Origin of the sequence: Succinimonas amylolytica DSM 2873 (assembly GCF_000378405.1) — a bacterium.
In the GTDB taxonomy this organism is placed as follows: Bacteria; Pseudomonadota; Gammaproteobacteria; order Enterobacterales; family Succinivibrionaceae; genus Succinimonas; species Succinimonas amylolytica.
This window is the reverse complement of the sequence record NZ_KB899638.1, coordinates 129487-187157: the sequence shown is the minus strand read 5'-3', so window position 1 is coordinate 187157 and position 57671 is coordinate 129487. Positions and strand designations below refer to the sequence as shown.

General features: G+C 45.0%; 38 protein-coding genes (1 of these 38 running past the window's edge). 22 read left to right on the top strand and 16 right to left on the bottom strand.

Going from position 1 to position 57671, the window contains the following annotated elements:
• The 7 genes in view from F557_RS0113560 to F557_RS0113530 are tightly spaced (at most 16 nt apart) and all read left to right on the top strand, a layout consistent with a single transcriptional unit that may run on beyond the window.
• Positions 1-447, top strand: the final stretch of a protein-coding gene (locus F557_RS0113560) for a VirB4 family type IV secretion/conjugal transfer ATPase (protein ID WP_019002764.1). 2103 nt of this gene lie to the left of the window's left edge; the window shows 447 of its 2550 coding nt (coding positions 2104-2550); its start codon lies off the left edge, out of view; the stop codon is at positions 445-447.
• Positions 434-1165: a VirB8/TrbF family protein gene (locus tag F557_RS0113555; RefSeq protein ID WP_019002763.1), complete on the top strand. Its 732-nt coding sequence runs from the start codon at positions 434-436 to the stop codon at positions 1163-1165. Before F557_RS0113560 ends, F557_RS0113555 begins: the two co-directional genes overlap by 14 nt.
• A 16-nt stretch (positions 1166-1181) precedes the next feature.
• On the top strand, positions 1182-2060 hold the full coding sequence (trbG, locus tag F557_RS0113550) for a P-type conjugative transfer protein TrbG (RefSeq protein ID WP_019002762.1): 879 nt from the start codon (positions 1182-1184) through the stop codon (positions 2058-2060).
• The gene (locus tag F557_RS0113545; RefSeq protein ID WP_019002761.1) at positions 2057-2518 is read left to right on the top strand and encodes a hypothetical protein; all 462 of its coding nucleotides are present in this window, start codon (positions 2057-2059) and stop codon (positions 2516-2518) included. Before trbG ends, F557_RS0113545 begins: the two co-directional genes overlap by 4 nt.
• Before the next feature lie 2 nt (positions 2519-2520).
• Positions 2521-3900 carry a TrbI/VirB10 family protein gene (locus tag F557_RS21425; protein WP_019002760.1) on the top strand — a complete coding sequence of 460 codons (1380 nt, stop codon included), beginning with the start codon at positions 2521-2523 and terminating at the stop codon, positions 3898-3900.
• Positions 3901-3902: 2 nt separating this feature from the next.
• Positions 3903-4649, top strand: coding sequence for a TrbJ/VirB5 family protein (locus F557_RS0113535; RefSeq protein WP_044143544.1), 747 nt, complete (start codon positions 3903-3905; stop codon positions 4647-4649).
• A 5-nt stretch (positions 4650-4654) separates the two neighbouring features.
• Entirely contained in the window at positions 4655-5845 is a 1191-nt protein-coding gene (locus F557_RS0113530) for a type IV secretion system protein (RefSeq protein WP_019002758.1), read from the top strand.
• A gap of 390 nt (positions 5846-6235) precedes the next feature.
• Here F557_RS0113530 and F557_RS21420 read toward each other — a convergent pair whose 3' ends face one another.
• Together F557_RS21420 and F557_RS0113515 are read right to left on the bottom strand one after the other, a co-directional pair.
• On the bottom strand, positions 6236-9793 hold the full coding sequence (locus tag F557_RS21420; protein WP_157617895.1) for a protein kinase domain-containing protein: 3558 nt from the start codon (positions 9791-9793) through the stop codon (positions 6236-6238).
• 409 nt (positions 9794-10202) lie between these two features.
• On the bottom strand, positions 10203-10610 hold the full coding sequence (locus F557_RS0113515) for a hypothetical protein (RefSeq protein WP_019002755.1): 408 nt from the start codon (positions 10608-10610) through the stop codon (positions 10203-10205).
• 259 nt (positions 10611-10869) lie between these two features.
• On the opposite strand from F557_RS0113515, the gene F557_RS0113510 reads away from it, so the two are divergent.
• The 9 genes from F557_RS0113510 to brxL all read left to right on the top strand — a co-directional run bounded on the left by F557_RS0113510 (position 10870) and on the right by brxL (position 25965).
• Complete coding sequence (locus F557_RS0113510) at positions 10870-11619, top strand: hypothetical protein (protein ID WP_019002754.1); 750 nt, start codon at positions 10870-10872, stop codon at positions 11617-11619.
• Positions 11620-12219: 600 nt separating this feature from the next.
• Positions 12220-12786 carry a recombinase family protein gene (locus tag F557_RS0113505; protein WP_019002753.1) on the top strand — a complete coding sequence of 189 codons (567 nt, stop codon included), beginning with the start codon at positions 12220-12222 and terminating at the stop codon, positions 12784-12786.
• Between the two features lie 175 nt (positions 12787-12961).
• Positions 12962-13585 (top strand): BrxA family protein, encoded by a 624-nt coding sequence (locus F557_RS0113500; protein ID WP_019002752.1) that lies wholly within the window; start codon positions 12962-12964, stop codon positions 13583-13585.
• The gene (locus F557_RS0113495) at positions 13582-14196 is read left to right on the top strand and encodes a DUF1788 domain-containing protein (protein WP_019002751.1); all 615 of its coding nucleotides are present in this window, start codon (positions 13582-13584) and stop codon (positions 14194-14196) included. The genes F557_RS0113500 and F557_RS0113495 overlap by 4 nt, the downstream gene beginning before the upstream one ends.
• Positions 14197-14213: 17 nt before the next feature.
• Entirely contained in the window at positions 14214-17846 is a 3633-nt protein-coding gene (brxC, locus tag F557_RS20035) for a BREX system P-loop protein BrxC (RefSeq protein WP_019002750.1), read from the top strand.
• A 32-nt stretch (positions 17847-17878) separates the two neighbouring features.
• Entirely contained in the window at positions 17879-20221 is a 2343-nt protein-coding gene (pglX, locus tag F557_RS20030) for a BREX-1 system adenine-specific DNA-methyltransferase PglX (protein WP_211209569.1), read from the top strand.
• A complete protein-coding gene (locus F557_RS23040; protein WP_211209567.1) occupies positions 20166-21356 on the top strand; it encodes a BREX-1 system adenine-specific DNA-methyltransferase PglX in 1191 nt (396 codons plus the stop codon). Before pglX ends, F557_RS23040 begins: the two co-directional genes overlap by 56 nt.
• Positions 21357-21372: 16 nt before the next feature.
• On the top strand, positions 21373-23883 hold the full coding sequence (pglZ, locus tag F557_RS0113480) for a BREX-1 system phosphatase PglZ type A (RefSeq protein ID WP_019002749.1): 2511 nt from the start codon (positions 21373-21375) through the stop codon (positions 23881-23883).
• 9 nt (positions 23884-23892) lie between these two features.
• Entirely contained in the window at positions 23893-25965 is a 2073-nt protein-coding gene (gene brxL / locus F557_RS0113475; RefSeq protein WP_019002748.1) for a BREX system Lon protease-like protein BrxL, read from the top strand.
• Between the two features lie 487 nt (positions 25966-26452).
• Here the strand turns inward: brxL and F557_RS0113470 are convergent, their stop codons facing one another.
• From F557_RS0113470 to F557_RS0113420, 12 genes are all read right to left on the bottom strand, one after another.
• Entirely contained in the window at positions 26453-27364 is a 912-nt protein-coding gene (locus F557_RS0113470; RefSeq protein ID WP_019002747.1) for a tyrosine-type recombinase/integrase, read from the bottom strand.
• A gap of 221 nt (positions 27365-27585) precedes the next feature.
• A complete protein-coding gene (locus F557_RS0113465) occupies positions 27586-29643 on the bottom strand; it encodes a hypothetical protein (RefSeq protein WP_019002746.1) in 2058 nt (685 codons plus the stop codon).
• Between the two features lie 70 nt (positions 29644-29713).
• A complete protein-coding gene (locus F557_RS0113460; RefSeq protein ID WP_019002745.1) occupies positions 29714-40117 on the bottom strand; it encodes a DUF5710 domain-containing protein in 10404 nt (3467 codons plus the stop codon).
• A gap of 10 nt (positions 40118-40127) precedes the next feature.
• Positions 40128-40763 carry a 3'-5' exonuclease gene (locus F557_RS21415; RefSeq protein ID WP_019002744.1) on the bottom strand — a complete coding sequence of 212 codons (636 nt, stop codon included), beginning with the start codon at positions 40761-40763 and terminating at the stop codon, positions 40128-40130.
• Positions 40760-41095, bottom strand: coding sequence for a hypothetical protein (locus tag F557_RS20020; RefSeq protein WP_019002743.1), 336 nt, complete (start codon positions 41093-41095; stop codon positions 40760-40762). The genes F557_RS21415 and F557_RS20020 overlap by 4 nt, the downstream gene beginning before the upstream one ends.
• A 21-nt stretch (positions 41096-41116) precedes the next feature.
• Entirely contained in the window at positions 41117-43033 is a 1917-nt protein-coding gene (locus F557_RS20015; RefSeq protein ID WP_019002742.1) for a DNA topoisomerase, read from the bottom strand.
• 9 nt (positions 43034-43042) lie between these two features.
• Positions 43043-43579, bottom strand: a complete 537-nt coding sequence (gene traF / locus F557_RS0113445) for a conjugative transfer signal peptidase TraF (RefSeq protein ID WP_084761650.1) — start codon at positions 43577-43579, stop codon at positions 43043-43045.
• Positions 43569-45647 carry a type IV secretory system conjugative DNA transfer family protein gene (locus tag F557_RS0113440; protein ID WP_019002740.1) on the bottom strand — a complete coding sequence of 693 codons (2079 nt, stop codon included), beginning with the start codon at positions 45645-45647 and terminating at the stop codon, positions 43569-43571. Before F557_RS0113440 ends, traF begins: the two co-directional genes overlap by 11 nt.
• On the bottom strand, positions 45647-45850 hold the full coding sequence (locus F557_RS22345; RefSeq protein ID WP_157617893.1) for a hypothetical protein: 204 nt from the start codon (positions 45848-45850) through the stop codon (positions 45647-45649). Before F557_RS22345 ends, F557_RS0113440 begins: the two co-directional genes overlap by 1 nt.
• The gene (gene traI, locus F557_RS21410) at positions 45822-47456 is read right to left on the bottom strand and encodes a TraI/MobA(P) family conjugative relaxase (RefSeq protein ID WP_019002738.1); all 1635 of its coding nucleotides are present in this window, start codon (positions 47454-47456) and stop codon (positions 45822-45824) included. Before traI ends, F557_RS22345 begins: the two co-directional genes overlap by 29 nt.
• Positions 47446-48102: a hypothetical protein gene (locus F557_RS0113425; RefSeq protein ID WP_019002737.1), complete on the bottom strand. Its 657-nt coding sequence runs from the start codon at positions 48100-48102 to the stop codon at positions 47446-47448. Before F557_RS0113425 ends, traI begins: the two co-directional genes overlap by 11 nt.
• A 5-nt stretch (positions 48103-48107) precedes the next feature.
• Positions 48108-48452, bottom strand: coding sequence for a plasmid mobilization protein (locus F557_RS0113420; protein ID WP_019002736.1), 345 nt, complete (start codon positions 48450-48452; stop codon positions 48108-48110).
• A 417-nt stretch (positions 48453-48869) separates the two neighbouring features.
• On the opposite strand from F557_RS0113420, the gene F557_RS0113415 reads away from it, so the two are divergent.
• The 6 genes from F557_RS0113415 (at position 48870) to F557_RS0113390 (ending at position 54425) form a co-directional block, all read left to right on the top strand.
• Positions 48870-49310 carry a hypothetical protein gene (locus F557_RS0113415; RefSeq protein ID WP_019002735.1) on the top strand — a complete coding sequence of 147 codons (441 nt, stop codon included), beginning with the start codon at positions 48870-48872 and terminating at the stop codon, positions 49308-49310.
• A 53-nt stretch (positions 49311-49363) separates the two neighbouring features.
• Positions 49364-50095 (top strand): AAA family ATPase, encoded by a 732-nt coding sequence (locus tag F557_RS0113410; protein WP_026297926.1) that lies wholly within the window; start codon positions 49364-49366, stop codon positions 50093-50095.
• Positions 50096-50098: 3 nt separating this feature from the next.
• The gene (locus F557_RS0113405) at positions 50099-50596 is read left to right on the top strand and encodes a hypothetical protein (protein ID WP_019002733.1); all 498 of its coding nucleotides are present in this window, start codon (positions 50099-50101) and stop codon (positions 50594-50596) included.
• 463 nt (positions 50597-51059) lie between these two features.
• Positions 51060-52814, top strand: coding sequence for an AAA family ATPase (locus tag F557_RS0113400; RefSeq protein WP_019002732.1), 1755 nt, complete (start codon positions 51060-51062; stop codon positions 52812-52814).
• A 208-nt stretch (positions 52815-53022) separates the two neighbouring features.
• The gene (locus F557_RS23505; RefSeq protein WP_019002731.1) at positions 53023-53145 is read left to right on the top strand and encodes a hypothetical protein; all 123 of its coding nucleotides are present in this window, start codon (positions 53023-53025) and stop codon (positions 53143-53145) included.
• 218 nt (positions 53146-53363) lie between these two features.
• A complete protein-coding gene (locus F557_RS0113390) occupies positions 53364-54425 on the top strand; it encodes a Fic family protein (RefSeq protein WP_019002730.1) in 1062 nt (353 codons plus the stop codon).
• 208 nt (positions 54426-54633) lie between these two features.
• Here the strand turns inward: F557_RS0113390 and F557_RS21915 are convergent, their stop codons facing one another.
• On the bottom strand, positions 54634-55278 hold the full coding sequence (locus F557_RS21915) for a type II secretion system protein (protein WP_019002729.1): 645 nt from the start codon (positions 55276-55278) through the stop codon (positions 54634-54636).
• A 491-nt stretch (positions 55279-55769) separates the two neighbouring features.
• The gene (locus F557_RS0113380) at positions 55770-57596 is read right to left on the bottom strand and encodes an IS1634 family transposase (protein WP_019002728.1); all 1827 of its coding nucleotides are present in this window, start codon (positions 57594-57596) and stop codon (positions 55770-55772) included.
• Between the last annotated feature and the right edge of the window lie 75 nt (positions 57597-57671).

Genomic DNA, 57671 nt, shown 5'->3' with positions numbered 1-57671 from the left:
GAAAAAATCCGGGAATGGCTCAAGGTGCTTCGCAAGGCCAACTGCGCCGTGATTCTGGCGACGCAATCCGTTCAGGATGCGGAGGATTCCGGCATTCTCGGAGTTATCAACGAATCCTGTCCCACCAAGATCTTCCTGCCCAATCCCGCAGCCCGGGACAACGAACAGGTGAAGGAGCTTTATCGCTCCCTCGGTCTCAGCGATACGCAAATCGGCATCATCGCCAACGCCGTTCCGAAGCTCGAGTATTACTTCGCAAGCCCGAAGGGAAAACGGCTCTTCAGCCTTGCTCTGGAAAAGCTCGCCCTTTCCTTTGTTGCCGTTTCTGATAAACCGGCTATCCGGCGGATCCGGGAGCTCAAGGAAAGATACGGCGATGACTGGGTGCGGAAATATCTTGAATACAAAGGCATTGATTTAGGGAGTTACGAAAATGTTCAGTCATGACCGCAGAATTGAAATTGCCGAAACGGAAGCCGACGTCAGCGAAGCCGTGTCGAACCGGAATCCGTATCTTTCGGCCCGGCGGACGTGGAACGACTATATCAGCAGTCAGGTGGCCCTGAGAAAGCTCTGGCAGATCGTGGCCTTTGGCTCTCTCATGAGCACCCTTCTGGCCGTTGCCGGAGTGATTTACTTTGCCAGTCAGAACCACTTCATCCCTTATGTGGTCAGGGTTGACAATCTGGGACGGGTGTCCTTTGACGAGGTTATGAAGCCGGTCAGAAACAACGATCCCCGGATTATCAATCTCATGATCAGCGATTTTGTAACCGCGTCCCGCACCGTGGTTTTTGACGGGCAGATGCAGGCTAAGCTCATTGATTCGGTGTATGCCAAGATGCTGAAAACCGATCCCGCCTACCAGAAAATGACGGATCTCTATATGCCCCGGGATCCTTCGCTGTCCGTGATGGAGCTTACCAAAAAGATCAGCCGCAATGTCACGGTGTACGCCATTCTGCCCATTACCGATCAGACCTACAGCGTGGAATGGAACGAGGTTACCCGCGACACCACGGGCAAACGCATTTCCGACCTGATTTACAAGGGCACGGTGCAGATTAAGTTTCTTGATAACCAGAAGGCCAGTTTCGAGTCAGTCATGAAAAACCCCATCGGCCTTTATGTCATCGATTTCTCATACCAGAAGATTTCAAAATAATAACGGAGAGTTTGTAATGAAGAAAATGCTGCTTCCTTTGCTTATGCTGGCCGTTCCGGCTGCTTCGGCATGGGCGCTGGACGATATGGATTATTATGTCGGGGATGCTCCGGAAATTGAGCTTACCGATAACGAGATCAAGGCTCTGGCCCTGTCTCAGAAGATCGAAACCCGGGCGGGGATCCCTCCTTCCGAGGGCGAGAACGGCTATGTGGTTTACGTTTACGGCGCCCAGAAAACTTCCGTGGTCTGCGCCCTGCTTCGGGTCTGCGACATTGCATTGCAGCCGGGGGAAGTGGTTTCGTCAATATACCTCGGGGACTCCGCTCGCTGGGAAACTGAACCCGCCATTGTGGGAGAAGGTTATTCCGCGGTGGAGCACGTGCTTTTTAAGCCCTTGGACGTTGGGCTTAAAACCAACATGGTCTTAACCACCAACCGCCGGATCTACCATATCAATCTTGTCTCCACCAGATCGGACTATATGCCGCAGGTTTCCTTCGTTTATCCCGAGGAGGCTCTGGCGAAGTTCATGGCCAAGAAGGAGGCAAAAACGGCAGAAAGGGAAAGAAATACGTTGCCCTCCGGAGATTATCTGGCCAATCTCGATTTTGAGTATCAGATCGAAGGGGATCATGTGTCCTGGAGTCCGGCCCGGGTTTACAACGACGGCAGGAAAACCGTGATCGAGATGCCGAAGGAAGTGGCGGTGTCCGAGGCTCCCGCATTTCTGGTTACCCGTTTCTCCAAGGATTCGTCCAACGTGGATCAGCTGGTTAACTATCGCATGAGCGAAGGCCGCTACATCATAGACGCGGTGTTTTATGAGGGCGAGCTTATCGCCGGTGTGGGTTCAGACCAGAAGAAGGTCATGATCCGGAGAACAAAGCCATGAAATTCGTGATACCCGCCATCGCTTTTCTTGCCGTGTCCTCCCTTCTCGTTACAGGCTGCTCCGCTACGGCGAGACAAAACGGCACCTACATTGAGGAACAGGGGTACTCGTACCGGTACATTGCCTTTATCACCGATGATGCGGTGCAGAAGATCTCTACCGTGCTCCCTCCTGCCAAAACTCAGATCCGGCTTTCAAATACGGCGGAACTGGATCCCCGGGACTATTTCGGGCGGAGCCTCATGGAAGGACTTCGCCAGCATGGCTTCTCGGCCACCACGGGGACGCCTGACGAGGATTCTTCCTTTCTGCCGTTAACCTACGCCCTGTCAAATCTGGACAAAAATCCCGGTAAATTCCATGTGGTGATCAACATCGGAAGCATGCAGTTTACGCGGCTTTATTCTGCAAATGCCGGGAAGATCGTTCCCGCATCGGTCTGGTCGGTAAGGAGGTAGTTATGGCTGAACCGGACACTTCGGCGCCGTCCTCTCCCGACAGCGGAAACGGAAATAACGGGAGCGGCGTCAGAAAAATCTCCAAGATCCCGCTCATTATCATCTTAACCGTGCTGACGACCTTCATCGTGGTCACTATCTGGTCGGTAAACCGGAAGAAAAGTCCGCCGCCGGAGCCGGAGGAAGAAGTCATTCAGCAGGTATCGGAGCGGAATCTCAATGCCGATAACTCTCCGGAAAGGATCCGGGAGGCTCTGGATTACGGCATTCAGGCTCCGGAGAGAGAGCCTGATAATGTGCCTCAGATAACGCTGATCCCGTCCGAAACCGGAAACACCATTCCCGTTGCCGGGATGGAAGGAGGCATTCCCGAATCTGTAAGGGCTATCCCTGCGGATGATCCCGTTATGAAGATGGAAGCGGATCCCCGCATCGAGGACTACATGAGACTCCGGACGCAGCGGTTCAGGCAGGCTCTGGACGCTCCCCTGAGAACGAATGACCTCAATATTGCCAAAAACTCTCAGGAATACCGGAAGAATACTGCCATGATGCCCCAGAAGCCGGGGCCGGATGCTTCCTATGAGGAAAAGATGGCCTATTACAATAAAATGCAGGCCCTGATCCGGCAGAAGCAGGGAGCCTCCTCGTATGAGGAAAAGATGAAGATCGCCAAGGAAATTCTTGGCGTGGAAGGCAGTGGAAGCCCTGCTTCCGGATCTGCGGTAACGGCAAAGAATGAAGGCGGCCCTGCCGGTTCTTCATTGTCAGGATGGCAGCTTCAGGAAGCTGTGCAGCCCTCCAAGGGCGCTCTTACCCTGTCCACTGGTTTTGTTATTCCTGCCGTTATGATCGGCGGCGTAAACTCGGATCTGCCGAACTCGATTATCGGACAGGTGTCTCTTAACGTCTTTGATTCTCTCACCGGAAGAAACCTTCTGATCCCGCAGGGAACAAGGCTTTTCGGGACTTACGCCTCGCAGATCAAATTTGGTCAGGAAAGGGTGTTTGTGGTGTGGAACCGTCTGGTCTTCCCCAACGGTCAGACGCTGGATCTTGAAAAAATGCCCGGTTCCGATGTCAGCGGCTATGCCGGATTCTCTGATCAAGTGAACGATCATTACTGGAAGCTCCTGAAGCACGCCTTCCTGCTCTCTCTGGTGTCCGGAGCTGTGTCCTATTCCGAGTACCATTACGATAAGAATGACGAATCCGCAGGCTCCGCCATGGCTGAAAGCGTGGGGCAGCAGATGGGAGCCACCACCACAAATGTCATTCAGAAGCACATGGACATTCAGCCGACTTTGGAAATCAGAAACGGCTACAGATTCAACATTATCGTGAACAAGGACATTACCTTCCCGCGTCCTTACAGGAGATGATTATGAAAAGATCCCTTTTATCTGCCGCCCTTCTGGCTCTGAGCCTTGCGGTCTCGAGTCCCGCATGGGCCGGTTTCCCCGTGGTGGACATTCCCGTAGTTACCCAGCAGCTTATCGACTACTTAACGCAGCTTGAGCAGCTGGATGTTCAGCTTAACCAGTATTACAACGATATCGAGAGACTTAAAAGGATCGAGGTTCCCGGCCTTTCCGTGATCCGGAGGATCAATGCTGACATTGCCGCCTACAAAAAGACCGCCGGAAAATATAACGAGCTCGTGGGGAAATACAATTCTCTTGCCGATGTTCTGAAACAGTTTCAGCTTGTAGAAGCTACCCTGAAAAGCAAGTGCGCCATCGGGCAGAGCTGTTCCGTTGACGATGTGAAGGCGCTTAATACCCGCAAGGTCGCGCTGATCCAGAACCTTAACCGGCTGATGGATGAATCCATTCAGGTGAATACCGAGGAATCGGAGGCCAAAATTCAGAATGATTATGACACGTTAAGCAGCATTACCGGCGGGAACCCGCAGACTCAGGGAGAGGTTCTCGCAAAGCTCCTCGAACTGGAAGCCTTTAATGCGAAAATGAGCATTCAGCTTCGGGAACAGCTTGCCAAGAATCAGGCTCAGAGTCTCATGATTCAGCGGTATCAGCAGCAGTTTGTCCAGGAGCCTGAATTGCGGGAAATCGGAAATCAGGTGCTGGAGTCCCCTGCTGCCTCCTCCGGAACCGGTTCAGGAAACTAAGCGCCATGAAAATGAAAGGAATGTCATTTGTTCTGGCGATGGCTCTTTCAGCCCTGTTCAGTTACGCATGGGCTGATGAGGACTTGGCGAATATGGGGAGCCTCGACAACAATATTCTGGATGTGCTCCAAAATAAAATACTGGGCATTGGAGCCACCATTGTCGAAAAGGCCGAATCGCTGCTTCTGAGTCTTGCCGTTATCAATACCTTCATTGTAGGCGTGAAGCTTCTCTTCCGCGGGGCGAACTTTCAGGAATTCTGTCTTGAAACGGTAAAGGTCATTCTGACGCTGGGATTTTTTCTGTTTGTCCTTCAGCAAGGCCCCGGCACATTTATCTCCGCCAGTCAGGAATTTATCGGCATTGTGAAAACCTGTACCCCCGCTCCTTATCCGCCGTACACACCGGTTTGCAGCACCAGCGTGGGAGACATGATCACGGAACTCTTCAAGGATGCCGGAGTTTTTACCGGCGTGGCATTTATGAGCTTAAAGAATGTGGGAGTGCTGAGTCCGGTTACGCCCGCCCTCATAGCAATATCGGCCATTGCCGTGATGATGATTATCATTGCCATTGCGATCAACATGATGATCACCATCATCAAGAGCTGGTTTGTGCTAACTGCGGGAATGTTCGCCGTGGGCTTTGGCGGCCTTTCATTCACGAATCACTATGCCATGAATTACCTCAAAGGGTTTATCTCGCTGGGCTTTCAGTTCATGGCCATTGCGTTTATCGGAGAGGTGGTCATCAGCATTTGCCGCGATATCTGTCAGGGACTTGGTTATGACTACACCAAAGGCTTCCTGGATAATGTCACAGAGATAAAATCCATTGAACTCACGCAGATCCTGAACATTCTGGGGCTGGTATTCATCCTGTTCATGATTTCGTTCTCAGTTCCCAAGGCGGTTGCCGAGCTTATTCAGGGAGGCAATATCAGTTCTTCGGGCATTACCGCTGCCGCCATTGCCATGACCGTCGGAAAGACCATTGCCGCTGTGGCTTCGGGCGGCAGCTCGGCAGCGGCAACGGCTGCTCTGGAAACGAACAAAACCGATATATTCCTCGGTGCCGCAGGAGGAAGCGGAGGCGGCTGTTCCTCCGGTTCTGGCTCTGTCTCCCCTTCTTCTGCCGGTTCATCATCATCCGGGAGCGGGAGCAATCCCATAAGGGATGCCACCAAGGTTCGTTAAACGGTATTGACTGCCAGTCTTTGCACTGGCTGTAATTTGGTTATCTGAACTATCTGGAAATGCTCATCTGTCATGGCTTCCGGTACTGGAACAGAGGCTGACATCAGCCTTTGCGGAGGGGATATCCATATTCCGCTCTGCCTGAAACTCTCCCGGAGTTTTTCAGGTAAGAGGTCAGGCAAGGAGTTGGATTTATTGAGGGCTGAACGTTTCTGTTTGCTGAGAAAGGAGGAATTAACTTTGGTTTCGGTCATGCAGTATCTCCCGGAAATTATCCCTGGCTCTCCAAAAAATGTGCCGTCGCCCGCAAGCGGGCGGAAGAGGAAGCGCGGCTAGTCCGCGCGAGATTCCGCGGCTTGCGCCGCGGCGGCTGATTCCCAGATTAGAAGATTACAGATTCCAGATTAGCCGTAAAGCGGGCCGCACAGCGCAGTCATCATCGCTGACGTAGCGACCACTCGGGTACAGCACGCCGTCCGTAGCCACGAACGATGCGTAGTTCCGATTATTGCCCGGCGACCGCAGCCACCAAATACAACAGCCGTTATTATCATAAGCCCTATGTGCTTTGGCCAGGGCCGTAGGCTGGCACCTTCTTTCACTGTCATTCTTAAAATAACGTTCCGCCTCCGCGAGGCTGAGACAAAAAACCCGGTCCTGGGTATCATTTCCGCCACGGGTACGATGTTCCCAGTTATCGTCATTCACCACCTCTGAGAGCTTGATCCTTTGCTGTTCCTCCTCCGCGAAGGCCGTCTTAAGAAACTCACTGTTAAGCCACTTTCGAAGATCGCATTGCTCCCAAGTCATGGATACATACTCGTGATGATACTGTTTGCAATCAAGGCCGTAACGGCTCACCAGCAGTGCTTCCTGGTCATTCACCTCCAAAACCAGCCATTCAATGGGCTCTTTGTCATCGTCATTGTTTTTCGGATAGCTCCCGAACTTTATATAAGCCCCCTTCTTGACACTCTCAGGTGTAAAAAGCATTGGCGAATATTTGGTACCATTAACCATAATGGCAGCCCCCTTTTCCCAAGTATTAGCGGCCTCCAGTTCTTTTATCGCCGGGGCTAACGCTTCAGCGTTCTTAAGAGCCTCCAATCCTGCTTTATGCTCCCGGACAAAATCAGATCCCCGGAGAGGCTTTTTACTGCTTTCTTCTGCTAATTCTCTGGCAAATCCTGTCAAACCTGCGGCATCTTTGAACACATATTCGTCAAGCTCGATAACGATGTTTCCGGCGGCGATAACCGGGGCAACCACGGGCGCAAGGGCGCTGACGTTACTAAGGGCGGCAAGGGCCTTCTCATGCTCCCGGACAAACCTCCGGAGATAGGAAGGGTTGTCCTTTCCAGTGCTTAAGATCTGATCCATAAAGCCCCGGAACTCCTCCGCGGATCTGAAGACGAACTCATCAAAAGCCACCATTTGGTTTCTTGCGGTATAAAGAGCGTTCAGGATCGACTTACACCGGCTGTCCCGGCGGAGCTCGGAAAGCTCCTTGCTGTGATTCTTTATAAAACGGCAAAGATAGCCGGGATCCTCACGCCCTGTTGCAATAACCTCATTAAGATATGCTTCAAATACCGGGACAGTGGTAAAGATTCGGCTTCCCAGAACTATGAGGCTTGCGGCAGCGTCTGTAAGGGGTTTAAGAACAGATCCGGATTCAGGAGTTTTGCAAAGTTCATCGATAGCGCACCGATGCCGCTTCACAAACTCCAGAAGATAGCCGGGATCGTTTTGTCCGCGGTTCAGGGTATCTGTTACAAATGATTTAAAGGCCGGGAGATCCGGGAACATCTCTTCATCAAAGACAATCACGGCATCATTTGCATCATAAAGGGCAGCGATGTTTGTCTTTATGCCCGGAAATGTCCTGGCCGCGCTGTCAAGAGAATCCCGGTGAGCCTTCACAAAGCTTAAGAGGTAAGCGGGATCCTTTCTCCCCCTCTCCAAAACTCCGGTGATAAAGTCCTGAAAAGCCGGTTCTCCGGTAAAGAGGTATTCCCCGATCTGGATAAAGCCCGCTACAGTCTTTTGCAGGATACCGAGAGAGTCCGTGCCCCAGACCTTTTCCGAAACCTGCTTCAAGGGAGTTTTATAACGATTCAGAAGGCTTCGGATCTCGTAGGGCTTTTCTTCGTTAACCAGCTTTTGGATATAGCTCTGGAACTCCTGCCCGTTTTTGAAGTGATATTCGTTATCGCCGAAAACTGCCCATTTGGCGTCATTAAGAGCCTGAGAAAAGGCCTCCCGGGATTTTTGATCCGGAAGGTTCTTTTCCAGAAAATCCAAATCCTTCTTGGCAGTCTCCATAAGCTTCATGTAGGCGCTGCGGTCTTTACTGACCAGATCTGCCATCTCGTTCCTGAAGGCTTCAGGGCTCTCATAGATTTTGCTCCCGACGGGAAGTCTCCGGTCATCGCACAGGGAGTATCCCAGAATGAGGGCAAGCTCCGTATCGGATTCGGCATGCTCATTGCTTTTCCAGAGAGAGGCGGTTTTGGAAAAGAGATCCTTTACGGCTGTGTTTTTAAGGATGGTAACGGCATAGTCCTCCGGGATTCCGGAAAGCACAAACTTCTTTACCGTGCTGGTTAAGGGATAGCTTTTGCCCCGGAGACCATGGTTTTTGAGAGCTTCCTTTGTTGCCACATCAATAAAGGCCCGGCCCAGATCCTGAACGGAATTAAGAATTTGGCCGTTAAAGCCGATCTCCCTGACATCCTGATTAAGGCTGTATATGAGGGCGTAAAGAATTCTGGTATTAGCCCAGAGACTTCCCGGATTCTTTCCGGCCAGCTTCTTTTCGGCATATTCGCAGAGAGTGCCCTTTTTCTCGCTGAAGGCATAGTAGTGATGGGAAAGAAACCCCCGCCCGAGATCTTTTAGCCCTGCCTCCGGCTGCTCCAGCATGGCTCTTAAAAGATCCGTCTCCGCAGTGTAGGTTTTTCCGTTAAAGCGGTAAGCGTGAAACAGATCTCCTGATGCTGTCGTCCCAGATGAAGAACCAGCAAAGGCCGAGATTTCCCCCGGCACCGGCACATCTTCGCCGTTAAGCCATCTTCTGACCTCGTCATAGCCCCAGCGCCTATTGGGATTATCCTTCTCATCACGGTGGGAAATATCCTTGTAGGTAAGTCCCAGAACCAGCTTTCTGAGATCTTCCGGGAAGTTTTTCGGGAACTCGATTTTGCTCACAGAAGCAAGCCTGGCCGCCTCCTCCGGGGTAAGCTCGGGATTCTGGAAGGGCGTGAAGCCGGTGAAAAGCTCGAAAATGGTAATGCCGAGAGCGTAGTAGTCGGTTTCCTTGTGGAATATGCCCTGCATGGCTTCTGGGGCGGCGTAGAAGGGAGTCATGCCGGTCTGGGTTACCACAAAGGTGTTCTTCCCGGCATCGGAGCTGATGCCGAAGTCAATAAGAACAATATGTTCTCCGGAGTCATCAGGTATCAGATTGGCGGGCTTGAGATCCTTATGGAGAATTCCTGCGTCATGCACGACTTTCAGCCCATCGATAATTGACGGGATTATGAGCGTTATCAGTTCTTCTTCGGAAAATCTGGTACCTTCTGCCAGAAGTTCAGAGAGAGCAGACATTTCGTAGTACGGACGAATCACATACTGATGTCCCATGTATTCGCCAAAGCCTTCCACCGGAGCCACAAAGGGACTGTTCACGCCCTTCAGCTTTTCAAGCACATCAGGCTTTACGGCATTTTCCCGGCGGTAGTATTTGAGAAGGAATTTCTTCCCGGAGAGACTCCCTGTTCCGGTGCAGAGGTAGATATCCGCCTCTCCGGAAACAATGTCCAGTCTTGAATCAGCATAAAACTCGCCAAGAGTATGCCCCGTAATGTCGGGGAGCTTCTGAATGCTGTTTACCTGAGTCTTTTTGAACTTGCTGGACAGTGATGAGTTGATTTTGGTTTCGGACATACCGGGCCTCACGGGAATACTGATTAGACAGCATCAGTAAACAAAATCCTTTGCCCCATGTCAAAACTCTTGAACGGAAAGAATGAATTAGGTAGTAAAATAAGGCTGTAACAGGGAATTAGCAGGAACACTGTCAAGGAGTATTTTTTTTGACACCCGTTGATACCTTGTTACGTGGTGCCCCCTCTGAACGGAGGCAAGAAGAACCACCTAGCCACCGCAAATGGGGGTACCTTGTTGTGGTATTGCAATTGCAGACTGCGGATGTCTTTTATATCTCTTGCCGCAAAGAGAACTGCCTATTCGAAGTGTCAGGAAAAAAGAAAGCCGACCATAAGGATCGGCTATAAAGTTGAGCAAAATAGTTGTGTCCCCTTACAGGGTTAGAATTTGCTTTCTTAATATGAAATCAGTGGTTATTGTAGAATTCGATAAGTTTCTTCTTAGCAGGAACGCTGTCGCTTATCGTATTGACAGATCTTTTCATGAAGACTTCCTTTGTATCCTCAAAATAAAATCTCACTGTTTTTCCGCAGTATTTGGAGGCTTTCAAAGCTCCATTTTGCGGATAGTCGGCACATTCCGGAGAAGTTGAACACACGGCCAACAGATCAAGGTAATCTGAAAGATCCTGATGCTCTTGTGCCAGATTTTTGACAACAGTGTAGAACGCTTTCTTCATTCGTACATCCTCATATTTCCATTTAGATTGTGCGTCACAATCGAAAATCATGTCTAATGCCTCATCCTCAGAGATTGCTGCAAATGCAGGATGGAGGAAAATAAGAGAAATAACTAATAACAAAGCCTTAAGCATAACAAAACACCTCATAAGAAATGGTGGCGATTCTACTCATATTTGGTGTTGGAATCAATTCCTTTTGGACTCAGAAATTATCAAAAGCGCCTGATGTAAAGCATCTGAAACCTCTATGCAAGAAATTCATGAAGTAGAAAATACTTCCCATAAGACCATACTTTTCGCGTTTTATGCTTGGACAGCAATGGTATAACAATAATAACTGGTGTGATAGAATAAGCCATCGCAAAACATGATTGTTAAGGAGATGGCTATAATGCAAAAATCGGTATTTGTGTTGCAACTATTGTCTCTAAGTCTTTTCTGTTCGCCGTTAACGGCAGAAGAACTGATACTGCCGGACACGGTTGACATCAAAGAGTTTGAGAATGCTTACAGTAATATAGCGAAAACAGATCCATCACCACTGCTTGAATCAGAGATTCTTGTAAATGATGATATCGTGTCAGAGGCACTCAATGCTGATTCGGAGGTTGATATTGATTACTATAGACTGAATGATGAGCAGCAAAACGCCCTTTCTAATACGGATCAGAGTTACGACAACGGCTGTGCCATTTGGTTATGTCTTCCTGCTGGATTTCCTGGAGACCAGTGCCGATCTCCCCATAACGAAATGCTGCGAAGAATTAAGAAAGGCAAGTTCCCCCTGCCATCTTTCTCCTCTTGTATGACAAATTACACTATCAACGGATTATCCCTTAACGGATTAAGTAATTCCACTTTTTCAGCTAAGTTCAATGAGGCTGCATACATCCCCTCTCAGAAAATCTGCACCAGCTATTCCGAAGAGACGGTATACACACCATATGGGCCATCTCAGAAGAAAACCTGCCTTAGCTACGGAAATTCTGAAGCTTCATATGTTAAGGACAGGCATTGCGTTTCTAATTGCGGTAATCAGGGATGCCATCCTGAACCCAAAGGTTGTACGGATACCTTTCATTACATTGATGTTCTGATAGACGGCAAGGAATATGGGCAGACCTACTATTTCAAGTTGTAAGCTTATACAAGGTTCCGCCTTCCCCGCCCTATTTTGAGAACAGACAAACGCTGCAAGGACAGAGATTCTTGTAGCGTTCGTTTTTTTGGAATTACTGTGAACGGAGAGTAACAAAAGGGTATACTTTATGATAGAATTATCAATTCTGAGTACTTGTACTAACAAAAGTCCCCTTTTCACAGTATTGTTGTAAAAACATAACATTGTACATCTGATGTTACTATGGCTAATTTTCAAAAACAACAACAACGTTTGTCTATTCTCTTCTATTAATATAGATGAGTCTGGTGCAAAAAGTCAAAAAAGGACATTTTGCGAGAAAACGGATGGCTAAAATAAAGGCTTCGTTTATTCGGTTTTTGTTCAAGAACGACTTTTTGCACTCCACTCATAGATAGAAGAGCAAACCTCAATGAACATCAAATAAATTTAGTTATCAGGCAATTTTTTGATTACAAGGTTTTTCTGGAACGTTATTATTATTTTTAACATGGTTTCAAAACTTAAAAGTTTTGAACCTCTCCCAGCAACCACGTAAAATCAATGCCTGAAAGGGTATCAAAACCTAGGGTCAAAAGTCATTGGTAAAATTAGGCAAAAATGGTGAAAAAGAACTACGGATATGCAAGAGTCAGTACTCAGTGTCAGGCGAGAGACGGAAACTCCCTCGATGCTCAAAAAATAGCCTTAAGGGAAGCAGGGGCTACGGAAATTTACGCCGATGCTTTTACCGGAACAAAAACAGACAGACCGGAGCTAAATAAGCTGCTTGATAAAATTGCTCCCGGGGATACCTTGATTTTTACCAAGCTGGATCGTGTAGCCAGAAATCTGACACAGGGAATCGAACTTATTGAAAATCTGGCTGCAAGACAAATTAAAGTTCATGTCCTTAATATCGGTATCATTGATGAGTCCCCGGCCGGGAAATTAATCCGTAACGTGATGCTGGCTTTTTCGGAATTTGAAAGAGACATGATTGTTCAGAGAACGAAGGAAGGAAAGGCGATTGCCAGGACTGATCCTAATTTTAAGGAAGGGCGCCCGAAAAAATTTACGGAGGCTCAAATAAATCATGCCCGTGAACTGCTTAAAACAAATACCTATGCTGATGTAGTAGCAATGACAGGTATCAGCAGATCTACCTTGAAGCGTATCAATAAGTAAAAAAAAGAGGATATTATAAAATTCTGTAAATACTAAGGCTAAGGAAAAAGTATTTCATTAGCTTTTCCAAAGAATCCTAAAACCACCGATTGCAGATATTCAGATTGTTATGAAGAATTTTAAAACAACTATCAAAATCTGGAACGATTATGATCTATAGAGAAAAGGTTACGTCATGATATTACCAAATGAAAAATTCAAATTTTCTATGATAGACAACCTGATGTTTCCTTTATCTTCGGAGATGATATCTCTATATGATGAGGAAAAAGATTGGTTATCTGTTAGAAAAATTGCCATTGAGAAAAATTTAGCTCAAAAAAATGCTGTATCTTCGAGAGAACGATATGTAAATGAAGTGCTCAGTAGAGTTAGATATTTATCTGAGACAGAAATATATTATTTTTTAAACCAGGCAAATGATAACGAGCAACATCTATTACTATGGATCGCATTGTGTAGAGCTAATAGATTGGCAAGAGAATTTGCAGTAAAGCTTCTTAGAGAGAGTTTTTTAAATCTTAAAACAGAAGTTAGTTTTGATGATTTTAATGCTTTTTATTTTGATTTAAGTTCATCCAATAGTGAATTGGATAATGTTTCTACACAGATGAAAAATAAAATAAGAGGGAGAATAATTAATTCAGCAAAAGAAGCAGGTCTATTAACAAAGGATAACTATATTCAACCTGTATTCTTATCAAATGATTTCTGTAAATGCGTTGCGAATAATTCACCCAACGATCTATCTTTTTTACCAATTTACGATGCAGACATTAAGAGATTATTACAATCATGATTTTGAACGGAAAATTCCTTCCTTATGACGAGATATTTAATCATCTTGTCAAAGTTGTTTCCTCAGAAAGATTTTTAAATAAACAAGGATTAGGTAAAGAAGTCCCTTTTTTTATCTTTCCTTTTTCTCCTGAGGATGCTTTAAAAATTGAGGATGACGTTATAAACGTAATCAAAAAACTAAAAGTTGAGAAGGGAATAGAAATACTTCATTTAAATCTCTACAAGATATGTATTGAGATGTTAAAGGAAAGAGAAGTTTTTGACTCAATTATTGAAGATGAATCATCTTATGAGAAAGATGATCTTCTAGACATGTTTCAAAGTCTGTTAGATCCTCAATCCAACCTTATTCCAAAGATAAGAGAGATTATTGCAGATAAACAGTTCGATGTTGCTTTTATAACAGGTGTTGGGGAAATTTACCCTTATATTCGCTCTCATACAGTATTAAATAATCTTCAAAGCACTATTGAAGAACAGCCAACGGTAATGTTCTTTCCTGGAAGCTACAGTCACTCAGAAACCAAAGGCGATTCCCTAGACTTATTTAATATTATGCCAGGTGATAAATATTACCGAGCTGAAAATTTACTTGATTACCAGATTTAAAAATAGATGAGGATGATATGACCACAGTAATTCATGATTTATTTAAAAAAGACATCAATCGCTCAATAAACGGTGTTATCAAAGCGGATGATAATGATGAGTTAAATCTCAAAAATGAAATAGAAGAATATGTGGTTACTAACGATATTGCCAAGAATCTAAGTGAATTTATAGATGCATATAATGACTATGATGGGGCCAGAGGTAATGGTGTATGGATTTCTGGCTTCTTTGGTTCTGGCAAATCTCATCTATTAAAAATGCTTGCTGTTATCCTTCAGGATCGGAAGATTTGTGGCCACAGCTCCATGGATTTATTTCTAGACCGATTAACCAACGTTAACGACAGTCTTTTAAAAGCAAGTCTAAAGAAGTCGGTTACACAATATCAGACTGAGAATATTCTTTTTAACATTGATCAGAAAGCATCAGCAATTAATAAAACCGATACCAGCGCATTATTGGGGGTGTTTTTACGTGTTTTTAATGAACACTGTGGATATTATGGAAAAGAGCCATACATCGCTAAATTGGAAAGAATTTTGGATCAGGATGGTGAATTTGATGCTTTTAAACAGGCATATCAGGAGATAACGGGTAAGAACTGGGAGAAGGACAGAGAAAAGCTGTTCATGGTTGACGTTTTTGTGGCCAAGGCTTTAGCTAAAATCAAAGGAGGAACTCCTGACGACTATAAAGGAACGTTAAAAGGCTATAAAGACTCATTCTCAATGTCTCCTGGTGATTTTTGTTCTTTAGTAAGTGATTATGTAAAGAAAAAAGGAAAAAACTTCAGATTAAATTTCTTTGTTGATGAAATTGGTCAGTATATTGCGGACAATGTCCAGCTGATGCTAAATCTGCAAACTATATCCGAAACCTTAACCACTAAGTGTGGAAGTCAGGCATGGATTATTGTAACAGCCCAGGAAGATATGGAAACAGTAATGGGCTCCGAAAGCAAACAGCAGAGTAATGACTTCTCCAAAATTCAGGACAGATTTAAGCTCAGAATAAAATTATCATCACAGGATGTAGCAGAGGTCATTCAAAAACGTCTTTTAGATAAGAAGACCGAATGTAAACCAGAATTACAGAATATATATGACAGAGAAAAGAATAACTTCAAAACTCTGTTTAACTTTGTAGATCAGTCAAGAACTTACAGAAACTACAAAGATGATGAAAACTTTATAGACTGTTATCCATTTGTTCCTTATCAGTTTGATTTATTCCAAGACTGTATTCGTGCCTTATCTGATAAAAATGCATTTGAAGGAAAACACAGTTCTGTAGGTGAGAGATCAATGCTTGGAGTCTTCCAAGAGGTTGTAAAAACTCTTGAAAATCAGACTACAGGAACTATAGCAAGCTTTGATTTAATGTTTGAAGGCATTAGAAATCAAATTAAATCTCGTAATCAAGGTGCAATCTTACGAGCTGAAACCAGTCTTCCAGATGTATTTGCGGTTAAAGTTTTAAAGGCTTTATTACTGGTTAAATATGTAGATGGATTTAAAGCAACAATTCAAAACATTACTATTCTCATGCAGTCTGCTTTTGATGAGGATAGAAATAGCCTTCGTCAGAAAGTTGATGAAGCTTTAGACCGTTTAGTAAGAGAAACCTATATTGAAAAACACGGTACAGAATACAGCTTCTTAACAGATGATGAAAAGGATATTGAAGAGAGTATCAATAATACATCTGTAGATAACTCTGAATTAAACGACAAAATCAATGAGTTGTTCTTCAAAAAGATATTGAAAGGAACAAAGATAAGAGATCCAGAAACAGGTGGAGATCATTCATATACCACTATTATCGACTGTACCCCATATGGAAAGCCAGCTGAACTTGGCATTAATCTGATATCTCCGCTGTCCGTTAGAAAATCTCCTAGCGAGTGGATGTCAGAGAGAGCTAATGAGAAAGAATTAGTTGTTGTGCTTCCTGATGATGACAAGCTGTATCCAGAGTTACAAAAATTCTGCAGAACACAGAAATTTGTTCGCCAAAACAGTTCTGCTGGAGGAAATTCTCCAATGATACAAGCGATAATCCTGGAGAAAGGTGCCCAAAATAATAATCGTGAACAGGATTTATTGGACATGCTTTCTGAACTCTTAGAAAGAGCAAAACTTTTTGCTCTTGGAGATGACGTTACAGGAGCAACAGGTTCAGATGCCAAAGGCAGAATTGAAAAAGGCTTTTTAAAGTTGGTAAGCAAAGCTTATTACAAACGCAATATCGTTCCTAATTTAACTATATTTGATGAAGGACAGATTTCTTCAATTATAAGCACATCTACTATTACCACTATTTCAGCAGCAGAAACAGAAATTAAATCTTTCCTTGAAGGCTGTCAAAGAAACGGCATGAGTGTTTCTGTTAACGGAATAAGAAACAATTTTGAGAAAATTCCTTATGGTTGGGTATATCCTGCAGTGCCATGTCTGCTTGCCCACCTATATGCCAGAAAAATCATAAGTTTCTCCAATGGTACTAATCAGGAGTTGCAAGGCAAAGAGCTTGTAGATTCGCTCAGAAACACCCGTGCCCAACAGGGATTGTTAGTAAAACTGCAAACTCAAATTCCTGAGAGCTGTATTATCGAATTAAAAAAGTTTCTGAAGGAATATTTTGGTGTTCCTTGTGAAAGAAATGACGGCAAGGATGTTGCTAAAGTCGCAGTAGAAAAGTTCAAAGACAGAGCAGCAAAACTACAAGAAATTCAAAATGAATTAACCAATAGAGGTTGGCCAAAGTGTGAAGCTGTAGAGAATGCTATCAAGACTATAGCACATATGGCTAACTGCCAGCAGGTAGAGAGTATTTATGACAAACTAGATGATAAGATTTCAGGGACAAAAATCAAAAAAATTCTTCTTGATGACTGGGTTAAATATTTAGAACCACTGAGTGAGTTTATGAATAATTCAAATCGAAAAAAGAATTATTCTGAATCATTCAATTTAATTATTCGTCAACCAATCAATTTCCACGAAATTTCAACTTCTAGACCTGACCTTACCGGATTTACTGAGGTTGCATCTAAATTTGATGAGATAAAAGAACTTTGTTTAAAGGAGAAATTCTTTAATACTGCAATCTCAAGAAGAATTGATGATGTAAAAGAGAAATACGATGAAGTATTTAAGTCAGCAATATCTTCATTTAAAGACTCTGTATCAAATAAGCTTAACAAAATTGTTGATGATGCTTTTAGTCAGGATAGATATCAAAAACTATCAGTAGATAGTCAACAAAAGATAAGCTCTTTTGTTGAGAAAGAGAAAGAACGTCTAAACAACACATATGACTTTGGGCTTATTCAAAATTTCGAAATCAATCTTGATAAAAATTTTAGCTCTTCTTTGTATGGGGAAATAATCAGACTTTATGATTCTGAGAATACTGTAGTAACACCTGTCGAATCTGGTAATGGTGATAATAAACAAGAAGGACAACAAACAATAACTTCTATACCGCCAAAAGTTATCCCTACTGTAAAGAATATTAAAGATCTGGTTGTAAATACTGATAAGAGTCTTGTGGAAACAGAAGACGATATTGATAGATATCTTGCACAGTTAAAGAGCTCTATGCTTGAGGCAATCAAATCTGGCCAACATATATTGGTAAAGTAATAGTTAGTAGCTTGTTAATAAAGAGATAGTAAATGGATTTTACCAGATTAAAAAACTTTGCTCCTGAAGCTCGAAAGATTTTATTCTCACAAATAAAGAGCAGTTTAGATCAGGCGATCAAACTAGACGGAATTCTTCATAGAAATCATCCAAATGTTTTTAGAAAACTCTGTGAGGATTTAAACAAATATGGAGAAGAATCTCTTATCCGTAAAGTTGCATATTTCTGGTTCAATCGCTTCTGTGCGCTACGCTTCATGGATTTAAATGGCTACACCAATTCTAAGGTCGTATCGCCTGAACAGGAAGGTAGTTCTATTCCAGGTATTCTCTCTGAGGCTAAAAGTAACTATTTTGATGATGAAGTTGTTTCTGTAGCAACAAAAGAAAAGATTAACAATCTTTTAAATGGCTCTACGCAGTCAGCTAATCCTGAGGCGGAGGTGTATCGTTTACTTCTTATTTCTGAATGTAATTACTGGAATAAGAAAATGCCATTTCTGTTTCAGACTGAGGATGATTATTCAGAATACCTTTTACCTTCAGATTTGCTGTCACCAGAAAGTATTCTGCAGAGCATACGTGATGCAATGACGATAGATAACTGTCAGAGTGTTGAAATTATTGGTTGGCTTTATCAGTACTATATATCAGAAAAGAAAGACAAAATCTTTGCTGATTTGAAGAAAAATATCAAGATTGAGCCTAACAACATACCTGCAGCAACACAGTTATTTACTCCTGAGTGGATTGTAAGATATTTGGTTGATAATTCCTTAGGAAGACTTTGGATGTTAAATCATCCTGAGTCATCATTAAAAGATTCAATGGAATATTATATTGAGGGCCAAGAACCTGAATCTGACTTTCTAAAAGTAAGCTCACCTCAGGAAATAAAGGTCTGTGATCCATGCTGTGGTTCAGGTCATATGCTAGTTTACGCCTTTGAGCTCCTATATAAGATTTATGAAGAACAAGGCTATTCCAATATCGAAATTCCAAAGTTAATACTTGAAAATAACTTATATGGTCTTGAGCTTGATGAACGAGCATCTGAACTTGCTGCTTTTGCTTTAATGATGAAAGCAAGAGAAAAAGATCGAAGAGTCTTTGGAAGAAATGTTACACCTCAAATCTGTCATTTGGAAAAGATAAAGTTTACTGAACAAGAGCTCTCTGATTATCAGAATATAGTTGGTTCTGACATTATAACTTATGATGTTTTAGAAACAGTTAAACTATTTGATGAGGCTGATAATTTTGGTTCTTTAATCATTCCTAAATTACAAAATCCAAGAGAAGTATTAGTCAGACTTCAAAATATAAAACTCAATGATATATTCTCGCAGGAAACCCACAACAAGCTAATAAAAGCCTTAAATACAGCTGATTATCTAAGTCAGAAATATCACGTAGTAGTAACTAACCCTCCTTACATGGGAACCAAAGGGATGAATGGTAGATTGGCTGCATGGATCAAGGATAATTATCCTGACAGTAAAACTGATCTTTGTACTACAATAATTGAGAGAAGTTTTAAACTTGCAAAAAATAAAGCCCTTTCTGCAATGATCACAATGCAGAGTTGGATGTTCCTTTCATCATTTGAAAAATTAAGGGACAAAATTCTCTCTAGTAAAACTATTATGTCTATGGCTCATTTAGGAACCAGGGCATTTGATAGTTTTGGGGGAGAAGTTGTTGCAACAACAGCATTTATAATAAAGAATGAATTTTCTAATACTGTTAAAGGCTCATATATAAGACTTGTTGATATCTTTGGCGAGAATGATAAAGCAGAAGCCTTCCTAAAACGTAAAAACACACCATATCTCACATCCTCAGAAAACTTCAAGAAGATTCCTGGTTCGCCTATAGCTTACTGGTTATCTGATAAATTTATAAAGGTTTTTGATTTTCCACTTTTCCAAGAATTTTCAATATCAGATGGTCAAAATAAAACAGGGAATAATGATAAATTTCTCAGATATATATGGGAGATTAATAGGAAAGATGTTGGTATCAATCAGAGGTACCTGATCTATCTAAAAGGCGGAGAATTCCGAAAATGGTATGGAAATGTCGAATATCTGATAAATTGGAGCGAAGAAGCTCGTTCCCACTATAGAAAAGATCCAATTTGCAGAATAATTCCAGAATATCTTTGGTACAAAAAAGGTATAACCTGGACCTATATAACATCTTCAACACCATGTTTTAGATGTAAACAAAAAGATTCAACATTTGATGTTACAGGATCTTCAATTTTCTTAAAAGATGAAAATAATCTTAATTATTACTTAGGAGTATTTAATAGTTGTGTATTTAAAAAAAATTTTAGAGGTGCTAAATCCAACAATCAGTTTGCAGGTTAAAGATGTAAGGTCTTGTCCAATTAACTTTGATATAAATAGTAGAAATGAAATAGATGCTATTGTACAGAATAATATTGATATTTCAAAAAACGATTGGGATTCATATGAAAACTCTTGGAATTTTAAAGTAAATCCTTTAATTAAGGAATTCAGTAAAGAGGTATCACTAGAATCTACTGTTAAGAAATTACAAAAGGATTTCAAGGATATTGCACAAAACGTACAGCGGCTAGAAGAATTAAATAATAAATATTTTATCGAGTTATACGGTCTTGAAGGAGAAATTTCTCCTGACTATCCTCTGTCTGAAGTAACTCTCTTTTCCAATACCTCCTTTATGTACAAAAATAAATCTGAGGATGAACAGTTAAAACTTCAGAGAGTAGATATGATAAAAGACCTGATTTCTTACTCTGTAGGCTGTATGTTTGGCAGATACTCTCTTGATAAGGAGGGATTAATTCTCTGCAATTCTGGAGAAACTATTGAAGATTTTAAAGCAAAGGTTCCTAACTCTTCATTTGAGGTAGACGAGGATAACGTTATACCTGTTCTATCTGATAACTGGTTTAGTGATGATATCGTAGAACGTTTCAAAAACTTCCTAAAGGTTGCCTTTGGTGAAGAACATTATCTTGAAAATCTGAGCTTCATTGAACAGACTCTTAATGTAAAAGAGAAGACCTCTTACTCAATTCGTGATTACTTTGTAAATGACTTCTACACTGACCACATCAAACGTTACAAGAAACGTCCAATCTACTGGATGTTTAAGAGTCCAAAAGGTCATTTCAAAGCTCTAATCTATATGCACCGCTATCAGCCTTATTCAGTCAGCCGTGTAAGAAATGAATACCTTCTTGAGTTTAGACAGAAGTTAGATGCTGAAAAACAAAATCTTGAGACATTAGTGGATTCAGGAACACTTTCAAAAGCAGATAACAATGCTAAGAACAAACGTATTGAAGAGATTAAGAAGATTATCGCTGATATAAACAATTATGACAGTGAAATTATGTATCCACTGGCACAGCAGAATATAGAGATTGATCTTGATGATGGAGTCAAAACCAACTACGTTAAATTTGGCAAGGCTCTTGAGAAAATAGCAGGCCTAGATAAGAAAGAAGAATAATAAATAGGATAAATAAATGGCTAGTTCCCGTATTATTCAGGCACTTGAAAGTGCATTTAAAAATTACCGAATTGTATTTTGGGATGACGATAAAGAAAAACTTATTGATGAATTTGAAACATTAGAACTGCCTGACGTTACAAAAATAAAAATCAATAACAATGAGTTTTCAGTTAAATATCGAATTCTTGTTGAAGAACCAGATAAGAAGTTTCTAATCTATCGCCCTGCAGGCGAGCCTGAGGTAAAAGATAATTGGCTTTTAGATGTTCAGCTTGCGTCTTATAAATTTGTTGCCGAGCAGGATACTTTACGTTGCACAGAGATTGGTTTAGATCCGACTAAATTTTCTTCATATATAAAGCAACATGAGAATTTCTTTAACAAAAAGGAATATAGGGAAAAACTTGCTGCTGCTATTAAAGGTTCATCAGAAAAAGAAACAATTGAGTCAGTAGATTTAAAAATAATCGGTATCATGTCTCCTCTAAGAAAGGTAGATACCTTCTATTCTATTCTACAGTCACTGCTTAAAGATGCTTATGAGCAGAGCCAAAACGGATTTATGATGCCACAAGATGCGTGTTTAGAAATGCAGACAGAATTGTTAAGTCTTCTGGCAAAGCATTTTAAGTATCAGTCCACCTCTTTATCCTTACACGATTTTGCTCTTAAGATATTTAGTGACAGCCTCAAGAAACAGTTAGGTGAACCTTCTGAACTGTCCAATGAAGTCTCAATGTTTTTAGGAAACTGGCAGGACAGTAAAAACTACGGTGAAAACTTTAATGAATGGACAGAGAAAGCCTCATCTGAACTTAATCTGCAGCTGACATTTGATAAACTCGATTTTGACACATTAAAGCAGATTGATTATTTCAGAAACATTGATGAAATGATTTTAATAAAACTAAAATCAGATATCAGTAATGATTTAATCAACGACCTAGACGTAAGACGTATTCTTGATATTCGCTGTACTAAGACCTGGTGGAAAGATTTTTCTGACTACTACGAAACAGCATACGCTGCATCCAAATTTAAGCAACTTATCAAAAAAGTTAATCTTAACCTTGAGAATATTGAGGATGCAGTCAATAAATATCAGGAGAGCTGGTATGAGGTTGACCAGCAGTATAGAAAGTTTAACTTTTTCTGTCGAAACAATAAGGACAATGAATTGTTCTCTGATTTGAAAGTAACCATTGATAATCTGTACACCAACGAATTTTTACGTCCTTTGGGACAGAAGTTCTCAATGGCAATTCAAAGCGAAAAGAATTGGGGAAGTTTCTCAAATATAATCTATCAGCCAAAGTTCTTTAACAACTATGTTGAACCATTTATCAAAAGAAATAACAAGGTTGTTGTGATTATTTCTGATGCTCTGCGTTATGAGCTTGGTGAAGAATTAACCAGACTGATTAACCAGAATAATCGATTCTCTGCAGCAATTGAGCCAATGCTATCGGTACTGCCAAGTTTTACTCAGCTAGGAATGGCAGCGCTGTTGCCAAATAACTCGATAGAGTTAAAAACAGATAACACTGCTGTAGTTGATGGCATATCCGCAACAGGAATCGAAAACAGAAAGAAAATTCTTGCGCAATACGGACATGCATCAACCTGTATCAATGCAGAAGAGCTATTATCCTCAAAATATAAAAACAAAGATATCAAAGAGATTGTTGCATCTAACGAGATAATCTATGTCTATCATGATGTAGTTGATACAACCGGAGAAAATGTTGGAGAACATCTGTTTGATAAATCAGAGGACTGCCTTGAAGAGTTGATGCAGCTTGTTACAAGATTATCCTCTGGCAATGCCAACAACATCATGATTACAGCAGATCATGGCTTCATTTATCAGGATCTTAAGTTAGATAAGAACGTGGATTTTGTGGATGAACCATTTGTTACAGGTAAAAAATACCAAGTAGTCAGAAGATTTGTTACTGCCATCGGAGAATTGGATGGTTCAAATACAGATTTTCATTCCTTCCTGGCTAAGGATTTAGGTCTTTCAGGAAAACTTTCTGTTCTTATTCCTAAGGCAATTCAGCGTATTCGCAAGCAAGGCCAGAATGGACGCTATATTCACGGTGGTGCAACTCTTGAAGAAACCGTTATTCCGGTAATCCACGTTAATAAGAAGCGTAAGGATGATGTATCTGAAGTCAAAGTAAAAGTAATTTCACGAGAAAGGATCATAACCTCTGGACAAATTCTGATTACTTTCTATCAGGTACAGCCTGTTGAAGATAAGGTTAAGGGTATTTCTATTAGAGCCGGCTTCTACAGAGATGGAGTTCCTGTTTCTAATATAGAAGATCTGGAATTTAATAAAGAAACAACAAATGTTGAAGAACGAGAGCAGAAGCGTCAGTTTAAACTTTCTACAGGCATAGATTCAGGAAGTGTTATCCTGAAGTTAACAAAACGAGTAGAAAATACAGACCAATATGCACCATATGATGAAATAACTTTCTCAATCAGACAGAACTTCTTTGGCCGAGACTTTTAAGGAGAAATAATGACTAAGTTATCCTCATTAGATCAGAAAATAAATCAGGTATTTACAGGATGCGTTGTCCGGAAAGATCTGGTCAAAGAGATCCGTGGCAATGCTATTGTTCCTTCATATGTACTCGAATATTTGCTTGGTCAGTATTGTACAACCTCAGATGAAGACAGTATTCAATCTGGTATTCAGTCAGTAAAGGAAATCTTAAGCCACCATTATGTGCATAAAAATGAAGCGGAACTTATCAGGTCGAATATCAAGGAAATAGGTCGACAAAAGGTCATTGATAAAATCAGTGTTACTCTGAATGAAAAAGATGATACCTATGAAGCATCATTCTTTAACTTGGGGATAAACAAGGTTATTGTTGGCTCCCAGACAATTAAGAAGAATCCGAAACTTCTAGTTTCTGGTATTTGGTGCATTGCAGAAGTTGAATATTACCATGTTGAAGATCCAAAAGTTGTTCCTTGGTTACTGTCGTCTTTAAAGCCAATTCAGATGGCTCGTTCTGATGTAGATGGCTACAAAGAAGGCAGAAAGAATTTCTCAATGGATGAGTGGATAGACTTCATCATGCAGAGCATGGGATTAAATCCAGAAGTATTCAGTCGCAGGAACAAGTTCATTCAACTATGCAGACTTATACCATTCTGCGAACGCAACTATAACCTCATGGAGTTAGGTCCAAAGGGAACAGGTAAATCTCATATTTACTCTGAATTCTCCCCTCATGGAATGCTTCTTTCCGGAGGAGAAGTTACTGTGCCCAAGCTGTTTGTTAATAACAGCAATGGCAAGATCGGCTTAGTAGGATTCTGGGACTGTGTCGCTTTTGATGAGTTTGCCGGCAACCAGAAGAAGATAGATAAGGCCCTTGTAGATATCATGAAAAACTACATGGCCAATAAAACCTTCTCAAGAGGAACTCAAACCATGGGAGCAGAAGCTTCTATGGTATTTGTCGGCAATACATCTCATACTGTGCCTTATATGCTAAAGACTTCTGATTTGTTTGCAGATTTGCCAGATAAATACCATGATTCTGCTTTCTTAGATAGAATTCACTGTTTTAATCCTGGCTGGGAAGTAGATAATCTTCGACAGGATATGTTCTCATCAGGATATGGATTTGTAGTTGATTACTTTGCTGAGATCCTAAGAGCATTACGTAATGATGATTATTCAGCAGAATTTAATAAATTCTTTACTCTTGGAGAAGATATATCTGCCCGAGATCGTGACGGTATAAAAAAGACATTTTCCGGTCTTATGAAAATCATCTTCCCTAACAATGATGCCACTGAAGATGAAACCAAAGAATTGCTTACCGTTGCTATTGAAGGCCGTAAAAGAGTAAAAGATCAGCTTTTAAGAATAGATTCTACTTTCAATAGAACTAACTTTGTTTTCTTTAAGAACTGTGAGCCTTTCAAAGAAATACCAGTGCAAACTCTTGAGGAAATAGAGTTTCACGATATCTACTTCCATGGCGTTCCTGAAGCTGTACCAACCTCTTCAGCAGATCAACATCAAACTGCAGTAGAAGCCCCTGCAAATGAAACACAAATTAACGCCATAAAAGAGCATGTTCTTGAAGAGAAGCATGAGGAGATCAAAGAAAATCAAAAAGGATTCTCATTAAATGAGCTAGTTGCTCCGTATCTGAAAGGATGCAAAAAACTCTCTATTACAGATCCTTATATTAGAAATTTCTTCCAGCAACGAAATCTAATGGAGTTATTAGTATCAATTGTCCAAATGAATTACCCTCTTGAAGAAATCGAGGTTCATCTTATAACTATTGAGGATGAGTTTAAAGGAGATAAGCAGGAGGAGAACTTCAACAAGATGAAGGAGTCTCTTGCTCGCTTTGGCTTAATCTTCACCTGGGAATACGATACTGCAAGAACAATTCACGCAAGGCATATTGAGACAGATACTGGTTGGAAGATTAGTCTTGATAGAGGTCTTGATGTGTATCAGAGTTTTGGTGGTGATGCATTTGATGTTCTTACATATCTTCCTGAGCTAAGACCTTGTAAAGCTTATGAAGTAACATTCATAAAAATAAACAAATAATTTTTCAATAGGATTAGCTTATGCAGATAAGTTAAACTCCAAACCAGAGCTTAATTTCGCTAAGACATTAGGAGTTTGCTGCGGGTTAGTGACTACTGCTTTGATAATTGCAGCGCTTATTTACTGCTTTCTTTGGTTCTTAAGCTTATTTGGATAAGAAAAACCCCCCGATTACGGGGGTATCTGCACTTTACTAATTGCACGAATCAGTTTAAACTGCTTGCTTTTTCAAGTACTCCTTTTTTCTGACAATTTAAGATCCCTGATTTGTTCCTTTTTGTTCACCAGTTTTGTCCCATATTTCTTCAATATGGCCTGCTGATTTTCTCTCGCCGTTTCACCTCTAATTTTTCATTATAAGCTGTAATTGCGAATGTTACACCTGCAAACAAGCTGAATCCAGCAGTTTATTTGGATATAAGATGATCAGAAGCACTGAGTTTACATGGCGGCATAACACTTTAAATGGCTATGCTCATCATAATACTTATATACATTTTCTTTTGTTTATTATCGTTCTTGCCGAGTTTATAACAAATTCTTTTGATATTATAACATATTTCTCTGTAGTGGATACGGATGAATGGCCCAGTAACTCTTGTATTTGCTCCATACCTACTCCCGCTTCACAAAGGTGCGATGCAAAGCAGCGTCTTAATGAATGCGGTGTTATTGTGCAATCAATGTCCTGCTGTTTTGCGTATTTTCTCACCATGTATTCAATCGTGTAAATTGTAAGAGGTCTCTGTGTTTTGCTGTTGAAAAAAATGTAATTCTTGGGTTTGACTTCGGAAATGTACTTTTTCAGCAGTAATGCAGTAGTGTCGTCAAATAATACAATACGCTCTTTGTCTCCCTTGCCTAAAATTCGTATTTTCTTTTCAGCAAAATTAACCATGTTTATCTTCAGGCTAACCAGTTCTGACACTCTCATCCCGGTGGAATACAAAAGATACAATATTGTTTTGTCTCTCAGGCCAATCGGATTTTCTTCGTTCGGAGAGTTAATTAACCTGATAATCGTTTCTTTGTCAATGTAATCTTTTTTGACATACTGAACCCGAGGTCTGAAATCATATACTATAACATCATCCCTCAAATTTTGGCTTCTCAGAAATTTTGATAATGTAACCAGCAATGAAATAACCCAGCGTAATGAGCTATTAGATGACGTTCTTGATTTTACTTCAACATAACCTTCAACATCCTTGAGTTCGAATGAATACAGTTTTGAATTATCCCTCATATGTATCAGGTTATAGTAGTCAATAAAATGGCTTACTTCTTTGACGTATTCGGTGCACGTCTTGGTACTGAAGCAGCGTTCATACATCAGATATTCGTAGAAATCCTCAATCAATGCGGTGTCTCGATCCACAACTTTCCTCATAACTTTCATCACAAAATCCTCTGTTCATCAACGTAAATACAAACAGAAAACTTATTGCATAAAACGTGCGCAGATATGCTGCAGAGACTCATTGCAGAGGGTAAAGAATAGAAATTTGTGAGATCTGATGTGTTTTTATCCGGTTTTAAGGATCGGAAAAATTCTGATTTCCCAGTCAGATGAAGGCGCGCTGATAAGCAACGCGCCCTGACTTGGGGAGATTGCGGGGGTTAACGGCTTCGTCCCCGGGATTGCACCTGAGTTTGGGTCTGCGTATTCACCTGCGTCCTCTCTTTGTTATCCTCGTTTCTTACGGCAGAAGGAGGAGGATTCACGAATTTCGTAAAATCGTTCAGATCCTTATCGGGAGGAATGAACCACCGCTCTCTTTCGGAACTGTACCGGGCCCCTAATTCTTTGAGTTCATCAGAATAGGCGGGATCTATTGCCGCGTTGATCATCACCCATTTAGATCTCTTGTCAGGTTTCCGGGCATTTTGATTGGTGTCCTCCTGAATGACGCTCTTGCCGCTCTGCGGTTTCTTTGCGGGGTCGTTTTTTGCTTGGGCTTTCTCTGCTTTGCTTGAACTTTGGGCCCTTTGTTCCTGCCGCTCGGTATGCTGAGCTGACATATGTACTTCATCGATGTCATTTTGGATTTTCTGGTTATCAGCGGATCTGCTGATGTTGTCATCGGAGCTGATAGGCGTATCTGACTGAGCAGGGATTTCCCGGGCCTCGGCATTCTGCTTGCCCAGCTTTTCATGTTCAACTTTGGCCTTGTCTTCGGCGTTTTGAGCTTTCATGCTCTCAAGTTCCCGGTCTTTCTCTCCTCTGTCTGATTTTGTTTCAGGCTTCTTCTGACTGCCCTCCTCTCGCCCTAAATTTATGTCGACGCGTTCCTCCAGCTTTGCGGTGGGCAGGCCCAGTTTTCTGGCCATTTCGTTGATCTTGTATTCATCCCATCCCAGATCCGGGCGAGGTGTCAGCACGGGTTTGGGAGCTTTATTGAGGAAGGAGCTCAGACTGCCCTTTTTGGCTTCATAGACGCATACCTTTTCCCCGTTGGGGGCGGTAACCCACATTCTGATCGTCCCTTTCATTTCGGGATTTGAGATGTTTTTTAATGCCCTTTTGGGATCCTGATCCTTGCCCTTGGTAAAGGTATGCACGAACTTCCCCATCATTGATTTTGGGGTGCTGTCTAAGTTGTTGATCCGGAATTTAACGTTCAGGATTTCGCCGTCATGTTCTATGGGGGTGTCGAAGGACAGATTGTGATGCTCCTTATCAAAGTTCACGTTTGAGAACTTAAAATCGTCGAATCTGGTGTCTGTCAGCTTTGATTTCAATTTGCCTATTAATGTGTCTTCGCTCTTGCTCTTCTTGGGCGGCTCCGGTGTTTTGCCCAGCTTCACCTTCGGCCTTTCCGGCTTCTTTTCCGGTTCGGGATTTATTTCATTGTCATGGAGAGAACTGCTGTCGCTGCTCTGAAAATGATCATGCCTTTCCTCGGTTTGCAGGCTGTCTTCTTCTGCCGGGTAATCCTGCTCGCCTGTTTGTCCCTTATTCTGCTGGTTAGTCTGTCCGAGATTTTCAGGAGATCGTTTTGCTGTTTCCTGAAGTCCTTCCTGGTCAAACACCACCATAATTTCCGGTTTGAATACCGGAGCGGAATTCTGTTCCCCGGGGGCCGATTCGTTGCGGTCTTTGTCATCATGAGATGGCTGCGACTCCGGCGCCGCTGTCTCAAAGATTTCGTCAATCAAGGAGTCATCCGCCCTGCCTTCGCTTATTTCAGCTTCTTCCGGAGTCAGAGAGCCGTCATATATTGGTATCTCGGCTTCGGAGTTGCTTATCTCGCCTTGGGCGTTATCTAATGCTGCGGATTCTTCCTTATATTCCTCGTACTCCTCCTGATCAGCGTGATAACGGCTCTGAATAATAATGCTGTTTGAGAGGACATCGGTGAGCTTGTTTTTATCAAACTTGTAAATGGAACCGGATTGAGTCTCAAAGGTATAGACGTCGCCCTCCAGCGTTGCATTAACAATGTCCGTGGTGTTGAATTTTCCCTTGTGGTCATGGTCAATCGCTTCGCTGTCGTAGCGAATAAAGAAATCTCCCGGACTCTGGGCATCTTCCCGAAGGTGCCAGTTGTATTTGGTGCAGTCGTTAATTTTTGCCGCCGTTGCCTCTTCCTTCTTTGAAGGTTCTTCAGGAAGAGAAAATGAATATTCAGGAGTCTGATATCCGTTGTCCTGCTTGAAACTGTTGCTGTCTGTCATTGCTTTCTCCAAAATGCGGAGAGACTTTAAAACACTCTCTCCGCTCTGTTGTTACGGTTACGGGTTCCGGTTAACGGCTGCGCCCTGCCTGCGGAATTTCCGGCTGCCCTTCTGAGCCTGCTGCTCTGTGGAGCCGGTACTGGTTACGCAGCACTTCCCGGACGGACTCGATGCCCTTTTCGCTGGCCATGTCGTTAAAGTCGGTGCCGCGGGATTGTTCATCAAATACCGGGAATACCGCGGTGCCGCCTACGGCCTCTGCTGCTGCTTCCGCATGGGAACGTCCGGAATTTACGGTGTTGTGCTGGTCATCGTCGCCGCAGATCACGATAGGCTTGTCCGGGAACATCGCATGAATGGAAACGGCTACCTCCTTAAGGTTTCCGCAGTTGGCCGCGGAGACTACCGCAACATTCCCCTTGGTAGCTTCCCGAATCGTGCTGGCGGTGGCGTAGCCTTCGCAGATGTAGATCCCAAGCTTAGAGGTTTTGAGGCTGTCCATGCCATCGAGAGGATGGAAGCTCCCCTTCATTTCGCCGTGTTCAATAAACTGCTTACGGGCGTCCTGATGGATGATCTGCGTGGTTTTAAGGGTTCCGTCGGCAGCATAGAACGGCACAAAAAGATCTCCGGTGGCTTTGTTCTGATGCAGATCTGCCGTGGGCTTGATCCCTTTGTTTACAAGGTATGGCGAGTCTTCGGCAGCAAGGGGCAGCGTCTTGAAATAGGCGCTCTTTTTCTGGGCCTGCTTTGCCTGAGACTCCCTTTCCTTCTGCTTTTCCTCGGCCTGCGCCTTTATAAGCTCCCGCCCCTTTTCCTGGGTGTTTTTCAGTTCCTGAGCCGAGGTCAGGGACACCTGCTTGGTCTTTTCAAGATCCCCCACATACACCCGGGCCATTTGGGTGCTTCCGGAAGGGATGGAGAGCTCCGGATGCCTGAAATTGGTGAATTTCAGGTTGGGTACGCCGTCAAGATGAATGGTCAGGCTGCCGGTCTTTTCTCCGGGCTTGTCATCAATTAAGGGGACTCGCAGGGTTGAGCAATTCCGGATGGAGATGTCGGTGATCCGGACGCCTGCTGCCGCAAGATCCCGCAGCATGGCAGCCTGAGCGTTAGGCTCCCGGTTGATGTAGTCCGTGTTTGCCAAAGGCTGCTTATGATTGCTCTCCTTGGGAAGCGGATTCAGGTATGCGGAGAATTTCTCCTTCTTGTTTTCCCGGCAATACCATTGCTTCTGCTTAATATCCCATTTCGCCCCCATAGCCTTCACCGTGTCCTTGTCGCTGAAGGCAACGTGAAGATAGACCTTCGGGCCGAAGTTCTCCTGCTTGGCTTCCTTATTATTTTCAGGAGCAGCCGCAGGCCATTTGGCAAATCTCTCCTTGGGCACTCCGGCAGGAATGAACCATGATTTTCTGGCGGAATCCCACCTTGCTCCGAGGGCCTTGGCCTCGTCCTTTTCGGTTTTGGGAACCTTGATGTAGTCGAGTTTTTCCGGCTCCTTCCGCTCCTTGGGCTGCCACTCGGCAAACTTGGATTTGTCCAGGCCTTCGGGAATGAACCATGACTTGTTCTGAATATCCCACTTCGCCCCCAAAGCCTTTACTTTGTCCTTATCCCGGTAAGGAACATCAATAAAGTTCTTCCGGTCATCCTCGATTTCCGGAACGAAGTCCACCTCCTGAAACAGCTTTTCATTCCGGACTTTATTCTCTGCATCCTTCTCTGACTCTGCCTTTTTCTCTGCCTCATTCGGGTTCTCATGCAATTCCTCATGCGGCAGAGAATACTCGAGCTTCTTCTCCTCGCTCTCTTCATCCTCGGGCTCCTCAAGCTTTTTGAGGCTTTCCTCCACCTCATTCACATCGCAGTCCACGTCCTTGAGGGAATCGGTGTCGGCGTTTTCGACATTGATAAGATCTGCAACTTCGGACTCATCAATGGATTCCAGAGACGAGAGCTCCTTTTCACACGCGGCGATCAGGGATTCGTAGTGCTCGATTTCCTTCTTGATGCTGTTCTGGCTGACATCGGAGCCTTTAAGCTCATGCTCCAGCTTGGCCAGCTCCTTTTCGTGCTCCTTCAGGTCAAACTCGAATTTGGAGATCTTCTGATCCCAGTTATTGGTCAAACCGGCATAGATCAGGGTGGTATTCCGCTGGTCTCTTCCGTAATTCATCATATTGAATCCGGAAAGCTCCGAGGGAGCGATAGCCGTTCTTCTGGCCATCTGCCCGGTGTTGTCCCGGACATGGAACATATATACCGGGAAGCCGCGATACTTGCCGATAAGGCAATTGGTCGGGGAGTTCTCCAAAAACTGCATAAATTCCTTTTTGTCGGTAATAAGCTGCCCGTCCCCCTTTTCAAAACCGGGAAACACGGTCTCGTTCTTGTCGTTTTTAACCACGGGATATTTGCTGATCAGCTCAGATACCTGCTGCAAGTTCTTGATGCCGAGCTTGCAGGCCTCGATCCGGTTCGGCAAGCCGAGAAGAATATCCTGAGACAGGTGATTGAGCTTCTGCTTTTCAAACTTCAGGGACATCTTGTATTGCTCCAGACGATCCATAAGGTCGAGCTTTTGCTTCAGCTTTTCATTACCGCAAGTTAAGGTTCTCATTTCCTTGTAATTCATTTCAATGCCGCCCACATCTTCCACACGCTGAGACTTTTCCTTTCCTGAGAATATTGAGGTTACGTATTCCTGTTTTCGGGCCAGCATGTCGAACATGTAGGCGTCGAAGGTTTTCTTGGTGGAATACGTGTAGATCTGAACAGTCTTGTTCTCATTGCCCTGCCTGACTATTCTTCCTTCACGCTGGGTGAAGTCAGAGGGCCGCCAGGGAGCGTCAATGTGGTGAGCTGCGATCAGCTTTTTCTGGAAATTGCACCCGGTGCCGAGCTTCTGAGTGCTGCCGATAACGATGCGAATATCCCCGGCATTGAGGCGTTCAAAAAGGCTTTTCTTCTTCTCGTCGGTATCAAAGTCATGGATGAAGGCGATTTCCTTTTCCGCTACGCCCCGCTGCATAAGGAGATCCTTCATGCCGTCATAAACGTTGAATTCCCCCTTTTTCGGAGTGCCTAAATCGGAAAACAATACCTGAGTGCTGCGGGAGGCAGCGGTCTCCTTCCAGATCCGGCTCACATTGTCGGCCACGGTTTCCAGCTTATTGCCGTATCCTGCCTGAGCCGGGGACAGATCCATTCTTTCCAGATTTGATTTTGACAGGAGCCGCGGATCAAGACCGATCTTGCGGGCATCGCTGGCAATGCAGAGCTTGTTGTCCGCTTCCGGAGCCACTTGGCGGGCTTCCACGGCGGCCATGCGCTGAGTCAGCTTCGTAATGAGATTGTTCTGGCTTTCGGTGGGTTCAATGAGCACGGCTTCCCTCTTTACCTCCGGCAAAACAAAGCCCTCTTTGCCCACGAGGGATTTGGTGGTTACGAAATCGCCGCACTGCCAGAACTGATTCAGAAGGCCGTCAAGGTTTTTAAATTCCTTGAACTGCAATTTGATCTGAACATCATTTCCGGTCATCTTGACCTGTTTGTCGAAATCAATATTTACAAAGTTGTTGGCCCAGATATCGAAGTTGTAGCAGCCGCTGTTTTGCAGCACCTTGGGCTGAAGGTATTTCTGAATGGTATAGAGCTCGCCCAGGGTATTTGATACCGGAGTCCCCGATGCGAAAACAACCCCCTTGTAGTTCGTTTCCTGATTGAGATACGCGGTCTTGAGCTCCATATCCTGAGCCTTGACCGCTCCGTTGGTATTCAGGCCTACGATCTGCGTTAAGGTGGTGTCGAGCTTCAGGTTCTTGTAGTTATGGCTTTCATCCACGAAGAGACGATCAATCCCGATTTCATCCATGGTCATGGGACAGCCGGATTTCTGGTATTTCTGGGAGATGGAATCAAAAGTGGTTTCCAGATCCACCTCCTGCTTAACGAGCCATGTTTCACCGTCCCTGATGGTTCTCCCGACAGAATGGGAAAGTTCCTTCAAGGTGGCCAGCTTTTCATTTTTGATTTTGTCGATGACTTCCTGAGAGACGGGAATCTTGTTGAAGGCTTCATGGGACATGATGATGGCGTCCCAGTTGTTGAATGCCATTTTGCCGATGGTCGCGGAGATATGGTCTTTGCTCATATCGTCCTTTTTGACGGTCAGGATATTGGCATTGGGATAGAGCTGCTGAAACTCCTTGCCCCATTGCGCCACCACGGCCCCGGGGACGGCAAATACCGGCTTCTTGCAGACGCCCATGCGTTTCATTTCCATGGCGGTTGCCGCCATGGTGAAGGTTTTTCCGGCGCCGACTTCGTGAGCCAGAAGAGTATTTCCTCCGAAGATGCACTTGGCAACGCCGTTTGCCTGATGGGTTCTCAGTTTCAGGTTCTTGTTCATTCCGGTGAATTTCAGCACGCTGCCGTCATAGGAACGCGGCACCATGCGGTTCAGGGTATGGTTGTAGTTGTTCTCGATGCGGATGCGGGATTCGGAATCAAGCTCGGCCTTAAACTGATTGAAGCTTTCCTCAAGGCGTTTCCGGTAAACGTTATTGACGGTATGGATGGCCTCCTTGTCGAATTCCTTCTCGTTCTTTTTGATCTTCATTACCTTGTGGTTAATGACGCCTTCGACAAAATCGGAGATCTTTAACTTGTCGCTTACGGTGTAGGAATCCTCCCGGGATTTATCCAGGAGATTGGGGAAGGTGACTTCCACCTTGCCCAGCTTTCTGGTGACCTTCGCTCCCCAAGTGCCGAATTCGTGGTTCAAAAATGATTCCAGAATGTCCGTAGGCACAAACGGCGAGGAGATGTTGATATCAAGCTCATCAAACTTTTTCTCCTTGGGGAGCACCTTCTTCAGGGCTTCGAATTCCTTGGTAAAGGAGACATCATCGTTGATCCTGTCCTTTACCTGATCCATCTTCAGCTGGATGTCGCCGCTTAAAAATTCTTCCCGGGGGATCCAGTTTTCATAAACGGAGCCGGTTTTGGCGGGATCTCGGAAAATAAGCTCTGACTTGGATAATTCGTCGATCAGGCTGTCCGCGGATTGCTGGTTGGGCATGATGGATGACATATAGTCAAAATCGATCTTCCCCTTGTTGCCCAGACAGAGCAGCAGCGCTTCCTGAGCATTTCCGGCCTGAACCGCGGATTCCTTTTCAAAGATTCTCTTTGTGAAAATATCGGAGAGCCCTTTCAGGTAAATAACGGCTTTGGTCTTGCCATTGTTTTCCTCGAATTTCTCATAGGTGTTCTCCAGCACCTTGATCTTTCCGAAATCAACGTCCTGTTTCAGGATGCTGGTGATGGTCTTCCGATTATCGAATAACGGTCTCTGCTTCCAGACGCCGGTATTCATGCCTGACATTTTCCGGAGCTCTTCATACTTGGTACGGAGATCCCTCTGGGCCTTTTCCAGAGCTTCATCAGAGGAATAATCCCGGTTGGCCTGAATGACCTTCTGGAAAGCGTCCTTAAGTTCGATGAATTTCTTTACCTGCGGCTGATTGTCCTCGCTGACGGGTTCAATGTATTCGGCATTTTTGAAGTAGGCTTTGCCGTCATTCATGAAATACGAGTAATACTTGACGTCAGGATAATTGAAGGATTTGAACTTGTTTGGCTGTTCGGTGATGTCTGATTTTTCGGCTTCAAAGGTGCCGGAAATCTTGGACAGCGAGCTCTCCACTGAGGCGTTCAGATCCTCCACATGACCGGATCTGAAATCAAGCTTGCCGTATCTGTCCAGTTTTAACCCGTCATAGCCTCCCACGATCATGTCTGGGTTCTGCTGGTAATACGCATTGAGAGACAGGTTTATTTTGGGAAGCTCCTTTTCCCATTCCTTCTTTTTGAGATCGCTGTAAAAGTTGTTTCGCAGCCATGAAGCGCTGATCTCTCCTGATGAAACGGATTCCCGGTTAAACCTGTTAAACGGACTGGCTTCAGTGTCGAGCACGAAGGTCTTTTTGTTTACCCATGTCTCCTTTGCTGCCTCCTCCGCGGTAATCCGTTCCCGGCGTTTCTTGAAAATGAGGATATCCGTTTTAATGTCTGTACCGGTCTTTTCAAAGGCGGTATCAGGAAGCCGCACGCCGCCGAGAAGCTCGGCCTTTTCCGCGATTTTTCTTCTGAAGGCGGGATCGCTGTCCTCCATGGTCTGCGAGGAGGTGATCAGGGCCACAATGCCGCCCTCCTTAACCTGATCAATGGATTTGTTGATGAAGTAATTGTGAATGTAATCGTGATCCTTCATGTAGTGGGGATCGTTGACGGAAAACTTTCCAAAGGGGACGTTTCCGATAACAACATCGTAAGTGTTATTGGACTGTCCGGACTTTTCATAGCCGGAGTTCAGAATATTCGCTGTGGGATAGAGCTTCTGAGCTATCTGAGCGGTTATGGGTTCAAGCTCCACGCCGGTAAGATCGCTCTTGGCCATCATGTCCCGGGGCATGGTGCCAAAGAAGATTCCGGTGCCGCAGGAAGGCTCCAGTATTCTGCCTCCGGTAAAACCGGCCTTTTCCAGCACCTTGAAAACATTCCTGGCAATCAGGGGATCCGTATAGTAGGCGGTCAGAGCGGATCGCTTTGCCTTGTCGAATTCCTCATTGCCCAGAAGCTGCCGGAGATTTTCATATCTGACTTCATCGGCCTTTGACGAAGAGTTGGTAAGGTGGAAATGCGTCATTAAGCCGCCCCATCCGGAAAACTTCGCGAGCTTTTCCTGTTCCTCCTTGGTGGCGGGACGGTCGTTTTCGCTTTGGATCTTTTTGAGAGTCTCAATGGCCTCGATATTGGCCGTGAATCGCTCAAGGGTGGTTAACTTTTCAGTTTCAGACGTTATTTCCCAGTTATCCGCGGTGGTAAATTCCGGCTTGGCTTCAGGAACGGCTTCCGGTTTTTCCTCCGGGACAGGAGAGGATGAAACGGCAGAAGAAGGAGCCTCGGGGGCAGCACGGCTTTCAGTGTTTTCCGGGGTGTCCTGAACTTCCTCTGCCTGCTTCTCTGATTCATCAAAGAGGTCAAATACCTGCGCTCCTCCTAAATTCTGCGGCTTGCGGGAACGGGATGTCTTATTGGCCTGAGACTTCTCGCTGTCATCTTTGGCGGTTTCAGTTTCGGCAGCGTGATCCGGAGCTTCAGTATTGCCCTGGGGCTTCGCGATTTCGGCTTCTCCGTTTTGCGGCTGAGCTTCAGGAGCCTCAGTTTCCTGAGGAGCTGTTTCGGCGGCAGATGTCGTTTCGGAAGCGACACGCTGTTCTGAATCCTTAATGACATCAGAGAGGGAATCCAGCAATTGGTCATACGTCGGATAACCGGAGTGCAGAACCTGCAATTCCGCTATCTTCTTCGTCATGAGGTCATTGTTAAAGAGGCGGCTGTTCTGCACGGTGGCCAGAGCATTTGCTTCTATGCGTCCGGTAACCAGCTTGATATTTCGGGGCATGTCCTGTTCCGGAACGTTTTTGTTAACGACCCGGACGGCCTTTTCAATGCTTTCCCCATTGTAGTCGCGGTACATGAGAGGACTGCTGACGTTCCTGATGGAGTCATAGATGGCGTCAATGCTCTCGTTCAGGTTTTCCGAACGCAGCTTCTTTTCCAGATATATGGCCGGAACGGGATTCCCTTCATAGCGGTACATTTCGGCAAGATCAATAAGGCCGTGATAGATAACGTGCTTTAAGAATTTTTCCTTGGTGAGTTCATTGCCGGTAGCTGCGGGGGCTTGCTTTTCAGTCTCCGCTTTTTCGGTCTTGGGGGTATTGCTGCTGTCCGGGTTTGCCGCAGGCTGCGCTGCCTGAGGACGGGCTTCCTCATTATCGCTCCGGGGAGATACCGTATTCGTCTCCTGATGGGAAGCCCTGCTGCCGCCTCTCCTGCGTGACGGGGTTCCGGCTTCCCTGCTCTTCTCTGACTTAGCCGCTCCTTCAAGGGATGCGGCGCGGGCCTGATCAACGATGGCCGGAAGAATCCTTTCCAGTACTGGCTTTATCTCAATATTGAAGTTGTCGTGAGCGAGCTTGGCCTCATTAAGATAATCGCGAATGTCTTCCTTCAGGAATGCGGAAAAGTGCGAAGCAAGATCATGGCCGAAACCGCTGGCGCCGCGTAAGGTGCGGAATCCGTTGTTCTTCCTCCTGAGAGCTTCATCAATTACCGGTTCATCAAGAATGTATTCCCACATGCCGTAGCCGCTGGCCTTGTCGAAGTATGTGGGCCTTGTTTTGAGGTGATCTCTGAGATACTCCGTTACCCGTTCCTTGGCGGCAGCGTCTTCAAACTGGCCGTTATGGTACAGGTTTATGAGATCATTCAGGGGGCCGTGGTCGGGTTTTCTGCTGCTGTCATGAAGCTCAGGGCTGTTTCCGTGTCCTCCGTGAGCATTCCCGTCAAGCTGTTCTCCGGGGGCAGAAGATCCCTCTTGTTCAGCATGTAATCCAGAAGAAGATTCTCCTCGTGCATTTTCCGGAGTTCCATCGGAAACTCGGTCACCAGCATCTCGAGGTGCGGCAGCCACTCCTCCTCCCATTCCAGTTCTTCCGTCTCGTATTCCGGACTGATTTCCATCTCCTTCAGGCGATCTGCCGGTATCCCGTGATGCTTCAGGAATTTCTGCTTCAGGTGTGCCGTTATCTCGTGCTCCTCCCGTGAGGTGATCATCTGACTTTCGAGAAATGCTGTCAGTCTGTCCCCGGATCCCGGTATCTGACTCTCCCGGTAATACAGATTCTTCAGAAGATCGGGATCCTGCGTCATCCACCACCGGTATATCTGCATTTCCGGCTGATTCTCGTAATTCTGCTTCATGAATGTTGCCAGAGTTCCGATCCCCGACTCCTGAAAGATCACGGGGTTCGGGACGATCTCCTGCTCCGTTCTCTCCCGCACGGTCTCCACGAGCTCCATCAGGAGTTTCCGGCTGTTCCGGGGCGTTTCGAGATTCCCCGTCCACGCGGCTACTGTTATCAGATCGTCCTGAAGGTTCTCCGGATTGTCCTCCCAGATGATCCGGAGCAGGGTTTCCATTTCCGTCATGTTGTCCTCCCACAGTTCGAACATCAGACTGCTGATGATCCGGGCTTCCGGCAGGCGATCCTGAAGAAGCTCCTCCGAGATGGTCTCCCAGCGAGTCTGCATGAGTTCCTCCGCTCCGGTTTTGCTGAGTCCCTTGCTGTAATGCTGATTCAGGGTTCCCTGAAGGGCTTCGTGAATCTTCGTTTTGGCTGTCTGTATGCTGCTTGTTTCCATTTCTGAATTCCTCATTCTGTTTTTGCAGAGTTTCAATCTGTTTCTGAAGAGCTGCTATCGTTCTCTGTAATTCGGTAATTGCGGCGTCGTTGGGATTGCCTGTGGTGGCGCCGTTAACGGGATCGGTGGTAACGCCGGAATTTCCGGCGGCGGCATTAGGGGCATTGCTCTTTTCTGTTTGGCGAGAGGATATTTCTTCCCGAAGGTCGGCATTGTTCCGGGGATGAACCTTTGAGGCCTCCTGCTGAGCTTCCTCGGCCAATCTGTTCTGAGCGGCCTTTTCCGCTTCCCGGAGATCATTTTCCCCGGCGTTTCGGAGATCGGGATCGGAAATTTCCGAAACCACCTTCTCGGCGATTTTGATTGATGAACCGAGGGTTTCTTCCGGGAACCACTTGGCAAATTGCTCTCTGTTGTCGGTAAATCTGATGAAGTAGCCCCGGGAGTCTTTGCGGGCGCCCAGTCTTTCGGCCTCAGGAGATTCGTCCAGGGGAACAATAAGCCGTATTTTGAGATCCTGATTGGTCTCCCTGTACTGATTGACGGCGATATTGGAGTGAATCATCTTCATGGAGGCGTCTGCGGCGGTTTCCGCTTCATGGATCAGGCGTTCCTTTGTAACCTCCCTTTCGATATCAGGAAGATCCTTCACATATTCATTGGCCCATGCGTCAATGTACTGGGCGGAGGTCTGAATATACTGGACGGGGAAGCCGCTATTGACCATCATCTTGCAGGCGGTCATTTCGGCAATAACCTCTTCCCGGGCGTATTCCGGAGAATGCTTGCTGGTGATCTGCCCTATTGCTCCCTGCTGACTCCGGAGATAATGGCTGATTTCATGAAAGAGCTGGTTATAAAACCTGCCGTGATCCCGGTAAAGTTCCGGATTGGCTGCCCGGGAAGGGATCGTGATTTTCCCGGTCTTGACGTTAAAGGAGAAGCGGGAGGCCGTATCGTCCACCTCGAAAATGCTGGTGTTTTCCGTGTCAGGAGAACAGAAGCCGGATACGTAGCTGTGAGCCAGAGACAGATTGGTCTGATACGGCTCGCCGGATCTGTAAAGACGCAATACCTGATCGGCAGCGGCCTCGCCGAAAACGGCGGTAACGGGAGCGCTGCTGTCAGCGGTCACTACCAGAGTGCGAGGCTCGAAATAGAGTGCAACATTAAGAAGTTCGAGAAAATTACTCATTTAGGGTTCCTTATTTTCCGTGTTTAATGTAATCTAAGATGGCGTTAAATTCATGGCTCTTAGCAAACTCAGCGGCGGCGCTGATGTCATCGGGGAAAGAGCCGATCCCGATGGGTTCTGAGAGACTGAGAAGCTCGGAAGCCGTTTCCTTTGCGGCTGCGGCGCCGCAGTACAGATCCAAGACCATGCAGCCCCATGCGTCCTCCATGGCGTTATGAGACTTCCCCATGCGGTAGTGCGGGTAATGCTGCCGCACCTCGGGGGTATTCAGGGCATCGGTCAGCTTCATGCGGGGGTTTTGCGTGATGCTCATAAACCGGGTCATGACATCGTGAATGTCCGTGTTCTCAAAGAAACGGCAGAGAAAGGACGCGTCAAACTGAGCGTTATAGGCGGCGAAGATCCTGTCCCGGAATATGCTCCGAAGCTCGTTCTCCAGAGAATCGAGAGTCGGAGCGTCCTTCACCATTTCCGGGGAGATGCCGTTTATCATCTGAGCCTCCTCCCACGATGCGTGGCGCAGGGGCCGCACATAGGTGCAGAGCTCCCAGTTTGCCGCGCTGTCGCATATGGCAATCTGGATCACCTCATCGGTTTTCGGATCCAGTCCCGTGGTTTCTACATCAACGTAGCATTTTTCCTTCATTGCTTCTTTTCCTCGTTTATCATGGGCTTGCCGTTTGCATCCTTGAATTTAAGCTTGCAGTTCGGGTAACCGGAACAGCACCACCAGAAGGAGCCCTTCATGATCTTGCTGGCCAGCCGCATCAGCGGTTTTCCGCACCGCGGACACTTGTACTTGCTGTCCAGGGGGCGGTTTTCAAATTCAATGGAAAGGTTCTTTGATTCCTTCTTGTAGATGATTTTTCCGGAGAACACCTTGCCGGTTTTGAGACTCTTGAACTTTTTATCAAGCACCTTACCGGTTCCGGCTAAAGCGTTTTTAAGGTCGGTATCTGTCAGGCTGTAGGAAAACATCTCCTTGGAGAGCTTTACGCCTCACTCATCGCAGCACCAGCTGAACTTTTTGGAATACAGGGGTTTACCGCATTCGGGGCATTTAAAGTCAGTGGGAGTCCCCTTGTATTCTCCCGGCACATAGTTCTCCTTGGCCTTGGTGACTTCGGTAAGAACGAAGTCGCAGATCCTGCGTTCAAAATCATGCGGCTGGGCGCCTTCGGAGATCAGGCTGAGATCCCGTTCCCACAGGGCGGTGGTAACGGCAGAAGTAAGGGATTCGGAGACTTCTTTGAGAAGATTCCGGCCTTCGGGAGTGCTGACAATGAACTTGCCTTCCTCCCGGATAAATTTCGCCTTCAGTTTTTCAATGATGGTGGCCCGGGTGGCGCTGGTTCCGATGCCGTCGCCGTCACGCAGGATCTTTTTGATTTCCGGATCGTCGATATACTGATAGACGTTAGCCATGGCCTTTATCAGAGAGCCTTCGGTAAATTTCGGCGGGGCTTTTGTCCTTTTTGTCTGCGAGGATACCGAGAGGCATTTCACATGGTCGCCCTCCCGGACGATTGGAAGCTCCTGAAGTTCCTCCTTCTCCTCCCCGCCGTCGTCATAGACAGATTTCCATCCCTGATTTTCCACCACAGTTCCCCGGGACTCGAAGGTGTAATTTCTGACCTGAGTTCTGATCACGGTTTTGCGAACCCGGGAAGCCGGATAAAACTGGGCAATGTAGTTACGGCATACCAGATCGAAGATCTTTCGCTCATCCTCTCCGATCTGGGTAATGTCGGATTCGCAGGGATCGGCAGAAACCGGGATAATGGCGTGGTGGGCCGTGGTTTTATCCGTGTTCCATGTTCTTGAGTGAATGGAGGGATCCGCTCCCGCGATTTCCTTTGTGAGATCCGGAAGGAGCCTTTTGATGGTTTCCAGAACACTTGCGGCATCGGCGTACTGATTCTCCGGAAGATATTTGCTGTCAGTGCGGGGATAGGACTGAAACTTCATCTCGTAGAGAGACTGACAAAGCTCTAGCGTTCTTTTTGCGGAAAACCCGAATTTGGCGGAGGCCGCAGCCGTGATGTCGGCAAGATTGAGGCCCAAAGGCTGCTGAATCTCCTTTTCCTCGCAGGAACAGGCGGTGATTTCGGAGTCAGCACCGGAGCATTCCGCGGAGATTTTGTCGGCTACGCTTTTGTCAGTGAGTCTCCCTTCATGGTCAGTGCCTTCCTGTAATTCATCGGGAATAAATTTCCCCTTGTAGGATCCGAAATCTGCCCAAAGCTCGTAATAATCGGCGGGCCTGAAATTCTCGATCTCAAGATCCCGGTCAGCGACCAGCTGCAACGTGGGAGTCATTACTCGGCCCACATTTGAGAGGTGATGATTGGCGATTGAGTAGGCCCGCGAAAGATTGATGCCTACCAGCCAGTCAGCTCTTCTCCGGTATTCGGCAGCGTTGCACATGCCCTGATAAGCGTCATTGGGCTTCAGATTGTTCAGGGCGTTTTCGATTGATTTCCGGTCAATGGCATTTGCCCAGTACCGCAGGTAGGTTTTGGGCTTGTTGGGAGATTCCCAGATAATTTCATCAATAAGGAGCTGCCCTTCTCTGTCGGGATCTCCGGCGTTTACCACCACATCGGCTTTTCCGATAAGCTCTTCTATAAGTTCTGTCTGTTCGCGTTTTCCGGGATCCTTATTGAGGATCCATGTTTCCGGAAATACCGGAAGCTCCTCGAACCGCCACACTTTTTTGCCGTTCTTGCCCGTAGGAACTTCTGCCGGAGTATATTCATCAAGTCCGGCCATCTGATACATATGTCCGGAAGCCCAGGTAACGTAGGTTTCAGCGCTGTCTGAGCATTTGATATAGCCGGTCTCGGCGCTTTTGATGCCGATGACACAGGCAATAGCCCTGCCCACGCTGTTTTTTTCCGCAATAATAAGTCTCATTTCTGCCTCCTAAAACGTGATTGCCGGAGTGAGCCTGCTTACCACATCGCTGGTACGGAGCAGGCCGAAATACCGGGAATCGAAGCTGTTAGGGCGATCCGTTAACACGAGAAGATCGCCGTCCGCTAATGTGCCTTCAAAAGACCACACCGGAAGAAGCCGCCCTTTTGAATCGGAGCTTTTGGCCCTGCTGTTGGGGATCAGGGTGTCATTTACGGTTATTCCGAAAGCCGTGGTTTTAACCGTGTCGCCCTCGCAGGCGGCCACGCGTTTGATTAAGGGAGTTACCCAGCATTGCCGGTCTCCGTCCATTAAATACCTGCGATTCAGGGCCTCCTCCAGAAGCGGAGTCTTTTCCGGACACAGGAGCACAATGTCACCGGCATGAAGCGTTCTGGAGACCTGATGCTTTCTGTAAAGCCCGGGAGGCATTGATGAAGTCCAGTTCTGCACGTAATGCTCTCTCGTATATGCGAGAGCCAGCAAAGTCAGGCAAAACACGCCTACGATGCCGCAGATATGAATTAGGGATGCCTTACTTTTCATCGGTGGATTCATACTTGTACTCGCCAAGCTCCTCTATGGTTTCAGGCAGAGGTTTGCCCTCAAATTTTGCGTTTTCGTTCTCTTTATCGGCTTTTTCCTTGGCAACAGTGGGGATTACCTTGCCTGCGTCATATTCCTTAAGCTCCGGTTCTTCATCGTCAAAGGGATTGTCATCCACTTCCGTGAATTGGGCCTTGGTTTCGGCTTTGAGATCCTCATTGGGGTCATAGTCGCGATCCTTTGCCAAGATAAAATCGGAATTGTCCGGAGCCGCGATCCTTGAGCGATCCCTGAATACGCTGTCCATGAAATACAGGGGCTGCTTCCCGTAAATGGCCGGAAAACCCGCAACAAAAATCAGCATGTCTCCGGCCTCGATGATGTCTCCCTTGTCGTTCTTCTTGGGAGAAGGGAGCCTCATGCACTCATCAGGAGTCAGCAGGGGTCTCTGCACCTCCTGAATTGTCCTGGACGTTGAAACGTTGAAGCCGCTCCCGCTCTTGGTAATGGATTCCTTTACGATGGTTGTCTGTCCGGTAAGCTCGGATAGGTATTTGGCGGTGTCCATGCGGTTCGGGGGATAGGCGTTTTGAATGTGGCAGTTAGACGTGATCGACTCTTCCTGCCCGTAGCCGCTTTCGTTAGATTTGAGCTGAGAAAGATCCTGACAAATGAGGTAGCACTTGATGCCGTAACCGGCCACAAAGGCCAGAGATTCCTGCATTACGTCCAGCTTGCCAAGAGAAGGAAATTCATCGAGCATCATGAGGAGGCGGTGTTTGTTAGCCCGTACCATGCGGCCCTTCTCCACCTTCATTTTGTCGGCCAGCAAACGCACTACCATGTTTACGAAAATCCTTACCAGCGGCTTCAGTCTGCCCTTGTCGGAAGGCTGGGTAACGATATAGACGGAAACGGCAGAATGACAATTCATGATGTCTTTGATTTTGAAATCGGATCTTGAGGTATTCGCGGAGACGATATCATCGCGATAAAGAGCGAGGTTTGATTTCACGGTGGAAAGCACGGAACCAGCTTCCTCATTGGGCCGGTCAAGCTGATCCTTGGCTGCTGCGGCAACAACGCTGTGCCCGGTATCGATCATTTCCTGCCAGAGTTCCTTGATATCCCGCTTCGGGTCAGAAAGAAGCCGGTCGATTTGCTGGATGGTGGCGGGATAATTCGGATCCTTTTGCTTCTTGATCAGCACAAACAGGATTAATCCGGTGTACATGGCAAAGGCGGTCTTTTTCCAATGGCTGTCCGGCCCTTCGAGGCCCTTCCCGTCCGGATCGACTATCATGTTGGCGAGGTTCTGAGCGTCTCCGGTTTCATGGGAGGTGCCGAAGCGGATCTCAGCTATGGGATTCCATGAGGCGCTGGTTACGGAGGCAGGCTCGAATCTGATGGTCTTCTGTTTCAGGCTGTTATGGCGATATCCCGCGGTGAGGCTCCAGAGCTCCCCTTTGAGGTCAGTGATCACGGCTGATTCGTTCCAAGACAGGAGCGTCGGTATGACTAAGCCGACACCTTTGCCGGATCTGGTGGGCGCATAGGTGAGAATATGCTCGGGGCCGGAGTGTCTTAAATATACCGTTTTGCCGTCCTTGCCCTTATAGGCGCCGACATAGACATACGGCTCCTTGTCGGTCTTGGGATCGGAATTCTGGATAAGCCCCGCCCTCTTAATATCCTCGATATCGGCCCAGCGAGCGGAACCGTGCAGCGTTTTAAGGCCATGGAGCTTGTTCTTCACCATCATGACGATCCCGAAAACCATAACCGTCAGCAAGAGCCAGATGCTGAAGGCCAGTTTTACCGGCTTTTCAAAGAGCTCGATCTGATCCTGATGTTCGCCCCGCCAGACGAATATCTGCCAGGGACAGTAAACATGATTGAAAAGCCGTCCGGAAAGACCGTCCCAGTAATGGACGGAATACGCAAAATACTGCGTGGCGAAGGTCATGGCAGTTAATGCGGCAGCGATAAACGCCGCAAGGATGCCAACCTTGAATCCGATGCTCTCGCCCTGCTTCTTTTCGTTACGCAAGTTTTCGGGTATGGCCATTACTCAATCACCTCTTCGGTAAATTCCTGAGAAAACTCTTCTTCAGCGAAATCCTGTTCTTCCTGTAATTCTTCTTTAATCTCCGCGTCCGCGGGGGGCGCTTCCTCAGGAACCTTTTCGGCAGGATCCTCTGCCGGGGTCAGTTCCTCCGGAAGCACCTCGGCGGTTAACGACTCATCTTCGGGTATTAGGGATAATGTCATCCCGTCGCAGAGTTCCACCATTTGGCTCTTGTTCTGGCTGTCGTATATGATCTGGAACATCCTTGTGCAGTAGCACCTGAGGTGCTTCCTTGTCAGGAACTGCCACATTGCCGATTTGCACTTCCGGCAGGCGCAGTTCTCGATGTTTTGTAATGATTGCCCCGACATTTCTAAATCTGTCAGCGTAACGCTGAAGAATGTCTCGGAGAGCGGATTGGGCCTTTGCGATAGGTCTGAGATTGATTGTGAGTCCATATTGTCTGGTCTGTCCTGCGGTTACGCCCTTCAGGGGTGTTTTGGATAAGAGGAATCGGTCTGAATTTACGCGGTAACAATAGTTTCGGTAGATGATGCTCATGGCGCCGCCTGCGGAAACATAGTCCTTTACGCCCTGCTTCAGCACGGCGTTAAGTTCGGAAACGGGGATTGGGGTTATCTGCTGCGGCGTTCCCCTTTTCTCTAAAACCGTCTGCGCTTTGAGATTTCCATTGAGAGCTTCCCGTTGCAGCCAGCTTCTGTAGGTAATGGCGGAAGCGTTTTTGAGCTTTTTCTTACGGGCTTCCTCCCGGCGATAGGAGATCTGATCCAAGAGTCTGAGATACTTCATCACATACGCGGCTGTCTCGCTGTCTTCATCAGACAGGCGGAGGATCTGATACTCAAGTTCATGGCTGTGATGCTTTTTAAGGTCTTTTATGCTGTCCTGATAAGCCGATATCTTATTGTTGCGTTCTTCGGTGTATTCAATATAGAGTTCAAGAGAATCCTTGGTTTTGACCAGGGGCTTCTTCTCGTAGGAAACAATGGGCTTCTTATGAGAGGCGATAACAGAGTCCTGAAATTCGCCCAGACGGGATTCAAGATTGCTGATGCTGAAGGAATGCGATACCGTGGATGCTTTGCATTTCATATTCCCGTCATTGGAAATAAATATAAGCCCGTTTCCGCGTTTCTTAATGGTTACGCCGATTTTGGAAAGATTGCGGTGCAAATCTTCCCATGATTTGGCATTTTCAATTACTATCTTTCTACCCCGAATATAGGACGCAAAACTTTCAATTCCGGAAAAAGCTTCCATGTTATCCACGTTATTCTGAGATTTGCTTTTCTTCGGATTATGATTTGTCTGTTTCAGACTGTGTTCGTTTTCAAGTTCCATGGCAATGCGGGCCATGATTTTTTCATCGCCAAGAACTTCCTTGTGCATGTGATAATCAGCAGGATCAACTCTGTTTATCGCGAGATGAATATGAAAGTTATCAGTGTCGTGATGCGCTACGGAAATATACTGACAATTCTCAAAACCTAAAGAAGAAAGACATTTCTTTTCAAAATCCTCGCGTTCCGCTAAAGTGGGAATCTTATCAGTCCGGTCAAATGACAGTAATAAATGAAGAGTCTTGTTTTTTACCCGCGGATCAATATTCATTTTCTGAACTCTTTCAATATCCAGCAATGCAATATCAAAGTCTTCATTGTCAATGCAGTTACGGATGATTACATCCCCGACTCTGTTATCCCTGCCCTGAGAATCGGTAATGTATTTGGCAAGTCCTGCGAATGAAGGCGTTATGCCGGTTCTTGGGTCTATCTTTTTAATTATCATGGATAAGCTTCAGCTCTTTCATGCGAGTTAACAGTTCGTCAGAAGTATTGAATTCACCGCCGCCGGATTTTTGCTGTAATATTTCAAGATTATGCGGCCACTCATTGATTGAGCATGTTCTGATTTTATAATGCTCCTGTTCTGACATAAGTGAATATGACAATTCATAATTACCGCAATCAAAAGGATCGCTGCAAGTACCGACACATCTTGATATGGAAAATATACTATCCGGGGTATGGAAGCTATACCACAGATTAATATGAGGACAGCCTGCGACTACATCATCTAAGTTGTGAATGCTCAGAAGGATTTCCGTATTGTCAGGATTTAAGATATTAAAAAGCTCTGGTTCTACTTCAGAGAAAACATCATTCAAATCAGTCAGGCAGTCATAATCAATATTCAATATCTCGGATAAGCTCCATAAAGAAACATTATGATCGTTTAGAACATCGTCTAACAGAACAAAATGCTCACCTTCCTTGCGTTCGGTATTTGACTGATTTCTGACCTTATAGCTGGCGGCTTTTTCCAGGCTTTCCGGATGATTAAATAGATAAAATGTCTCCAGTGATTCAGAGTAAAGATATTTCGATAACTTACCGGCTATTTCACCTACAGTTACATATTCGTACTTCTTCATGATGACTAACTTCTCCTTAATAATGATTTTGCGGTCTTTTTCAGGAAATCACGGTCGTCCTGCAAAGAGAGAATAAGCCGTCTGATTTCCTCCTTTGTTAAAACATCCTGCTTTGGTTCTCTGAGGTAAATCTTCAGCATGCCGGTAAGCTTGCCGATATTGCCGCTGGCGGCGAGAATTGCTTTTACTGTTTCATCGCTGTTCAGAGCCGTCTTGTTAAACATGACCATCTGGCGGCAGTAGCCGGACGTGGAGCAATGAACCTCCTTTGCCCGCTCCTTCAGTTCCTCTTTTTCCCTGCCGGTAACAAACACCTTAACGAAGGTCATCTTCTCGCTGTTCTCACCCATAACCATCCTCCGGCTTCGCAGAACAAGATTGACGTTGAGCTCCGCAGGGAGCGAATAAGGCACGCCATGCGGGTACCACGGTACCGTATGGCCTATCTTGCCATGAATTACTGTTTTACTCTATTGTACGATAGTTTACTTTAGCACACAACAAAAGTAACTGAAATTCTGCAAAGTAAACTAATGTTCTGCATTGTAAAGCAAGATTCTATAAGGTTTTTCAAGATTTTGTACAGTTCTGCAAAGTGTAATGCGTGTAAATTAGAAGTGTGCAAAGTTGCCTAAAGTTCTATCAAATTATACAAAGTATGACAATATTCACATACTGTATGATAAAATAAAGCAAAGTTAACAGCTATAGGCAAACAGTAGATTATGATGCGCTGGTAACGACGGCGATAAGGGAGGCCTGAATTGATGGATGAACAGGAGCTTAGAAGGCTATCAGAACAGATGGACAAGTTTGACCAAACCAGAAAATCGCGGAGGAATCAGGTACTCTTCATAGTTAAGAAATACTGGCCCTTTATCTGCAAGGAGCGGGATGCCGGAAGATCCCTGAGACAGATATTTGAGTTTATCAAATCATCTGATACCGGAATGATTGGCACTTATACGCGGTTTACTCAGGTCGTTAAAGGGCTTGATGAAGAGAAATACCCCAGCAGGTTGCAGGATGAAAAATCAGGAAAAGCCGATGATAATTCCAATTCCGTCAACGGAATTTCAAAACCTGCGGTTTCCGGCGAGCGTAACGCTGCCAAAAAGGAAGTTATTTCATCAGTAAGGGATGCATTATCCCCGGAACAGATAAAGAAAATTATGGAGGATGCCAGCAAAATCAGCGAGAAAAGATAAAGTGATTAACAGGTTAGCAAAAGTTTGGAATTTCAATTTAATAAAGGACGTATATGAGAATTCATGTTTTAATGCAGCAAAAAGGCGGTGTCGGGAAATCATTTGTTTCAGTGATGTTTAATCAATACCTGCAATCAATGGGCAAGAAGGTACTGGGAATCGATACTGATCCGCTTAATGATACCTTTCATCAGTTTCAGTCCCTCAATGTCAAACTGATTAAAATCTGCAACAATAACGGCGAGATCGAATCTGAAAACTTTGACCAGATTATTGATTTAATCATGAATAATGATGATGCCACTGATGTCATTATTGACAATGGCAGCAGCGATTTTATCCCCTTGATTAACTACATCAAGACCACGCAGATCTTTGAAATGCTGAAGGATATGGGGCATGAAATAATCGTGCATTCCATAATCGCAGGCGGTCAGGCATTGTCGGAAACAATGCTGGGACTGGTGGCTCTTCTTCAGCAGTTTGACAATCCTGATCTGTACTCGGTTGTTGTATGGCTCAATCCGTTTAATGGGTATATTGACATGGAAGGGTTTACCGGCGGCTCTGCTTATCAGATGTATAAGGATTCCATAAAAGGGATTGTTCTTCTGCCAACCTTCTCTGATATGTTCAACAGAGATATTACTGAATGCATGTCCGCAAGAACATTGTTTGATGAATATATCAATAACAAGGAGAAGCATATAATGAAACGGCAGAGAATAACCATTGCCAAACGTAAATTCTTTGAAGCAATTTCTTCAGGAATTGGGGAGTTCTGATAAATGACTGACCCTGAAATTGACAATAAAATCAGGGAGTTAATAGGTGTCATTGCAAGTAAAAATGGGATTCTGTTAGATAAAAACGATCCCATTCTTGTTCAGGTTACAATATGGATTTACCTTTGCCGAAAACTCCAGGATACAATCAGCGAAGCACAGAATTCGGTTATAGATGCAAGTCTTCAGAAGTTTGAATCGGTTATTGATGCAAACCTTACAAATGCAACCCAGAATTATGAAACGGAGATAGAGAAATACAAAGATGAACTAAGAGATGATCTTAAACAAACGGCCAATAAAATCGTAAAATCGGCTGTAGAATACCTTAATCGGCACAGCCTGATTGAAATTAAAAAGGAGCTGAAACAGGAGAATCAAGAAATAAGAAGAAGTATCAAGGAACATAACAGCAGCAGCGGCGTAATACTGGCGATACTGCTTATCCAAGTATTCTCCGTTGCGCTTATGCTGTTTTTAGTCCTGAGAATTTATAACTAAGCTGGAGATCAACTCTGATACAGTTATTCTGAATAACACCCGCCTGATTAGCGGGTGACAGAGGTTTCCAGATTAGAATATTACAGATTTACCCATAATGCGGGCCGAACAACATTTCTATCAAAAGTGACGAAGTCACCGCTATTGAAAACTATGCCGGGCGCATAAATATACGCAGCTCCCTGCAAACTGCCTGACGACCGTAGCCACCAAGCACAACAGCCTATGTATTCATTTACCAGACTTGCTTGCCAAGCACCTTTTTCTACTGCATAAGGCGTTGGCACACATTTTCGGGCATTAGCCCCCAATAAATGTTGATATTTATAGTAAAACTCTTTAACATCAGAAGGAGTAAAGCACCGTAAATCACAGACATTATTGCATGAGATAACTATAAATTATACATATATGCTTGGAAAGCATAAAGATGTCAGACATGATTTGGAACAAAGGACACGTTATGTCAGAAACTGAAGTTAAATTGTTGAATTCTCCGTATGGCGTAGTTGCTTATGACAGTTTTAAACTGCGAAATCGCGCTTATGTAGACAAAAGCGGAATGATCCTGCATCTTGATCAGGATAACATGACACCGTATCCTGTCCTGCTGCGTCCGAGACGCTTCGGAAAGAGCACCTTTGTCCAAATGCTCAAGTGTTTTTACGATATCTCCTATGAGAGCAGATATGAGGAATTGTTTTCCGAGACTGCCATATATAAAGAGCATCCGAAAAGCCACAACAAATATCATGTGCTGGATTTTGATTTTTCCCGGGTAGGCACCCGGAGCAATACCGTAATGTATGACAGTTTTTTTTCGGCAGTGGCTGTCGGTATAAACGATTTTAAGAATAGATATCCTGATTTCGTTTTTAACTATGACAATCTGGATAAGTCAGATTCAGTTACCCTGTTCAACAATTTCATTGCTGCCTATATTAGATATTCCAAAAAAAGCAGACTTTATGTAATGATCGATGAGTATGATAATTTTGCCAACCAGATTCTGTCTCAGGATTTTGAACTGTTTAAAACGATTACCGGTGATCGCGGCTTTCTCAAAGAGTTTTATGCGGCAATCAAGGCAGCAACAACAAACGGCATCACAAAAACCTTCATTACGGGGGTGTCATCCGTATCACTGGATTCTCTTACATCCGGGTTCAACATTGCGCTGAATGTTACTTCTGATGAATGCTTTAACGAGTATGCCGGATTCACTGAGGACGAGCTTAAAAAGATCATTCCGGAACTGGTCGATATAGAAAGCATCGGTGTAACTGCGGATGAAGTAATTGCCAGAATGAGACCTGTATATGATGGCTACTGTTTCAGCAGATTTGCAAAGCATACGTTGTACAATTCATCCATGTGTCTGTATTATCTCGGCGAAATGCGCAAAGCTAAAGTATTTCTTGCACCGGAAAAATACATGGATCCTGCATCGGATCATGACAGCTCAAAGCTTCAGCAGCTTTTTGACATTGCCGAAGACGGTCTGGCAGACAATATTATGGACACATACCTTGCCGAGGACACGTTCTATCTTGAGAATCTTGCCCAGAACATCAATTTAAACAAATCGGCCAAGTATGATGAAGCGCAGCTGCTGTCCATGCTGTACTATCTTGGTTATCTTACAATTGATCCTGCGTTATCGAATCAGGACGCCCTCACACTGAAAATTCCGAATCTGTTCATGTCGAAGCTGTTTGCTAAATGCACGGCGGAACTCAGGTTAAAGCCCAGCGACATTTTTAGGGAGCAGAAATTGGATACAGCTCCTCTACTTGATGGCGCTTCTGATATATCAGCATTTGCAGATTCCTGCACCGCTTTTTTAAGCACGATCTTCACCAATCAGGTTCTTACCCACATGAGCGAAATGGCGCTTAATCTGGTGCTCCACACCAAACTGAGTTCCGTTAGAGGTGTTGTCGCCGAACTGCAGAAACCGCTGCGGGTTCCCGGTAAGGGCGAAAAGTTTGCGGATCTGGTGCTCACCATAAACCGAGGAAAGAGAAACGAATGCATTTACCTTATTGAGCTCAAGTACGCTGCCAAAAAGGATGCCACAGAATCCAGAATTGAAAGTCTGAAAAAGGAAGCAATCGAACAGGTCGGCACCTACAAATCAGCTCTTGAATTCAAGGATAAGAACGTCATGGCTTATGCCATGATATTTTCGGGATCGGAATGTGTGTACTGCGGCTGATGAGGAAACTGATATGGTTATCCGAACTGGCTACGCTTTGTAGGATAATACCATGCGAGCATTGGAGAACCGGAGTTGAAGCGGAACTCCTCATAACCGCAGGATTTTTTTGTCCTCCATCTGTTCCCTGATATTCCTATGTGAAAAACGCATACGAGGCCATCATAGACATGAAGACCTTTCAGTTTGTGCAGGAAGAGATCGCAAGATGCGGGAACTCGGGGTTCTGGCTAATAAGAGCCTGAACATCACCTGCTTTACGGGAAAGATCAAGTTCGGGCTCTGCGGCAGAGAAAATCCCCGAAAAGTCACTGAAGCAGATCTCCTCTGAAGTTCTCGGTCTTGATGAGTTTGACGAGAAGATATTTGCGGAGCGGATCATGGCATTACAGCCCCCTCCCACGAGCTTCTTGTCTCCCGTCTGATCGACGGCGCCAAGACCGCCAGAGAGTGGAAAATCAGACCTCCTTTATTCTTCTCATAATTTGATTTTTCTTCTCAAATAAAGCAGAATTAGAAGAAAAGCGATTAAATGAGAAGAAAAGATGAATGATGAGAACGTTTGATTACAGCTCACTGGAACAGAAACAATGGGGAACTGATATCCTTAATCTTGTGGCCAGAATTCATGAATGCAAGGGCCGGCAGGACTTATTTGTTAGACAGAAACCTGCTGAGCTTGATCGATTGGCGGAAATTGCCAAAATTCAAAGCACCGAGGCCTCGAACAAGATTGAGGGGATCGTCACTTCCAATGCCAGAATGAAGCAGCTTTTCCAGGAGAAAACCACACCGCGCAACCGTGATGAGGACGAAATAATGGGCTACCGGGATGTGCTGAATACCATCCATGAAAGCCATGAATACATTCCTGTCCGTCCTTCATATCTTTTGCAGCTGCACCGGGATCTTCTTGCTAAAGCCGGATTATCCTATGGCGGTCATTTCAAGAACGTGCAGAACTACATCAGTGAAAAGCGGGCCGATGGCACGGTGTTTACCAGATTCACCCCGGTTGACCCCTTCTGCACCCCTGATGCCGTGGAAAACCTGTGTCATGCCTATGAGCAGGCTATTTCCGGTGAACGCATTGATGCCCTAATTCTGATCCCTTCATTTATCATTGATTTTCTGTGCATTCATCCGTTTAACGACGGAAACGGCAGAATGAGCAGGCTTCTTACTCTGCTGCTCCTTTATAAAAGCGGTTATGAGGTCGGTAAGTACATAAGCATTGAACGGCAGATAGAACTGACGAAGGATCGCTACTACGAAGTTCTTGAGGAGTCTGACAGAGGCTGGCACGAAGGCGGAAATGATCCCACACCGTTTATCCGATACATGCTGCAGGTCATTCTTGCCTGCTATATAGAATTTGAAAAACGTGTAGGTATTATGGATGCCAGCGGTTCCAGAAGTCTCGCCTATGACATAGTGAAGAATTATGTAAACGGAAAAATAGGCAGAATCACTGCGGCTGATGTTGTGGCCAATTGCCCTAAACTCGGAAAATCCACCGTGTTAAGGGAAATAAAAAGGCTTACAGAAGAAGGTCTCCTGATAAAACAGGGAAGCGGCAGAAGCACCTTTTACATACGTCCGGACAATTAATAGAAATCGCTCAGCCAGCGCAGTTTGCACGTGACAAGACAAAAAGACGGGGGAACTCGCGTTCCCCCCATAAGAACCTGAACAGAGCCTCTCTACGAGAAAGATCAGCACGGCATTCTATTGCTCAGACCTTCCCGGACTCCCCGATTCGCTTCTGCTGCGACTATCTCTCAGCTTGTCTTATCCGAGCATCATCTGGAGCCTAAACTCAGCACTTACCGTCAACAATCACCGTCATGCGCTTCACGGAGCCATTCTCCTCATAGGGATTATCATGCACAACATAACATCCCTGAGATGACTCCTTGACCGGGCCGCCGTTATGACCGTATTCAGTTTCATAGGAAGCGGGAAGATCAATATCTGACGGACCGATTAAAATCTGCACCTCCTGTCTATTCCATGCCTTTATCCGGTACTGCCAGTCATGCTGGCGTCTCTCAGAGGAGTCAGTTACTACATCGGCATCCACCGCATCAAGATCCAGAGCCCGGAGAATCCCGGATTCCTTGCCGGCAACAGCATCGGTGAGAACAGCCGGATAACCGAAGGAAACCGCAATGCCGTTATTTTTATTGCAGGTATCGGTGGCCGCGCCGTTTACACATACAAACTTAACCTCAGTGCCATTATTAAGGGCCGGATACTTTTCCAGACCGGCGATAATGGCCTTGCTCCGGGTAAGGTTTTCCGCGCTGCGGATGGCGGCCTTAAGACCGTTCAGCTTGGAAATCCGGGCATCTCTCTGCAGATCCATGAACTTCGGGGCTGCCGTTGCCGCCAGAATGCCCAGAATTACAATTACCACCACGAGTTCTATCAAAGTAAAACCGTTTACACGATGACTGTTCATTGTTGTCCCCCTTTGCGTCCAGCATCTGCATCTGACATCAGGCAAGTGCCAAACGTTCCCGGAAATCACTCCGGAATCTGTATTGAGCTTCTGAGCGGTATTCTGCAAGCTTAGCCGCGACAGATGAATCGCGCAGCCTTAAGCAATTTCGGAAAATCGTTACAGGAAAGCATTCTCTTAAGATTATAGCGGCAAAAAAAACAAAATTTTTGAGAATAAGCCCTCGTATTGCGACAAATAAATATTTATTTTTTAGATCGTGTCACATTTTTTACTTATCCCGGACCGGCTCAAAACGGCATGATCAAAAATCAGCCAGCCAGCCTTAAATCCCCCAGTCTAAAATCCGCGCATTTATGCGAACATTGCTAACAAATAACCGGCAGAATTGCATATTGCATTTTTACACGTAAATTTTCCCAAAAATCCTACTAAAACCCTCAATCCAGACCAGAAGCAAAAGTCCTTTTTAGCTTGTCAAAATTGTGGGCTTATTCCTCTTTGTCAGCAGTAACAGATGTTGTCCCGCTGACGGAGGAATTGTCAGCTTTTGACTGTCCGCTCTTTGACTTTTTTTCCTTTGTGTTAGCTTTAGGGAATTTGTGGAACGGGTTCGGTTCTTTACTGGAAATTCTCTTATTTTCAGCCTCGGCTATACGATCCAGATCTGCAGGGAGAACACCGCATTCCTTAAGGAACTCTTTTTGTTTCTTACTTTCGGTATGAGAGACAAAATACCGGTCGCTTTGATTGAGCCCCATCGTAATGTAGTTGATTTCCTTTGCTATTTTATTGGTAGGAAGTCCCGCCTTTTTTGCAGCTTTCAGCAGTTCATTTCGAATCACAGAGGCGATGAAACCAATGGAAATCTTGGTTTTTATCCCTGTTTCACTGTGTACTCCGGTCTTGCCGTAACCAAGCTGAGTTTTAACTATCGCAAAATCAGCTTCAACAGAGCTTCGCATGGTGTAAATTTCATTGGCTCTTCCGGCACTCATCTTTTCGGAAGTTGCAAGAGAACTGAATCCTTTTTGATCGCCGCAGATCTGTACTTTTTCCATATTTATCAGGACTGTTTTCCTGCCTTCATTTTGCTGGATTTCCATGCTTTTTTCAAATTCCTTCGGAACTTTGGCGTCTTCTCCTGAATTCAGTCTGTTCTGCAAATCCACCGCAGCATTAGAGACCTTTTTAAACCAGTTCTGCTGGCGCTCCTCGCCGTTCTGTCCGTCAAAAATCAGGGAAACATAAGCCTTATACTTATGCTGCGTAAACAGCTTAACCTTATCTTCTGATGATATCCCATAGTAAACATTGTCATTACTGTTGAATACGCTGACATTGTCTGTTTTTCTGCTGTTATCATATCTGTCCAGCATGAACTCGAATTGTCTGCTGATTTTGGATGCATATCCGGCAAGCATTGTCTTATGAGCGTTTGTATCTCCCTTGAGCATGGCAACATATTGAAGTTCATTGCTGTCAAGCATCTCAAGAACATCTTTGGTTGCAAAACCCCGGTCAACCACCACCCCTTTGACATTCATCTCATATGCTTTCAGCCATCCGATCATTTTCATGACAGCTTTGCTGTCAACTCGGCTACCCCGGTAAACATCAAAGCTTATCGGGGTTCCGTCACTGCTGTCAACGGCATAAAGATAACTCACGACCGGAACATCCTTTTTGGATTTTGCGTACCCCCGCTCGGCAATATCAACATCTGCGGCACAATCATTATTTGAGCCGTCAATTGCCAGCCAGACATCCTTTATCCCGCGTTTTTTGCAGGCTCCTGCCCATGCTGTCTTGAACCTTTCCAGCCTTTCAATATTCTCTTCCTGATTAAAAAACGAAGATAAATCCTTTCCGGATTTGAGATTGCGGGAGAACAGCAGCTGTTCAGACATGGCTGTTCTGAAGTGATCGGAAACAGCTGAATGATGGAGTATGGAATACATGCAAAAATCAAGAATCAGGTTTGCCGACTCAATTCCCATGGTTTCGTGCAGGCACCGGTACATGGAGTTCTTTTCCAGAAGAGCCAGGACAACGGCATACATCCCCATCCTCTTTATGGATTTCAGCTGCGGTTCTCCCGCCGCCTGCTGAAAAGCTTCAGGATATCTCATGCGGAAATTATGGTTGGGGTACATCCTTGTCTTGTCAATTGCCCTGCCGATAATTACATGGCTTACCCGATTATATTTCACAGCAGGATCATATTCGTTCCTGTCCTTTACAAATACACTTTGATCCTTTTTCTCGATATAGCATTTAGATGGAATGTCAACAACAATATTCCGGTAAATTGGCATACCCTGATCCCCTTACTGCCGCCACATATTCCTTTAGTAGGAATCCTACTAAAATTATATGTCAATTTTCGGGGG

Excerpts from the sequence above, each read along its gene's own strand:
- F557_RS20020 (WP_019002743.1), bottom strand. The coding sequence starts at position 41,095 with ATGTTTTCCTACAGCCTGACAGATACCGACCTTAAAAACGCTTTAGCC.
- F557_RS0113390 (WP_019002730.1), top strand. The coding sequence starts at position 53,364 with ATGATGAGAACGTTTGATTACAGCTCACTGGAACAGAAACAATGGGGA.
- F557_RS0113555 (WP_019002763.1), top strand. The coding sequence starts at position 434 with ATGTTCAGTCATGACCGCAGAATTGAAATTGCCGAAACGGAAGCCGAC.
- F557_RS22345 (WP_157617893.1), bottom strand. The coding sequence starts at position 45,850 with ATGACATTATCCCTAATACCCGAAGATGAGTCGTTAACCGCCGAGGTG.
- F557_RS21420 (WP_157617895.1), bottom strand. The coding sequence starts at position 9,793 with ATGTCCGAAACCAAAATCAACTCATCACTGTCCAGCAAGTTCAAAAAG.
- F557_RS0113470 (WP_019002747.1), bottom strand. The coding sequence starts at position 27,364 with ATGAAAGTTATGAGGAAAGTTGTGGATCGAGACACCGCATTGATTGAG.
- F557_RS0113405 (WP_019002733.1), top strand. The coding sequence starts at position 50,099 with ATGACTGACCCTGAAATTGACAATAAAATCAGGGAGTTAATAGGTGTC.
- pglX (WP_211209569.1), top strand. The coding sequence starts at position 17,879 with ATGGATTTTACCAGATTAAAAAACTTTGCTCCTGAAGCTCGAAAGATT.
- F557_RS0113465 (WP_019002746.1), bottom strand. The coding sequence starts at position 29,643 with ATGACAGACAGCAACAGTTTCAAGCAGGACAACGGATATCAGACTCCT.
- pglZ (WP_019002749.1), top strand. The coding sequence starts at position 21,373 with ATGGCTAGTTCCCGTATTATTCAGGCACTTGAAAGTGCATTTAAAAAT.
- F557_RS0113515 (WP_019002755.1), bottom strand. The coding sequence starts at position 10,610 with ATGCTTAAGGCTTTGTTATTAGTTATTTCTCTTATTTTCCTCCATCCT.
- F557_RS20015 (WP_019002742.1), bottom strand. The coding sequence starts at position 43,033 with ATGAGACTTATTATTGCGGAAAAAAACAGCGTGGGCAGGGCTATTGCC.
- brxL (WP_019002748.1), top strand. The coding sequence starts at position 23,893 with ATGACTAAGTTATCCTCATTAGATCAGAAAATAAATCAGGTATTTACA.
- F557_RS0113505 (WP_019002753.1), top strand. The coding sequence starts at position 12,220 with ATGGTGAAAAAGAACTACGGATATGCAAGAGTCAGTACTCAGTGTCAG.
- F557_RS0113495 (WP_019002751.1), top strand. The coding sequence starts at position 13,582 with ATGATTTTGAACGGAAAATTCCTTCCTTATGACGAGATATTTAATCAT.
- F557_RS0113460 (WP_019002745.1), bottom strand. The coding sequence starts at position 40,117 with ATGAGTAATTTTCTCGAACTTCTTAATGTTGCACTCTATTTCGAGCCT.
- traF (WP_084761650.1), bottom strand. The coding sequence starts at position 43,579 with ATGAAAAGTAAGGCATCCCTAATTCATATCTGCGGCATCGTAGGCGTG.
- F557_RS0113440 (WP_019002740.1), bottom strand. The coding sequence starts at position 45,647 with ATGGCCATACCCGAAAACTTGCGTAACGAAAAGAAGCAGGGCGAGAGC.
- trbG (WP_019002762.1), top strand. The coding sequence starts at position 1,182 with ATGAAGAAAATGCTGCTTCCTTTGCTTATGCTGGCCGTTCCGGCTGCT.
- F557_RS0113415 (WP_019002735.1), top strand. The coding sequence starts at position 48,870 with ATGGATGAACAGGAGCTTAGAAGGCTATCAGAACAGATGGACAAGTTT.
- F557_RS21915 (WP_019002729.1), bottom strand. The coding sequence starts at position 55,278 with ATGAACAGTCATCGTGTAAACGGTTTTACTTTGATAGAACTCGTGGTG.
- F557_RS23505 (WP_019002731.1), top strand. The coding sequence starts at position 53,023 with ATGCGGGAACTCGGGGTTCTGGCTAATAAGAGCCTGAACATCACCTGC.
- F557_RS0113400 (WP_019002732.1), top strand. The coding sequence starts at position 51,060 with ATGTCAGAAACTGAAGTTAAATTGTTGAATTCTCCGTATGGCGTAGTT.
- F557_RS21415 (WP_019002744.1), bottom strand. The coding sequence starts at position 40,763 with ATGAAGGAAAAATGCTACGTTGATGTAGAAACCACGGGACTGGATCCG.
- F557_RS0113425 (WP_019002737.1), bottom strand. The coding sequence starts at position 48,102 with ATGAAGAAGTACGAATATGTAACTGTAGGTGAAATAGCCGGTAAGTTA.
- F557_RS0113545 (WP_019002761.1), top strand. The coding sequence starts at position 2,057 with ATGAAATTCGTGATACCCGCCATCGCTTTTCTTGCCGTGTCCTCCCTT.
- F557_RS21425 (WP_019002760.1), top strand. The coding sequence starts at position 2,521 with ATGGCTGAACCGGACACTTCGGCGCCGTCCTCTCCCGACAGCGGAAAC.
- F557_RS0113500 (WP_019002752.1), top strand. The coding sequence starts at position 12,962 with ATGATATTACCAAATGAAAAATTCAAATTTTCTATGATAGACAACCTG.
- F557_RS0113530 (WP_019002758.1), top strand. The coding sequence starts at position 4,655 with ATGAAAATGAAAGGAATGTCATTTGTTCTGGCGATGGCTCTTTCAGCC.
- F557_RS0113410 (WP_026297926.1), top strand. The coding sequence starts at position 49,364 with ATGAGAATTCATGTTTTAATGCAGCAAAAAGGCGGTGTCGGGAAATCA.
- F557_RS0113420 (WP_019002736.1), bottom strand. The coding sequence starts at position 48,452 with ATGGGTGAGAACAGCGAGAAGATGACCTTCGTTAAGGTGTTTGTTACC.
- traI (WP_019002738.1), bottom strand. The coding sequence starts at position 47,456 with ATGATAATTAAAAAGATAGACCCAAGAACCGGCATAACGCCTTCATTC.
- F557_RS0113380 (WP_019002728.1), bottom strand. The coding sequence starts at position 57,596 with ATGCCAATTTACCGGAATATTGTTGTTGACATTCCATCTAAATGCTAT.
- F557_RS0113535 (WP_044143544.1), top strand. The coding sequence starts at position 3,903 with ATGAAAAGATCCCTTTTATCTGCCGCCCTTCTGGCTCTGAGCCTTGCG.
- brxC (WP_019002750.1), top strand. The coding sequence starts at position 14,214 with ATGACCACAGTAATTCATGATTTATTTAAAAAAGACATCAATCGCTCA.
- F557_RS0113510 (WP_019002754.1), top strand. The coding sequence starts at position 10,870 with ATGCAAAAATCGGTATTTGTGTTGCAACTATTGTCTCTAAGTCTTTTC.